At 53.8% G+C, this 57,671-nt stretch carries 48 protein-coding genes and 3 tRNA genes (2 of these 51 cut by a window edge); 41 read left to right on the plus strand and 10 right to left on the minus strand.

The annotated features are described in order from the left end of the window. The 6 genes from aspS to ruvB form a co-directional block, all read left to right on the plus strand. Positions 1-1,730 carry the 3' portion of an aspartate--tRNA ligase gene (gene aspS, locus NNL38_RS04795; RefSeq protein ID WP_255389886.1) on the plus strand. Its footprint begins 55 nt before the window's first position, so only the last 1,730 of its 1,785 coding nucleotides appear in the window; its start codon lies off the left edge, out of view; it ends in the stop codon at positions 1,728-1,730. A gap of 136 nt (positions 1,731-1,866) precedes the next feature. Next, the gene (locus NNL38_RS04800) at positions 1,867-2,610 is read left to right on the plus strand and encodes a YebC/PmpR family DNA-binding transcriptional regulator (protein ID WP_255389887.1); all 744 of its coding nucleotides are present in this window, start codon (positions 1,867-1,869) and stop codon (positions 2,608-2,610) included. A 394-nt stretch (positions 2,611-3,004) separates the two neighbouring features. Next, the gene (gene ruvC, locus NNL38_RS04805; RefSeq protein WP_255389888.1) at positions 3,005-3,526 is read left to right on the plus strand and encodes a crossover junction endodeoxyribonuclease RuvC; all 522 of its coding nucleotides are present in this window, start codon (positions 3,005-3,007) and stop codon (positions 3,524-3,526) included. Positions 3,527-3,692: 166 nt separating this feature from the next. Further along, on the plus strand, positions 3,693-5,156 hold the full coding sequence (locus NNL38_RS04810; protein ID WP_255389890.1) for a methyl-accepting chemotaxis protein: 1,464 nt from the start codon (positions 3,693-3,695) through the stop codon (positions 5,154-5,156). 94 nt (positions 5,157-5,250) lie between these two features. After that, the gene (gene ruvA / locus NNL38_RS04815; protein ID WP_255389891.1) at positions 5,251-5,871 is read left to right on the plus strand and encodes a Holliday junction branch migration protein RuvA; all 621 of its coding nucleotides are present in this window, start codon (positions 5,251-5,253) and stop codon (positions 5,869-5,871) included. A 22-nt stretch (positions 5,872-5,893) separates the two neighbouring features. After that, positions 5,894-6,907 carry a Holliday junction branch migration DNA helicase RuvB gene (gene ruvB, locus NNL38_RS04820; protein WP_255389892.1) on the plus strand — a complete coding sequence of 338 codons (1,014 nt, stop codon included), beginning with the start codon at positions 5,894-5,896 and terminating at the stop codon, positions 6,905-6,907. 254 nt (positions 6,908-7,161) lie between these two features. Here the strand turns inward: ruvB and NNL38_RS04825 are convergent, their stop codons facing one another. The 6 genes from NNL38_RS04825 to NNL38_RS04850 all read right to left on the minus strand — a co-directional run bounded on the left by NNL38_RS04825 (position 7,162) and on the right by NNL38_RS04850 (position 14,947). Further along, complete coding sequence (locus NNL38_RS04825; RefSeq protein WP_255389893.1) at positions 7,162-7,710, minus strand: carboxymuconolactone decarboxylase family protein; 549 nt, start codon at positions 7,708-7,710, stop codon at positions 7,162-7,164. A gap of 42 nt (positions 7,711-7,752) precedes the next feature. Next, positions 7,753-9,582 (minus strand): thiamine pyrophosphate-binding protein, encoded by a 1,830-nt coding sequence (locus tag NNL38_RS04830; protein ID WP_255389894.1) that lies wholly within the window; start codon positions 9,580-9,582, stop codon positions 7,753-7,755. A 1-nt stretch (position 9,583) separates the two neighbouring features. Further along, a complete protein-coding gene (locus NNL38_RS04835; RefSeq protein ID WP_255389895.1) occupies positions 9,584-11,047 on the minus strand; it encodes a Dyp-type peroxidase in 1,464 nt (487 codons plus the stop codon). 100 nt (positions 11,048-11,147) lie between these two features. Continuing rightward, positions 11,148-11,741 (minus strand): carboxymuconolactone decarboxylase family protein, encoded by a 594-nt coding sequence (locus NNL38_RS04840; protein ID WP_255389896.1) that lies wholly within the window; start codon positions 11,739-11,741, stop codon positions 11,148-11,150. Next, positions 11,738-13,537 carry a flavin monoamine oxidase family protein gene (locus NNL38_RS04845; RefSeq protein ID WP_255389897.1) on the minus strand — a complete coding sequence of 600 codons (1,800 nt, stop codon included), beginning with the start codon at positions 13,535-13,537 and terminating at the stop codon, positions 11,738-11,740. Before NNL38_RS04845 ends, NNL38_RS04840 begins: the two co-directional genes overlap by 4 nt. A gap of 375 nt (positions 13,538-13,912) precedes the next feature. Further along, positions 13,913-14,947: an ABC transporter substrate-binding protein gene (locus NNL38_RS04850; RefSeq protein WP_255389898.1), complete on the minus strand. Its 1,035-nt coding sequence runs from the start codon at positions 14,945-14,947 to the stop codon at positions 13,913-13,915. A gap of 184 nt (positions 14,948-15,131) precedes the next feature. Between NNL38_RS04850 and NNL38_RS04855 the strand changes: the two genes are divergently transcribed. The 13 genes from NNL38_RS04855 (at position 15,132) to nadA (ending at position 27,459) form a co-directional block, all read left to right on the plus strand. Beyond that, positions 15,132-16,409, plus strand: coding sequence for an NAD(P)/FAD-dependent oxidoreductase (locus NNL38_RS04855; protein WP_255389899.1), 1,278 nt, complete (start codon positions 15,132-15,134; stop codon positions 16,407-16,409). Between the two features lie 1,008 nt (positions 16,410-17,417). Further along, entirely contained in the window at positions 17,418-19,004 is a 1,587-nt protein-coding gene (gene cydA, locus NNL38_RS04860) for a cytochrome ubiquinol oxidase subunit I (RefSeq protein ID WP_255389900.1), read from the plus strand. 18 nt (positions 19,005-19,022) lie between these two features. Then, positions 19,023-20,159, plus strand: a complete 1,137-nt coding sequence (cydB, locus tag NNL38_RS04865; protein WP_255389901.1) for a cytochrome d ubiquinol oxidase subunit II — start codon at positions 19,023-19,025, stop codon at positions 20,157-20,159. Between the two features lie 11 nt (positions 20,160-20,170). Beyond that, positions 20,171-20,281, plus strand: a complete 111-nt coding sequence (gene cydX, locus NNL38_RS04870; RefSeq protein ID WP_255389902.1) for a cytochrome bd-I oxidase subunit CydX — start codon at positions 20,171-20,173, stop codon at positions 20,279-20,281. Then, positions 20,274-20,576, plus strand: coding sequence for a cyd operon YbgE family protein (locus NNL38_RS04875; RefSeq protein ID WP_255389903.1), 303 nt, complete (start codon positions 20,274-20,276; stop codon positions 20,574-20,576). Before cydX ends, NNL38_RS04875 begins: the two co-directional genes overlap by 8 nt. A gap of 232 nt (positions 20,577-20,808) precedes the next feature. Further along, positions 20,809-21,216, plus strand: a complete 408-nt coding sequence (gene ybgC, locus NNL38_RS04880; protein ID WP_255389904.1) for a tol-pal system-associated acyl-CoA thioesterase — start codon at positions 20,809-20,811, stop codon at positions 21,214-21,216. Beyond that, positions 21,213-21,899 (plus strand): protein TolQ, encoded by a 687-nt coding sequence (tolQ, locus tag NNL38_RS04885; RefSeq protein WP_255389905.1) that lies wholly within the window; start codon positions 21,213-21,215, stop codon positions 21,897-21,899. Before ybgC ends, tolQ begins: the two co-directional genes overlap by 4 nt. 6 nt (positions 21,900-21,905) lie before the next feature. Beyond that, a complete protein-coding gene (tolR, locus tag NNL38_RS04890; RefSeq protein ID WP_255389906.1) occupies positions 21,906-22,349 on the plus strand; it encodes a protein TolR in 444 nt (147 codons plus the stop codon). Positions 22,350-22,361: 12 nt separating this feature from the next. After that, positions 22,362-23,510, plus strand: coding sequence for a cell envelope integrity protein TolA (gene tolA, locus NNL38_RS04895; protein WP_255389907.1), 1,149 nt, complete (start codon positions 22,362-22,364; stop codon positions 23,508-23,510). A 14-nt stretch (positions 23,511-23,524) separates the two neighbouring features. Continuing rightward, the gene (tolB, locus tag NNL38_RS04900; protein ID WP_255389908.1) at positions 23,525-24,871 is read left to right on the plus strand and encodes a Tol-Pal system beta propeller repeat protein TolB; all 1,347 of its coding nucleotides are present in this window, start codon (positions 23,525-23,527) and stop codon (positions 24,869-24,871) included. A 39-nt stretch (positions 24,872-24,910) separates the two neighbouring features. Continuing rightward, complete coding sequence (gene pal / locus NNL38_RS04905) at positions 24,911-25,462, plus strand: peptidoglycan-associated lipoprotein Pal (protein ID WP_255389909.1); 552 nt, start codon at positions 24,911-24,913, stop codon at positions 25,460-25,462. 17 nt (positions 25,463-25,479) lie between these two features. Beyond that, positions 25,480-26,238, plus strand: coding sequence for a tol-pal system protein YbgF (gene ybgF, locus NNL38_RS04910; protein WP_255389910.1), 759 nt, complete (start codon positions 25,480-25,482; stop codon positions 26,236-26,238). A gap of 159 nt (positions 26,239-26,397) precedes the next feature. Further along, positions 26,398-27,459, plus strand: coding sequence for a quinolinate synthase NadA (nadA, locus tag NNL38_RS04915; protein ID WP_255389911.1), 1,062 nt, complete (start codon positions 26,398-26,400; stop codon positions 27,457-27,459). A gap of 93 nt (positions 27,460-27,552) precedes the next feature. On the opposite strand, the gene NNL38_RS04920 is transcribed toward nadA, so the two are convergent. Beyond that, complete coding sequence (locus NNL38_RS04920) at positions 27,553-28,131, minus strand: UPF0149 family protein (RefSeq protein WP_255389912.1); 579 nt, start codon at positions 28,129-28,131, stop codon at positions 27,553-27,555. Positions 28,132-28,408: 277 nt separating this feature from the next. On the opposite strand from NNL38_RS04920, the gene NNL38_RS04925 reads away from it, so the two are divergent. Further along, positions 28,409-28,496 (plus strand) — tRNA-Ser (locus tag NNL38_RS04925). Positions 28,497-29,383: 887 nt separating this feature from the next. Then, the gene (locus NNL38_RS04930; protein WP_255389913.1) at positions 29,384-29,836 is read left to right on the plus strand and encodes an L-alanine exporter AlaE; all 453 of its coding nucleotides are present in this window, start codon (positions 29,384-29,386) and stop codon (positions 29,834-29,836) included. Positions 29,837-29,994: 158 nt separating this feature from the next. Here the strand turns inward: NNL38_RS04930 and NNL38_RS04935 are convergent, their stop codons facing one another. Together NNL38_RS04935 and mscM are read right to left on the minus strand one after the other, a co-directional pair. After that, the gene (locus NNL38_RS04935; RefSeq protein ID WP_255389914.1) at positions 29,995-31,866 is read right to left on the minus strand and encodes a methyl-accepting chemotaxis protein; all 1,872 of its coding nucleotides are present in this window, start codon (positions 31,864-31,866) and stop codon (positions 29,995-29,997) included. Positions 31,867-32,238: 372 nt separating this feature from the next. Further along, on the minus strand, positions 32,239-35,538 hold the full coding sequence (gene mscM / locus NNL38_RS04940) for a miniconductance mechanosensitive channel MscM (protein WP_255389915.1): 3,300 nt from the start codon (positions 35,536-35,538) through the stop codon (positions 32,239-32,241). A gap of 200 nt (positions 35,539-35,738) precedes the next feature. Here mscM and NNL38_RS04945 point away from each other — a divergent pair. The 15 genes from NNL38_RS04945 to NNL38_RS05015 all read left to right on the plus strand — a co-directional run bounded on the left by NNL38_RS04945 (position 35,739) and on the right by NNL38_RS05015 (position 48,364). Beyond that, positions 35,739-35,826, plus strand: a tRNA-Ser gene (locus NNL38_RS04945). A 6-nt stretch (positions 35,827-35,832) separates the two neighbouring features. Continuing rightward, a tRNA-Ser gene (locus tag NNL38_RS04950) sits at positions 35,833-35,923 on the plus strand. 784 nt (positions 35,924-36,707) lie between these two features. Continuing rightward, positions 36,708-37,577, plus strand: coding sequence for a GGDEF domain-containing protein (locus NNL38_RS04955; RefSeq protein ID WP_255389916.1), 870 nt, complete (start codon positions 36,708-36,710; stop codon positions 37,575-37,577). Between the two features lie 116 nt (positions 37,578-37,693). After that, on the plus strand, positions 37,694-37,900 hold the full coding sequence (locus tag NNL38_RS04960; RefSeq protein WP_255389917.1) for a Flp family type IVb pilin: 207 nt from the start codon (positions 37,694-37,696) through the stop codon (positions 37,898-37,900). Between the two features lie 8 nt (positions 37,901-37,908). Further along, entirely contained in the window at positions 37,909-38,319 is a 411-nt protein-coding gene (locus NNL38_RS04965; RefSeq protein WP_255389918.1) for an A24 family peptidase, read from the plus strand. Continuing rightward, positions 38,307-38,801: a TadE/TadG family type IV pilus assembly protein gene (locus NNL38_RS04970; protein ID WP_255389919.1), complete on the plus strand. Its 495-nt coding sequence runs from the start codon at positions 38,307-38,309 to the stop codon at positions 38,799-38,801. The genes NNL38_RS04965 and NNL38_RS04970 overlap by 13 nt, the downstream gene beginning before the upstream one ends. A gap of 71 nt (positions 38,802-38,872) precedes the next feature. Then, positions 38,873-39,841, plus strand: coding sequence for a Flp pilus assembly protein CpaB (cpaB, locus tag NNL38_RS04975; protein WP_255389920.1), 969 nt, complete (start codon positions 38,873-38,875; stop codon positions 39,839-39,841). A 13-nt stretch (positions 39,842-39,854) separates the two neighbouring features. Beyond that, positions 39,855-41,156, plus strand: a complete 1,302-nt coding sequence (locus NNL38_RS04980; protein WP_255389921.1) for a type II and III secretion system protein family protein — start codon at positions 39,855-39,857, stop codon at positions 41,154-41,156. Between the two features lies 1 nt (position 41,157). Then, the gene (locus tag NNL38_RS04985; RefSeq protein ID WP_255389922.1) at positions 41,158-42,273 is read left to right on the plus strand and encodes a CpaE/TadZ family protein; all 1,116 of its coding nucleotides are present in this window, start codon (positions 41,158-41,160) and stop codon (positions 42,271-42,273) included. After that, positions 42,270-43,529, plus strand: coding sequence for a TadA family conjugal transfer-associated ATPase (locus tag NNL38_RS04990; RefSeq protein WP_255389923.1), 1,260 nt, complete (start codon positions 42,270-42,272; stop codon positions 43,527-43,529). The genes NNL38_RS04985 and NNL38_RS04990 overlap by 4 nt, the downstream gene beginning before the upstream one ends. After that, complete coding sequence (locus NNL38_RS04995) at positions 43,522-44,418, plus strand: type II secretion system F family protein (RefSeq protein WP_255389924.1); 897 nt, start codon at positions 43,522-43,524, stop codon at positions 44,416-44,418. Before NNL38_RS04990 ends, NNL38_RS04995 begins: the two co-directional genes overlap by 8 nt. 69 nt (positions 44,419-44,487) lie before the next feature. Continuing rightward, positions 44,488-45,387 (plus strand): type II secretion system F family protein, encoded by a 900-nt coding sequence (locus NNL38_RS05000; RefSeq protein WP_255389925.1) that lies wholly within the window; start codon positions 44,488-44,490, stop codon positions 45,385-45,387. A gap of 50 nt (positions 45,388-45,437) precedes the next feature. Next, positions 45,438-46,244 (plus strand): tetratricopeptide repeat protein, encoded by an 807-nt coding sequence (locus NNL38_RS05005; protein WP_255389926.1) that lies wholly within the window; start codon positions 45,438-45,440, stop codon positions 46,242-46,244. Then, positions 46,241-46,636: a DUF3613 domain-containing protein gene (locus tag NNL38_RS05010; RefSeq protein ID WP_255389927.1), complete on the plus strand. Its 396-nt coding sequence runs from the start codon at positions 46,241-46,243 to the stop codon at positions 46,634-46,636. The genes NNL38_RS05005 and NNL38_RS05010 overlap by 4 nt, the downstream gene beginning before the upstream one ends. A gap of 30 nt (positions 46,637-46,666) precedes the next feature. After that, complete coding sequence (locus NNL38_RS05015) at positions 46,667-48,364, plus strand: pilus assembly protein TadG-related protein (RefSeq protein WP_255389928.1); 1,698 nt, start codon at positions 46,667-46,669, stop codon at positions 48,362-48,364. 34 nt (positions 48,365-48,398) lie between these two features. Here NNL38_RS05015 and NNL38_RS05020 read toward each other — a convergent pair whose 3' ends face one another. Then, entirely contained in the window at positions 48,399-51,134 is a 2,736-nt protein-coding gene (locus tag NNL38_RS05020; RefSeq protein ID WP_255389929.1) for a nitrate reductase, read from the minus strand. A gap of 543 nt (positions 51,135-51,677) precedes the next feature. Here NNL38_RS05020 and cobA point away from each other — a divergent pair. From cobA to NNL38_RS05045, 5 genes are all read left to right on the plus strand, one after another. Then, positions 51,678-52,670, plus strand: coding sequence for a uroporphyrinogen-III C-methyltransferase (gene cobA / locus NNL38_RS05025; RefSeq protein ID WP_255389930.1), 993 nt, complete (start codon positions 51,678-51,680; stop codon positions 52,668-52,670). 106 nt (positions 52,671-52,776) lie between these two features. Next, a complete protein-coding gene (nirB, locus tag NNL38_RS05030) occupies positions 52,777-55,317 on the plus strand; it encodes a nitrite reductase large subunit NirB (protein WP_255389931.1) in 2,541 nt (846 codons plus the stop codon). A gap of 11 nt (positions 55,318-55,328) precedes the next feature. After that, entirely contained in the window at positions 55,329-55,658 is a 330-nt protein-coding gene (gene nirD / locus NNL38_RS05035; protein WP_255389932.1) for a nitrite reductase small subunit NirD, read from the plus strand. Between the two features lie 295 nt (positions 55,659-55,953). Further along, complete coding sequence (locus NNL38_RS05040) at positions 55,954-57,423, plus strand: NarK family nitrate/nitrite MFS transporter (protein WP_255389933.1); 1,470 nt, start codon at positions 55,954-55,956, stop codon at positions 57,421-57,423. A 158-nt stretch (positions 57,424-57,581) separates the two neighbouring features. Further along, positions 57,582-57,671 carry the 5' end (the start) of a bifunctional protein-serine/threonine kinase/phosphatase gene (locus NNL38_RS05045; protein WP_255389934.1) on the plus strand. The gene runs 1,683 nt beyond the window's last position, so the window shows 90 of its 1,773 coding nt (coding positions 1-90); its start codon is at positions 57,582-57,584; the stop codon falls past the right edge of the window.

The raw sequence follows: 57,671 nt of genomic DNA on the forward strand, positions 1-57,671 counted from the left end.
AGTTATGCGGCTGGGTTAACCGTCGCCGTGATTTAGGCGGTCTTATCTTCATCGATATGCGAGATCGTGAAGGTATTGTTCAGGTAGTCGTCGACCCGGATATGAAAGATGTCTTCGACGTGGCAAACCACCTGCGCAACGAGTTCTGTATCCGCCTGACCGGTGAAGTGCGCGTCCGCCCGGAAAGCCAGGTCAACAAAGACATGGCCACCGGCGAAGTTGAAGTGCTGGCCAAAGGCCTGGAAATTATTAACAGCGCTGACATATTGCCGCTGGATTTCAACCAGAAGAACACCGAAGAGCAGCGCCTGAAATACCGCTACCTGGATCTGCGCCGCCCGGAAATGAGCGATCGCATCAAGCTGCGTGCCAAAGCGTCAAGCTTTGTTCGCCGTTTCCTGGACAACAACGACTTCCTGGATATTGAAACACCGGTCCTGACGAAAGCGACCCCGGAAGGCGCGCGTGACTACCTGGTCCCGAGCCGTGTTCACAAAGGCAGCTTTTACGCGCTGCCTCAGTCTCCTCAGCTGTTCAAACAGCTGCTGATGATGTCTGGTTTTGACCGTTACTACCAGATCGTCAAATGTTTCCGTGATGAAGATCTGCGTGCTGATCGCCAGCCGGAATTTACCCAGATCGATATCGAAACCTCGTTCATGAATGCTGAGCAGGTGCGTGACGTGACAGAGCGCATGATCGCGGACATGTGGAAAGAGCTGCTGGATGTGGATCTGGGCACGTTCCCGGTGATGCCATATGCTGAAGCGATGCGCCGTTTTGGTTCGGACAAGCCGGACCTGCGTAACCCGCTGGAGCTGGTGGACGTTGCCGATATCCTGAAAGATGTGGACTTTAAAGTCTTCTCCGGCCCGGCCAACGATGAAAAAGGGCGTGTCGCCGTGATCCGTGTACCGGGCGGCGCCGCGCTGACCCGTAAGCAAATTGATGAGTACACCAAGTTTGTCGGTATCTACGGCGCCAAAGGTCTGGCGTGGATGAAGGTCAATGACCGTGACGCCGGTTTAGAAGGTGTTCAGTCGCCGGTTGCGAAATTCCTCAATGAAGAGGTGGTGGCGCAGCTGCTGGATCGTACCCAAGCTGAATCAGGGGATATCCTGCTGTTCGGTGCGGACAAGAAACGTATCGTTGAAGAAGCGATGGGCGCACTGCGTCTGAAGCTGGGCACTGATATGGAACTGACCGACACCAGTGCCTGGGCACCGCTGTGGGTGGTTGACTTCCCGATGTTCGAAGAAGACGACGAAGGGAACCTGCACGCGATGCACCACCCGTTTACCTCGCCGCTGGGCGCCACGCCGGAAGCGCTCAAAGCCAACCCGGCCGGGACAAACTCAAACGCCTACGACATGGTGATCAACGGTTACGAAGTGGGTGGCGGTTCAGTGCGTATCCACAATGCCGAAATGCAGTCGGCGGTATTCGATATCCTGGGGATTGACGCCGACGAGCAACGCCTGAAGTTTGGCTTCCTGCTGGATGCGCTGAAGTTCGGGACCCCACCGCATGCCGGCCTGGCTTTCGGTCTGGATCGCCTGGTGATGCTGCTGTGCGGCACAGAGAATATCCGTGATGTGATCGCGTTCCCGAAAACAACTGCAGCGGCCTGTCTGCTGACCGATGCGCCAAGTGTGGCGAACCCGGCGGCTCTGGAAGAGCTGGCCGTGACGGTGACAGCGGCGAAGAAAGAAGAAGCGGCTCAGGAATAAGCCACTGGAAACACAAACTGGCCGGCTGACCCCGGCCAGTTTTTTAGATTGTTGTAAAACCTTAAGTCGTCATACCAACCGATTCAGTCTCTGATCCCGGTTGGTATCCGGCGATTCCTAACATTCGGAGTGAGATATGGCAGGTCATAGTAAATGGGCCAACATCAAACACCGTAAAGCGGCACAGGATGCCAAACGCGGTAAGATTTTTACCAAACTGATCCGTGAAATTGTGGTTGCAGCCAAAGAAGGTGGGGCAGAAGCGGAGAATAACCCGCGCCTGCGTGCTGCCGTCGATAAAGCGTTGTCCAACAATATGACCCGCGACACCATCAATCGTGCGATCAGCCGCGGGGCTGGTGGTGAGGGCGACGACAACATGGAAACCGTGATCTACGAAGGTTACGGTCCGGGCGGGACGGCGGTGATGGTCGAGTGTATGACCGATAACCGTAACCGCACCGTTTCCGGTGTGCGTCATGCCTTTTCCAAGGCGGGCGGTAATCTGGGTACCGACGGCAGCGTGAATTACCTGTTCGACAAGAAAGGGGTGATCTCTTACGCGCCGGGCCTGGATGAAGACAGCGTAATGGAAGCGGCGCTGGAAGGCGGTGCAGATGACGTTGAAACCAATGATGACGGTTCGATTGATGTCTACACCACGCCGGCTGACTTCGGTCCGGTGAAAGATGCGCTGGATGCCGCGGGTTTTGACGCGCAGAATGCGGAAGTGACTCTGGTGCCGTCGACTAAGGCGGATCTGGATGCCGACACCGCACCGAAACTGCTGCGCCTGATTGATGTGCTGGAAGATCTCGATGATGTCCAGGAAGTCTACCACAACGGTGATATCTCAGATGAGGTTGCGGCGCAGCTGTAATTAGCACTGCGTATCTGGTTGGTCGAAAAAGCGGCTCTCACCGCAGGTTTGCGGTGAGAGCCGCTTTTTCATCTGTAGAGCATCTCACTGTGTGGGTTCGGTAAGTGTCTTGCATCGATATGCAATGGGTGCAGTGGTGATTGTTTGCTATTGCTGATAGCGACGCCATTGCCTGCTATTCAGGCGATCGAATTGGGTTTGATAGATCCGGTTTCGGAAAAGTGTGAAAATACCGTTCATTCTCGAGATATTTCGTGCCTTTGTGAGTCACAAAACGGCAAAGAGGCTGGATGTCAATCTTGTCCGCGGCGTGTCGTGCCTGGTTGAAACTGGCGCGACGATGACAGTGATGGCGAACACAAATGGTAGCGATGCAACACAGGAGTATGACTGAATGTCAGTCATCTTAGGGATTGACCCGGGCTCCCGGATCACCGGTTACGGTGTGATCCGCCAATCCGGGCGACACCTGGAATACCTGGGGAGCGGATGTATTCGCACCTCGGAGGAGGCGATTCCGGGCCGCTTGAAACAGATATATGCCGGGGTTTCGGAAGTGATCACCCAGTTCCAGCCGGACTACTTTGCCATTGAAGAAGTTTTCATGGGCAAAAATGCTAACTCGGCGCTGAAGCTGGGCCAGGCACGCGGCAGTGCGATTGTCGCTGCGGTGAATGCTGACTTGCCGGTCAGCGAATATGCGGCCCGGTTGATCAAGCAAGCCGTGGTTGGTCAAGGTGGGGCGGATAAAGCCCAGGTCCAGCACATGGTCTGCTCGGTCCTCAATTTGCCGGGCAAGCCGCAGGCGGATGCCGCCGATGCGCTGGCGGTGGCGATTTGTCATGCCCATACCCATAAAACCCTGATTGCTATGGCAGGCCAGGCCAGTGGTACCCGTCGCGGTCGCTATCGTTAAGCGCGGCCGTGGTATATCCCCAGGCGGGATAGAAACACGGCAACAGAATGATACTTCGATCATAAAAGCAGCGCCGGGCTGCTTTTTTATTTTGTTAATATAATGTTTCACAACTATATTGGTCAGAGGTCAGACAAGATAATAACGCTTTGGGAAGGATAATAAAATGACCCCATTAGCAATATGGCGGGGCCTGTTTCTGCCAGCTTCCTCCTGTTGGCAGGGTGAGCAGGCCCGCTATGTGGATACCTTGCTTTTCTTCACCCTCCTGTCTTTCTTCGTGGGAGCCTACAGCCTGATCAAGTGGTTCAGTCATGATCATCCCTTGTTAATTGTGACCTCGCTGGTCCTGATCGGCTGTGAGTTGCTTGCCGGGGCCATCCTTCGTCTGTTCCGGGCACCGGCTTTGGCGCTTAATATCGGCTTTTTCGGCATGGTGATCCATGCGGTGAATATTGTCTATCAGAGTGGCGGGATTGTAGTGTCGACGCAGTCGTTCTGGATGCCGTTGCTCATTGTGGCCTTCTTCCTGGCAGCGCGGCCCCTGATGGCTGGGCTCTGGAGCCTGGTGGTGGTGTGTACGGCCGCCTGGATGATCACTCACCATCTGTCCGGGCAGCCATTTCCGACGTTGGTGCTGACAGAGTCAGCCGCGTCAATGGAGATCTGGTCCGGGGTGCTGTTGCCGCTGGTGGTGATTGGCATTGCGCAGGCGTATACTGTCAAGCAGCGCCAGGATGCGATTCAGGCGTCTGAGCAGGCCCAGCAATCAAGCGAGCACATTGCCGCCCGGGCCAAAGATGGAGAGCGCCAGCTCTCCACGGTGCTGGAGCAAGCCAGTGACAATGCCGTTCAGCTTGGCCAGGTCGCAGAGCAGCTCGAACAGCAGTCAGGAGAACTGCATCAGCAGGTCACGGATTTGAACCTCAACTGCGAGTCTCAGGCCAGTGCTGCGGAGCAAATGAGCCAGCAGCTGGCCCAGATGACGGCCGGCGTTGAGGAGTCCGATCGTTTTGTCACCGAGCTGACCAGCCGCAGCGATGCCATTCGCGAGCAAGCTGAGAAAAGCTCAGCTTCGCTGGGGGCTTCAACCGAGGCCATTGCCAAAATCCAGAGCAGTAATGATGAAATCATGTCGGTGGCTGATCTCATCACCTCGGTCGCGGAGCAGACCAACCTGCTGGCCCTGAACGCGGCGATTGAAGCCGCCCGGGCCGGCGAGCAGGGCCGCGGTTTTGCGGTCGTCGCCGAACAGGTCCGCGAGTTGTCGGCGAAAAGTAACAGCTCAGCAGTTGAAATTCGCGCCTTGCTGGATAAAAGCCGGCTGGAAGTACAGCAGGGCCAGGCGGTGATCGAAGCCAGCGCCTCGGAGCTGACCCGCATCATCGATGAGGTCGGCACGATTTCAGCCGATGTCCGGCGCCTGGCGGAAATTATGAACCAGCAGGTCAATGCCCTGCAGGAGCTCAACAGTGCCAGTGGCGCGGTGGCCAGCAGTGTGGTTGAGACCAACCAGGTTTCTGATTCGGTTGCGGTGCAGGGTGCCCAGCTCGGCGAGCAGGTGGAAACGCTTAAAGCGCTGGCCGACAGCCTCAATGCAGTGGTCTCCCTCCGGGCCAGGCTCAGCTGACTTTCAATCGGACTTCGCCAAAAAAGAGCTGGATATACATCCAGCTCTTTACTATCCTAAAGCCTATTTTGTGAATCAATAAAGAGATGTTGCTGTGATAGGCCGACTACGTGGAATCATTATCGAAAAACAACCGCCTGAAGTTCTGCTTGAGGTGGGGGGCATTGGCTATGAAATCCAGATGCCGATGAGCTGTTTTTATGAGTTGCCGGAAGTTGGTCAGGAAGCGGTGATTTCGACCCATTTTGTGGTACGGGAAGATGCGCAACTGCTGTACGGCTTTAATAAGCGAAGTGAGCGCGAGCTGTTCCGGGAAGTGATTAAAGCCAATGGTGTCGGCCCGAAACTGGGATTGGCGATCCTTTCAGCGATGACGGCCAGTCAGTTTGTGCTGAGCGTTGAAAATGAAGATATTACCACCCTGGTCAAGATCCCGGGCGTGGGGAAGAAAACAGCTGAACGCTTGGTGGTTGAGATGAAAGACCGGCTCAAAGGCTGGGGCGAAGGCGATCTGTTCACCCCGGCTCTGGATACGGCCGCATCGAATGCACCGGTGGCTGATGAGTCGGCCGCACGCGCTGAAGATGAAGCGGTCAGCGCGCTGATTGCGCTGGGCTATAAACCGCAGCAAGCCTCGAAAGTGGTGTCGCAGGTTGCTCAGCCGGACATGAGCAGTGAAGCGGTGATCCGCGAAGCACTGCGTTCGATGGTGTAATGGATTGAAGGTGTGAATGTCCATGATTGAAGCCGATCGACTGGTTGCCAGTGAGTATCCGACCACCCGCGAGGAAGATATTATTGACCGCGCGATCCGCCCCAAGCTGCTCCAGGATTATCAGGGTCAGGATCATGTCCGGGATCAGATGGAGATCTTCATCCAGGCGGCCAAGCTGCGCGATGAAGCGCTGGATCACCTGCTGATTTTCGGTCCGCCGGGGTTGGGGAAAACCACCCTAGCCAATATCGTCGCCAATGAAATGGGCGTCAGTATTCGCACCACGTCCGGGCCGGTGCTGGAAAAAGCCGGCGATCTGGCGGCGCTGCTGACCAACCTGGAAGAAAACGACGTCCTGTTCATTGACGAGATCCACCGCCTGAGTCCGCAGGTCGAAGAGGTGCTGTATCCGGCGATGGAAGATTACCAGCTTGATATCATGATCGGGGAAGGCCCGGCGGCCCGCTCGATTAAAATCGATTTGCCGCCGTTTACCCTGATTGGTGCTACCACTCGCGCAGGCTCGCTGACCTCGCCGTTGCGGGATCGCTTCGGGATCACCCAGCGCCTAGAGTACTACAAGGTGGACGATCTGAAAGATATCGTCAATCGTAGTGCGAACTGCCTGGGCCTGTCGATGGAAGAGGACGGGGCGATGGAAGTCGCGATGCGTGCCCGGGGTACCCCGCGGATTGCCAACCGCCTGTTACGCCGGGTGAGGGATTATGCCGAAGTGAAAAGTGACGGCCATATCTCGCCGGAGATTGCGGCGAAAGCGCTGGATATGCTGGATGTTGACAGCAGCGGCTTTGATTACATGGACCGTAAACTGCTGATGGCGATTATCGATAAGTTCATGGGCGGACCGGTTGGTCTCGACAACCTGGCGGCGGCGATTGGTGAAGAGAAAGACACCATTGAAGATGTGCTGGAGCCGTACCTGATCCAGCAGGGTTTTCTGCAGCGCACGCCGCGCGGCCGGATTGCCACCCAGCGGGCCTATCTCCACTTTGGTCTGGACTTGCCGGAAAGCTGAATCGTCAGAAAGCGTTGGCTGGTTTTATATTTTTTCTTATACCAATCAAAGTAAGTCAGTGTTCAGAAATAGCGTAGAAAAAATGTTTGAGAACAAGGCAGAATTTTTTGATTAGTAGTGATGCTACAATCAAAAATTCTAACGCAGTTATCGAGCATTTTAACAAGCTAGGATGACCCCTTATTTACTGCGATTGGTATTAAACGCCCAGGGCGGAATCCGTCCCGGGCGTTTTTGTATCGGCTAGACACTCATTAAAACTCAGCCGGTGTGTCCGGATCCGGGCGGGGAACATCGAACGAGAACACCACAGTGCTGATCATCCGGTACATGCCGCAGGCGACGACCAGATCCAGCAACCCTTCCACGCCGATTTCATGGATCAGGGCATCCTGGGTTTTGCGGGCGATACTGCGCTGGTGCACCACATCCTGTGCCACCTGCCAGGTATAGAGGTAGCGTGGCTTCATGGTGGCGCTGGCAACATCACCGGTGCGCACCTGCTCAACCACACTCTGGGGTAAGCCAGCCTGTTCGGCCGGGCGCAGGTGTTTCTCCCAGATAAACGGCGCCCCCAGCTCGCGGGCGGTGGCCAGAATCCCCAGTTCGCGTAGATCGCTGGCGAGGCGGCTTTCATAGCGGACATAGGTACCCAGCTGGCCGACATGTTGTGCAAGGACCGGGTGATTCATCAGGGTGCGATACATGCCGGACAGCCCGTCGCGCGGGCCAATCAGAGTGTCGTAGATCTGCTTGCCCTCGGTATCCAGATCGCTGCGTTCGATTAGCGGAAGACTTGCCATGATGGATTCCTTTTGTTTTGTGTGGTGACGCGCGTGTTACGATTAATCTTCAGCCCAATTCGGATGCTCGATTTCCCGACGCCAGGGGTTAATCGGGGTCGGGCAGCTCGGGTCGCACCGGGCGTCAATCACGAACGGCCCCTTGGCGGTAAAAGCGCGATCCAGTGCCGGCGCGAGATCGGCCGGCTCTTCCACCACCACGCCATCCCCGCCCATCGCGCGGGCAAAATCGGCCCAGTTGTGGGTGCTGAGTGTAGTGAGGGATTTGGCGATTGGGGTTTTGGCCCTGAGATACACATTGCCCAGAGCGCTGTTGTTGATCACCACCACGATTAGCGGTAGCTGGTGGCGGGCGGCAGACTGGATCTCAATTCCGTTCATCAGCATGCAGCCGTCGCCGGTCACGATGACACAGGGACTGTCGGGATTCGCAACTTTGGCACCGACCCCGGCCGGGATCGCCCAACCCATCGGCGCCAGGGCGGTCGCGGTTAAATACTGGCGTGGGCCCTGGCTTTGCCAGTAATGACCAAGAAAGGCCCGGTGCGCACCGGAGTCGCCGATCACCACAGTTTCGGGTGGCGCGATTTGCTGTAATTCGTGGATCACCCGGGCCGGGTGCATGGGAGATGCGTTGCTAAAGCGATCCGCTTCGTTGTAAAAGCGCGGGTGGCAGGTAATACTGTCGAGCCAGACTTGCCGGGTCTTCTGGGTCTCCTGTAAGGCGGTGAGGTTTACCTGTTGCTCGTCAGCCAGTAGCCAGTCGAGCACTGTGGCGACATCACCGTTGATCGCGGTATCAACCGGGTAATTTCTCGAAAAAGCGGCCGGCTCGATATCGACCTGCACAATACCGCATGCTGGTGTCAGATGGCCATCCCAGCGCATGGTGTCTCGCTGATTGAGGCTGGAGCCCAGTACCAGCAGCAGGTGATTGTCGGCGACGTCCTGATTGAGCAAGGTTGCTGCGCCCGGCTCATCGTTGAGCAGGGCCAGGGTGGCGTGCTGGGTGCCGGCATAGCCAAAGACGCCGAGCGAGAGCGGATGATTTTCCGGGAAAACGCCTTTGGCTTTGAGCGTGGTGGCAACCGGGATCTGGTAACGTTCGGCGAACCGGACCAGCGCATCGGTTGCTCCTGAGCGTAGGGCGCCGCTGCCGGCCAGAATAGAGATATGCGGGTTGCCTTGCCGACAGGCCTGGTTGAGGGTACGGAGTAATTTTTCAGTGGCGCTGATATCCAGCGTTCTCGGGCACTGGAGCGATACCGGTTGGCGCTGTTCATCGGGGTGCAGCTTATTGTGGTGTTGATATTGTGGCTCGGCAGTAACCGGCTGGCTCTGAATTTGTTTCGGCAGACTGAGGCTGACCGGGCGCTGGATTCGCCCCAGCATGGTTCGTAGCGCCATATCGAGCATATGGGGAACCATGCGGGCTTCGGGAATGGTCTGCGCGGATGCAGTGACCGGGGCGAGAAATCCGGCATCGTTGATCCCGGCGGCACTGGCATCCTGGAATCCGCCGCGGCCCATCCACTCAGTGGGAATTTCACCGGCCAGAACCAGGAGCGGGGATTCATCGCTATAGGCCGCGGCCAGCGGGCCGACCATATTCGCAATGCCGGGTCCGCCAATGCCCATGCATACCCCGAACTTGCCGCTGGCCCGGGCATAGCCGTCTGCCATATAGGCGGCTCCGGCTTCATTGGCTGCGACAATGGCTTTCATCTCATGTTCGCCTTCCCCGAATTCATCGAGAAAGGGATCGACCACCCCGCCGGGCACCATAAACAGGTGCCGGACATTATGCCTGAGCAGAGTATCGAGAATGTAACGGGTGGTGCTCGGGTTTGATTGATGCGCTGAAGTCGTCATCTTACGCTCCTTGCCGGCAGCCGAGGCTTTGCAGGAAATCCAGGCTCGGCATAAAGAAATATTCACCGCCTTGGGTTTTGACAAAACCGGCGAAAGAAAAGTCGGTCGTGCTGGCGTTCGGGTTGCTCCAGCCCGAGCGCCACTGTTGGGGCGGCGGTGCGGCATCAGCTGGCGCCTGGCCGACCAGCGGGTCAATGCCGGTGCCCGGGCGAACGAACCCGGCATTGTTACACCAGGTGTGCTGCATAAAGATAAATTGATCGACGATGCTGGCCTGCATGCACATGAAGAGCAGCCCGGCGTCGGTCCATTCCTGCTCCGGGCTCAGCTCGGTCTCACCGTAACTGATCCCACGGCGCACAATCCGGCGGCTGCGTTCGATGGTCGGGGGCGAATTAAACTGGCGCACCGTATCGCCCCGCGGGTTGGTTTTTCGGGTGTGGGCATGGAACGGGCAGCGCAAGCCGTCGGCATCATCGTCGTAGCTGAAGTTGTTAAACAAATTGCTCCAGCCGTCATTACCCTGCTCTGAAACCGGGGTGCCATCCTTGAAACGCCCGACACACAGCGCCCCGGCATATTCGGCATCGATGGGGCTCGAGCTGTTTTCCGACAGGTGGTTGGCCAGTAGGGCCAACCGGTCCCAGAATCCTTTGATGTTCTGTTGCAGCTTGCGGTAGACCACGTAACTGCCGTAGCTGTCGGGGTTGCCGCCCGGATCCTTGACCAGCACCAGATTCAGCGGCGCGCTGGGATCATTGCGGCTGTAGCCGCCGTTGCGAAATTCTTCATTGAGATCGCTGAACAGGAATTTCGGGTTGCTGACACCATCGACAAAGCCGAAATGCTCGATCACCTGGCCTTTGTCATTGCGCATGACATGGCCGCGTTGAACAAACAGCAGCTCGAGGTTGTCGTCGTAAGTTTGCTGCAGCGCCTGAACTTCCGCGGTCAGGGTGCGTTCTGCATGGTCGGGAGCCATGCCGCCGAGTGCCAGCAGGAGCATCCCGTCGATGCGCCCCTGAAAGCCGGATTCCCACTGACTGATGTCATCATTGAGCGGATTGGCGGTTGGGGTGTGGCCGCCGCGGGGCAGGGTGTCAAATGGCGTTTGCAGATCTTTCATCCCGGCCCGGAAGGCGGGATCATCCGGCCAGTCCTTGGGCGCGATGCCCAGTTGCTGATAGCCGCTGCAGCTAAGCATGAGGTTGACGAATAAGTGGGCCTGCCCGGTTTGTTTATACGAACTTTGCTGTTGATGCTGTGCTTCGGCTGAGGTGACTTTCTCTGCTAACTTATTGAGTACCTGTTGGTTCTGGTCACTGTCGCCCTTGAAGGCAAAAAAGATATGGCGGGAGTGATCCCGGCCATGCCCTTTGAGGATATTTCCCTGCAGATTTTGAAACACCGCCCGGAAGTTGGGATCATCGATCTCGATATTGGTTTGGTTGAGGTTGGCCGACATTGCGTATCTCCTGATGGATTCGTTAGTAGTTTGCGCAAACAGGTAAAGCAGGTGTTCGGATCATCCTGGATCTGCCGGTGCAGGGCACCGGCAACGTGAGTTACTCCGTCAGAGTCAGGTTGGTGGGGTGATCCGGCTCCGGCAAGTGTGGCAGGTTTGCCGGGGCGGCCAACTCGGCAGCGTTCAAGATGCACGACACCATGGCGTAATAGCCGGCGAGGGCGATGATGTCGGTGATCTCCCGGGTGGTAAAATCTGCCGTCAACGCATTGTAGTTGGTGTTGCTGATCCGCTTGGCGTCAATCAGTTCGCGAATGCTGTGGATCAGGGCAGCGTCATTGAACCCAGTAAGATGACCCGGGGTGATCGGTGCTCTGGCTTTGATTTGATCAATCAGCGCGCGGGGAATACCAGCGGTTTGCGCAAAGGTTTCATGGGCTGCCCACTCAAACTGACACAGGTGCTCGCGCAGCGTGGTCAGGATCACCAATTCCTTAACCGGCGGGGGGAGCTGGGTGTCAAAGCGTAGATACCCGCCCAGATCTGCCGTGTATTCGGCCAGTGGCGGACTGTTGAGCAACAGGGCAAAGACTCCTACCACATGGCCGCGACTGTGATGGATCTGGTCATAAATTCGGCGTCCTGCAGGGTCGAGTCCTTCGGGTTGATCGTAATAGGGTAGGCGCAGGCTCATGCGGTCGCTCCCGGTTTGAGGGTTGGCAGCGGATCTTCATTGGCCAGCAGGGCGGCATTGACCGCCGATTCAATGGCTCCTTCAATCCAGGCATGCTTCAGCGAGGCATGTTCGCCGGCGAAGTGCAGGATTGGCTGCTGGGTTTGTGGATTGGCCCATTCCGAGCGAATGATCGAGTGGTGCAGCAGTTCGAGCTGACCCGGGTAGAAAATAGCGGCTTCGCCAAAGGCATGCGGGTTACTCATCCAGCTGACGGTTGCGGCGCCGACAATATTGTCCTGATCGTGGCGGTATAGCTCCGGCTTAAAGACACAGAGATCGCGAATTTTTTGTTGGGCCTTGCGGCGGGTGGCGTAATCGGCATCTGGCTCATGGATGGCGTGGGTAATGGCGACATTTTCCAGCGCGTAGCAGAAGCGTTCGTACTCAGTCATCGAGTCCCACTTGCGGGCATCATCGGCCCAGGAGTAACTGGCCAGCATGACGCCGCCTTTTCCGGAGCCCATCCGCTCACTCGGGTAGTACATAAACCGGTTTGGCAGGTCAGTGACGGAGCCGCCACCGTAGATTTGGTTTTGGGTCTCCCAAAAGCGCTCGCGAAACTCCAGCAGCACCTTGGTGGCAGCATCATAGTGGAGCTCACGGATCGCTTTGTGTTTTTCCTGGCTCATTTGCGGCCAGATATGAACCATTCTCAGGCTGGAAAACGGGATAGTGATAATGGCTTCGTCCCAGCTGCGTGATGCCAGCATGTTTGCGGTTTCCTGGTCCGCGACGGTTTGCTCTGTTACTTCTGAGGATACCTGGGTGGTAATTTTAACTTTGCCGGTGGTGTCGCAGCGATAGAGGTCGACCAGCGTCTGGTTGAGGAAGGTGATGTCATCCAGGTGCTCTTTGTCATAATAGGCTTGGGTGAACTTGTCGGTGCCGCCCTTGATGAGCCAAAACGGGGTATCCGGGGTGATAATCGCCAGTTCGATAAAGCTCTGGATAAATGAGTAAGACATCCGGGATTCGAGGTTTTCCAGCACGCCTATCATTTCAATGGCATTTTCGGATAAATCGGGCAGTTGCTCTTTCAGGAACCGACGCATGGAATATTCGCCATAGCGCCGGATAATCCGTGGCCAGGCTGTTTTGGGATCTTCGGCCACTTCGCGGCGAAGCTCGCCGATGGCGGCTTCCAGCAACTGACTGGCCGGCATGTTTTCATTATCCTTGAGGGCGTAGTGCAGCAACTGGCTGACATCTTCACTGTCTTCATAAGCATGTCGGGTGGTGTGAGCGTAATTGACATGAATGAGGTTGTTGCCGGTGGCTGGCAGGTTGCTTAAATCGACGTTGCCGTGGTCATCGCGCTGCGGGTGGTTGAGTTTGTCGGAGGTAGCATCGGCTTTGGACACCGAGCGGTTGAGAAACAGTTGCTTTTCAACGCCGGTGTAGTCGATCAAATACTGAACCAGTTTGTGCATATCCGGAATCCGCATGGCACCGGCTTCTCCGGTGAGTTTATCGTCCTCGAAATAGCGTTTTTCCGGGGTATTGCGGAAGGTTTTGATCCGCCCGCCGACGCGATTGGCGGCTTCGACAATGGTGACATTGTGACCGGCATTTTTGAGCAGTGTCGCTGAGACCATGCCGGCAATGCCGCACCCGACGATCAGAATGTTTTTTGGGGTTGCCTGCTTGCCGGGGAGGCCGTGTTTTAAATAGTCCATGTAGGCTTGGCTGATGTCATCCTGCTCATAGGGCAGTAGGCCATGAAGTTCGTCAGCTAGGGAAATCACGTCTGTCATAGTCAGTCCTTTTGATGGGGGTCGTTGCAACTGACGCTTGGGCGAAGGCCTGGGGTGGTGCTGTTTGACATCGGCCTGAAACCAAAGCAACAGCCACAGATGAAAACGGCTGAACACAACGCACAACTGGTTTGTAGTGTTACGGCGTTAGAGTCTGCACTTACTCTTAGTTGAACCTAGAACAGATGAATGACGCGACAAGTCACGGGCCGGATTTCTGGCTCTGGGCTTGAAAATATGGAATCAAGGTTGGAGAAAACTGTAATTGTGATGAAAGTAATTTGCGGCCGGCGGCGTGATGGCGAGCAGCGATGGCAAGCCTGAAGCAACCCGGGCGATAGTGGGCCCGGGCTGCGGGGTGTTTGCGGGTGCTGATCAGCTCTTCAGCATCTGCCAGTATTTCTGGTAGATCCGGATCGCATCACCGACCTCGTTGGTGAACTCACCCTTGTTGATATCTTCTTCGGGCGGAAAAATCGTCGGGTTGTCCTGCACGGTTTGCGGCAAGAACTGCTTGGCTTTCTTGTTTGGAGCCGGGAAGCCGTACTCTTCGACAAGTTTGGCCTGATTCTCAGGCTGATATATAAAGTTGATAAACTGATGGGCCAGTTCCTGCTTTTCACTGCCAGCCGGAATAATGAAGTTGTCCATCCACAGGATCGACCCCTCGGTCGGGTAGATAAATTCCAGCTCTTCCATTTCCTGCTTGGCGAGGTAAGCATTGCCGTTCCATTGCATGCCGACACTGGCTTCACCGGTGACATAAGGGACATGCGGTGCATCGGAATTGTAGACGACAATGTTTGGACGCAGTTTGCGCAGGAGCTCATACGCTTGCTTGATTTCTGACTCCTCTCGGGTGTTGATGCTGTGGCCCTGGGCTTTCAGCGCCATGCCGAACACATCACGCACATCATCGAGCAGCATCACCTGCAGGGCAAAGTCTTTGGACCACAAATCACGCCAGCCTTTTACCTGACCGGCTTTGACCATCTCCGTGTTGTAGGCGATGCCTGTTACGCCCCAGACATACGGCAGGGAATAGTCATTGCTTGGGTCAAATTCCTGTTTTAACAGGCCGGGATAGACATCGGCCAGGTTCGGGATTTTGGATTTGTCGATTTTTGCCAGCATCCCTTCGCGGGCCATTTTCTCAATAAAATAGGTCGACGCGAACACCACATCATAGCCTTTGTTATCCAGTAGCTTCAGCTTGGTGTACATCCCTTCGTTGTTTTCAAAGGTCGAATAGTTCACGGTGACCTGGTATTGCTGCTCGAATGCTTCCAGCACCTCGGTCGGCATATACTCCGCCCAGTTGTAAACGTTCAGCACCTTATCTGCGGCCGAGAGAGGAAATGCGGATAGTGCAAGTGTAAGTGCGGTCACCCCTTTGAGATAATTTGTCATGATTTGTCATCCTGTGACGGGTAGTCAGAAATGGATTGCGAATCATAGGAAAGGGCGGGGCGCTGTCAAAACAATCATTTCATAAATTTGACTCGAGTCTCGATAATAAAGTGCTTGTCTCTGTTATGCACCCGTGACAACATTCGCGCGTTTTTTTTCCGGTTATTTATAAGAGCAACTCGGCATGTTCAAAGACAGTGATTATATCCAGAGCTATTATCAGGCGACGGTGAACCCGTTTCCCGAGCAACCGTCGCTTGATCAAAGCGTAGAAGCGGATGTGTGTATTATCGGCGGCGGCATGACCGGCCTGAGCGCAGCGATTGAATTGCGCCAGAAAGGGTATTCGGTGGTGGTGCTGGAGTCACGCCGTCTGGCCTGGGGCGGCTCGGGCCGCAATGGCGGCCAGTGCCTGGTCGGCTATTGTCTGGGGCTGCGTGAAGTGGATGAAACCTACGGCCCGGCGTGGGGCAAGCAGCTGTGGGATCTGTCCTGTGAAGCGGTGGATATTGCCCGTGAGCGGATAGAACGTTTCAATATCGATTGTGACTTCCGCCAAGGCTATATCGAGCTGGCGCTGAACTCTGGCCAGGAAACCGAGCTTCAATCCTGGCTCGAGTTGAAACAGAGTCGTTATGACTATCCGAGTGCCAGTTGGTGGGATCAGTCAAAAATTCATCAAGTGGCGCACACCGAACGCTATCTGGGCGGGTTGTACGATGCCAACAGTGCTCATTTGCATCCGCTGAACTACACGCTGGGACTGGCGCAGGCCGCGAAAGACCTCGGGGCCTCGCTTTATGAGCACAGCGCGGCGGTCAAGATTGAACAAGGCCAGCCCCATGTGATCCATACCGCCAAGGGACAAGTGAAAGCCCGTCAGGTCCTGCTGGCGTGTAATGCCTACCTCGACGGTCTGGATCGCAAAGCGCAGAGTGTGGTGCTGCCGGTGGCTTCTTATATAGCGGTGACTGAACCGCTGGGGGAGCGCCAGCCGATCAGTAACCAGATGGCCATGTCGGACTTGAACAACTGTCTGGACTATTACCGCCCGACGGCGGATGGCCGCATTTTGTTTGGTGGGGTGAATCATCCGTTTAACGGCGAATATGCAGACTCGATGGAGCGCTTGCGCCAACGGTTGATCACCGTGTTCCCGCAGCTGTCGGATGTCAAAATGGATTATCACTGGGGTGGCCTGTTTGCCGTGACCCGCTCGTACATGCCGCACATTGCGCATTTGGGGAAAGATATCTATGTCGCACACGGCTATACCGGGCACGGCGTCGGGTTGACCAATATTGCCGGGAAAGTTGTGGCAGAAGCGATGGCGGGTCAGACAGAGCGCTTTGATGTGTTTGCGCGGATCAAGCAAAGCTGGATCCCGACCCCACAAGTGCTGCGGACACCGGCGTTGGCACTGGCGATCTGGAAAGCTAAGCTGGAAGATGCGTTAGGTTAAACCTCCTTCCGATAAATGGAATAAAAACGGGTCTGTCCCTTCTGGGCAAACCCGTTTTTTATTTTTGTTCGCCATTGTCGGTGTCTTTTTCGGCTTTGCCAAAGCCAACGGCCGGAATCCATTCACAAGTTGTTGACAAATCACCCAGGCTTAAACGCACTGAAGCTTGCACTCAGAAACCTGATTGAGTTGGCCCGCATAAAAAAACACCGTGTTTTAGCAGTTGTTTTTACCCAGTTCAGCAAAAGCTGGTTGGTAGAAGGCAATTAATTTTTCCAGTAAACGGATCATAGCGACTCACTCACTTATTTTGGAACAGAGACTGGGGATTAAACGAAAGTATGATTTTTGCCAGATTGAGCTATAACTCATCTTCTTACCGGGATTATAGATAATATTTACTCGCAATGAAGCGATAATATTTTTATTTTTGGATTAGTTTTTGTAATCCAAAATTGGGGTTTTTAGTCTCCAGGGACAGATATTCCATTTGGGCAGCAAAGGGTTGTGGTCAGAAAGGGCTGTGTTGAAGAAATACAAACAAACGGGTTTTTCTAACGCAATCCTGATTGCAGGGGTGAAAGTGAAAAGAGGACGCCCTGTTGTGATGCTGAGCCCACAAATTGCATTGAGACAGTGTTTTTTTACGGGCTTTTCCCCGTGATCAGCCAATTTAGCTAAGTTTGATCTACATCAAGCGAAGTGTGCCTGTATAAATAATGAGCAGGTTTTGTTGATTTTTATCAAGGTAAATTGTGCGATAAATCGATTGAGCAAGACGAATATTATCAGTAATATTAGCAATGACTTTATTAGCTGTAGCTTAACAATAAGTTAACCGGATTGGTACACAACTGCAACATGAAGAACGCCATTGATTATAAAAATAAATGGCTGCCAGGACGGTGACTGAATTTGCGGATTTGTTGGCTACGTTTTGCTAAGCCCAACCATCGGTACACTGTGTCGTACTGTCGTCAGTCAGCCTGACGAAAAAAGGAGTTCTCAATGTTCACTGATATCGTCGAACTATCGCGGTTACAGTTCGCATTAACTGCGATGTATCACTTTTTGTTCGTCCCATTGACTCTGGGGATGGCGTTCCTGCTTGCCATCATGGAGTCGGTCTACGTTATGACCGGAAAGCAAATCTACAAGGACATGACCAAGTTCTGGGGTAAGCTTTTCGCAATTAACTTTGCCCTGGGTGTGGCCACCGGCCTGACCATGGAATTCCAGTTTGGTACAAACTGGGCGTATTACTCCCACTATGTCGGGGATATCTTCGGCGCGCCGCTGGCGATCGAAGCTCTGGTTGCCTTCTTTCTGGAATCTACCCTGGTCGGTCTGTTCTTCTTTGGCTGGGACCGCCTGTCTAAACGTCAGCACCTTGCGGTAACCTGGCTGGTGGCGCTTGGCTCTAACTTTTCGGCATTGTGGATTCTGATCGCAAATGGCTGGATGCAGAACCCGGTCGGCGCTGAGTTCAACTTCGAAACCATGCGTATGGAAATGGTGAGCTTTGCCGAAGTGGTCTTTAATCCGGTTGCCCAGGTGAAATTTGTGCACACCGTCGCTTCTGGCTATGTCTGTGGTGCCATGTTCATCATGGGGATCAGTGCTTATTACCTGCTGAAAGGCCGTGATATTCCGTTTGCCCGTCGCTCGTTCGCGATTGCGGCTTCATTCGGTATGGCCTCGATTCTGTCGGTGATTGTGTTGGGTGACGAATCGGGTTATGAGCTAGGTGACGTTCAGAAAGCCAAACTGGCTGCGATCGAAGCGGAATGGCACACCGAAGAAGCGCCGGCGGCATTTACCTTATTCGGTCTGCCAAACCAGGATGCCATGCACACCGACTACGCGATCAAGATCCCATACGTCATGGGGATTATCGCGACGCGTTCTTTTGATACTCAAGTGACAGGTCTGCGCGACCTGAAAGCGGAGCACGAAGTGCGGATCCGCAACGGGATGGTTGCGTACGGCCTGTTGGAGAAACTGCGTGCCGGTGAAAGAACGCCGGAAAATATCGCGGCTTTCGATGCAGTGAAAAAAGATCTGGGTTACGGCCTGCTGCTTAAACCTTACGCCGATAACGTGGTCGACGCGACAGAAGCCGATATTGCCCAGGCAGCCGATGACTCGATCCCAACGGTTTGGCCGCTGTTCTGGAGCTTCCGGATCATGGTGGCCTGTGGCTTCCTGATGCTGGGCATTTTTGCAGCAGCGTTCGTTCAGACTTGCCGCCACAAGATCACCGAGAAACCATGGGTACTGAAAGCGGCGCTGTATGGGATCCCACTGCCTTGGATCGCGATCGAAGCCGGTTGGTTTGTTGCCGAGTACGGTCGTCAGCCATGGGCTGTGGGTGAGATCCTGCCTGTATCCATGGCCGCATCAAACCTGGCTGCGTCTGACATCATTACCTCAATGGTGGCAATTATTGCACTGTATACCGTGTTCCTGATTGCTGAACTGTACCTGATGATCAAATTCGCTCGTCTGGGTCCGAGCAGCCTGAAAACCGGCCGCTACCACTTTGAAACCACCGATGCCCCACAAAATGTGGTGACGCGTCAGGTCGAAGCATAAATCAGGGAGATTACTGCAATGTTTGAATATGAAGTATTGCGATTCATCTGGTGGGTACTGATCGGTGTGCTTTGCATCGGTTTCGCCATCACCGATGGATTTGATATGGGTGTCGGTGTGCTGTCTAAAATTATTGGTAAGACAGATACCGAGCGCCGCGTCATGATTAACTCGATCGCCCCGCACTGGGACGGTAACCAGGTATGGCTGATCACCGCCGGTGGTGCCCTGTTCGCGGCTTGGCCGCTGGTGTACGCTACAGCGTTCTCTGGCTTCTACCTGGCCATGGTTGTGACGCTGGCGGCGCTGTGGCTGCGTCCGATCGGTTTTGACTACCGCTCGAAAATTGAAAATCCGCAGTGGCGTGAAATGTGGGACAAAGCGATCTTTGTCGGTAGCTTTGTACCGCCGGTGATCTTTGGTGTGGCGTTCGGAAACCTGCTGCAAGGGGTCCCGTTTGAGCTGAGCGATCTGTTGATCCCGACTTATAAAGGGACTTTCTTCGGTCTGCTGAACCCGTTTGCCCTGTTGTGCGGCATCATCAGCCTGCTGATGATCGTGACCCAAGGCGCAGCGTACCTGCAGATGAAGACCACGGCTGAGCTGCGTGAGCGTTCGCGTCGCGTGGCGATGCTGATCTCGCTGGCGATGGCCGCCTGTTTTGTGATTGCCGGCTTCATGGCGCAAAGCATTGAGGGCTACATCATTACCTCTGAGATTGTGACCAATGCGCCGTCTAATCCGCTGACCAAAGAAGTGATGCGTCAGACCGGTGCGCTGTTTGCCAACTATGATGCTTATCCGCTGTTGTGGATTGCTCCGGCACTGGCGGTATTTATGCCGTTGCTGACAGTCCTGGCCTCGCGTGCCAATCGTGGTGCGCTGGCCTTCATCTCATCCAGTCTGACTATGGCGGGTGTGGTGCTGACCTTTGGCTTCGCCCTGTTCCCGTTCATTATGCCGTCAAGCCTGGTGCCAAACCACAGCCTGACCATGTGGGATGCCACGTCTTCTGAGCTGACGCTGAACATCATGACCGGTGTCGCTGCGGTGATGGTGCCGATTATCCTGGCGTACACATCCTGGTGTTACTACAAGATGTTTGGTCGTCTTGATACGCAATACATCGAAGACAACAAGAACTCACTGTACTAAGGAGAAAGACTATGTGGTATTTCGCTTGGATTCTGGGTGTGCTGCTGGCCTGCTCGTTCGGTATCATCAATGCGCTGTGGTTGGAAGCAACCGAAAACATGGATGCCAATAACGGTGAGTAATCTCGATCACTGGGTAAAGCAGGCGCATCAGCCGCTGAATTTCAGCGTGTTGCGAATGGTCGGGCTGCTGATGTCGATTGTTACCGCGGCGCTGGTCGTGTGGGAGCCGACACTTTTTGCCCAGGCGATTGGCGGATTCGGGCCGGTGGTTTCACCGGCCCTGATTTGGGCAACGTGCGCAGCCATGGTCTACGGAGTGGGGTTTGTCCCGGCCCGCTGGTACTGGCAGTTGTTTTTCACTCCTTACGCCGCACTGCCGATATTGGCTTATATCCTCTGGCTCAGGTTGCTGTGATCGCATGGCTGAACCTGGCCAAGATGAAGCACTGAACGATGCAGCCCGCTCCTTCGAGAGCGGGCTGCTTTTTTATGGCGTAGTGCTGAGCGAACAGGCAAAAAAATATGAGGTTTTGTGACTGTTGGTAAATGCGCCATTTCATAATGACAGGCAACTTAGGTATAGTAAGCCACGAGTTAAACGAGGTCAGGACAGACACTGGCCGGGAGTGTGATTGCATGGGATACCGATGACTGAAGAAAACGCCTTTGAATGGCCAATCACCATTTATTATGAAGACACCGATTTGGGTGGCATTGTCTACCACGCCAATTATCTAAAATTCTTTGAACGTGCCAGAACGGAACTCTTTCGGAGCCACGATGTCAGCTTACAGGCATTGTTTGCAGAGCATATCAGCTTTGTCGTTCGCCATATGGACATTGATTTTCACAAGGGTGCCCGGCTCGATGATCGTCTGATAGTTAGGACCTGGCCGGTCAAAATCCGCCGTGCCTCCATCGAATTCTGTCAGGTTTTAGTAAACATTAGCGGCGAAACCTTGTGTAAAGCCTTGGTTCAGGTAGCCTGTGTCCATCCTGAAACGATGAAGCCAACCCAGATCCCAGAATATATTAAGTCGGAGATATCGAAGTGACTGCTGAACTGTCCATTTTAGATCTTTTTTTACAGGCGAGCCTGCTGGTAAAGATCGTAATGCTTATTTTGCTGGGTATGTCCGTCATCTCCTGGGCGATGATTTTCAAACGTTCCCAGGTACTGTCCCATGCGGCTGCCAAGGCCGAACGGTTTGAAGACCGGTTTTGGTCCGGGATCGATCTTTCTCAGCTGTATCAGGAAGTGCAGGCGAGAAAAGATAACTTGACCGGCTCGGAACAAATTTTTTATGCCGGCTTCAAAGAATTTGCCCGCCTGCACCGCAGTAACGGCAAAGTGCCGGATGCTGTGATGGAAGGGACCGGTCGCGCGATGCGCGTCGCGCTGTCCCGCGAAGTGGATGAGATGGAAACCAACCTGCCGTTTCTGGCCACCGTGGGGTCGATCAGTCCGTACATCGGCCTGTTCGGGACGGTCTGGGGGATCATGCACGCTTTTATTGCCCTAGGGGCAGTTAAGCAAGCGACGCTGGCGATGGTCGCGCCGGGGATCGCGGAAGCCCTGGTTGCGACGGCGATGGGCCTGTTTGCGGCCATCCCGGCGGTGATGTTCTACAACCGCTTGACCAATAAAGTGACCAAGCTGGAGCACACCTATGCCACCTTTATGGAAGAGTTCTCCAGCATTCTCCACCGTCAGGCATTTGCTGCCCAACAGGAGTAATAAGCCATGGCTTATCAACCGAAAAAGCGCAAAATGACGGCGGAAATCAACGTAGTGCCATATATCGACGTGATGCTGGTGCTGCTGATCATCTTTATGGTGACGGCGCCGTTTGTCACCCAGGGGGTCGATGTCGATTTACCCGCGACGCAGTCTGCGAAAACAGCGGCCGAGCTGATGGGCGATGACAACAGTGGCTCGCCGATTATCGTTGAGGTGGATCGCGACGGCAATCTGGGGTTGAGTGTGAACAATGCCGATATGGTGCGCGGTTTGCCGCTCAATGATCTGCTGACCCGGATCCGGGCCGAGCTGCAACTGAACCCGGGGTCGCCGGTGCTGGTTGGCGGGGATGGTCGCGTGCCGTATTCGTTCATCGTTGAGACCCTGGATGCCCTGAATCAGGCCGGGGTCGGCTCAGTCGGTCTGATGACGGAACCTTTGGAGTAGTAGGCAAGCAGGATGAAAGATAACAATTACAGTGCTGCCGTCATTATTTCGTTACTTCTTCATGGTTTACTGTTAGCAGCGCTGTTGTGGGGAACGGATTTCTCCATGAACAAACCCCAGCCGCAGGGCAATACGATCAAGGCGGTGGTGGTGGATCCGGCGCTGGTCAGCCAGCAGGCGAAGCAAATTCGCCAGCAGCGTGAAGCGGCCCAAAAGGCGGAACAAGATCGCCTGAAGCGACTGGAGCAACAGGCAGAAGCGCTTGAGCAGCAACGGCTGGCAGAAGAGAACCGGCTGCGTGAGCTCAAGGCCAATAAGTTGAAAGCTGAAAAAGCGGCTCGCGAAGCGGAAGCCGAGCAGAAGCGGATCGCCGAGGCCAAGCGTCAGGCAGAGCAGGAAAAGCGCCGGGCGCAAGAAGAAGCCCGCCAGGCGGAGCAGGAGCGACAAGCCAAACTGGCAGCCAAGCGTAAAGCCGAAGAAGAAGCGCGTCAGGCCGAAGCCGCGCGACAAGCAAAGCTGGCTGAGAAGCGTAAAGCCGAAGAAGAAGCCCGCAAAGCGGAGCAGGAACGCCAGGCCAAGCTAGCGGCGAAGCAGAAAGCGGAAGAAGAAGCGCGCAAGGCGGAACAAGAGCGCCAGGCGAAGCTGGAAGCCAAGCGCAAAGCGGAAGAAGAAGCGCGTTTGGCGGAAGAGCAACGCAAAGCTGAATTGGCTGCAAAGCAAAAGGCCGAAGAAGAAAGGCGTAAAGCAGAAGCCGAGCGAAAGGAAGCGGAGCGAAAAGCGGCAAAAGCCCGTGAGCTACAGCGCCAGCAGGAAGCTGCTTTGAATGATATGTTTGCCGGCTTGGAGGCGGAAACCGAGCAGCGCGGTGGTGCCCGCGGCCAGTTTATCGAGGACGAAACCCAGCGTTTCGCCATGATTTTCCAGGATCTGATCCAGCAGAAGCTCTTGGTGGATGAGAGCTTTTTCGGCAAAGAGTGTGTGATCCGGATGCGACTCGCTGCGAACGGATTGCTGCTGGATGCATCGGAAGTTGATGGTGACGGCGCTCTGTGCCGGGCGTCAAAAGCTGCGGTGGTGAAAGTCAGCCAGTTCCCAATGCCGGAAGATGCGGCAGTGGTTGAGAAACTGCGTAATATTAGATTAACCGTGAGCCCGCAATGATTGAAGGAGTAGTAATGAAACGTTGGATCATGGGCTTGTGTATTGCTCTGTTGAGTTTTAGCCAAATCGCACAAGCTGAATTAGAGCTGGTGATCACCGAAGGGGTGGATTCGGCCCGTCCGATTGGCGTGGTGCCGTTCAAGTGGGAAGGTGAAGGCCGGATGCCGACCGATCTGGCGGCGGTGATTGCCTCGGACTTGCGCCGTAGCGGTAAGTTCAGCCCGGTGGCAACCAGCAAGATGCCGCAAACGCCCTACAGCGATGAGGAAGTGGATTACACCGCTTGGACTTCGCTGGGGGTGGATGCTCTGGTGACCGGTCAGGTCACCCTGAACGCAGACGGTAACTATGTGATTAAATATCAGCTGGTGGATGTGGTCCGCGGCCAGCTGACCAGCGGCGAAAGCCGGGGGCTTGAAAACGGCGAGTTGGTGCTGACCAAAGATCACGTGCTGTTTACCCGAACCGCGACGGTGAAAAAGAGCCGCCTGCGTCAGTACGCGCACCGCATTTCGGACATTGTGTATGAAACGCTGACCGGCGAGAAAGGCGCTTTTTTGACCCGGATTGCCTATGTCGTGATTGACGATAAAGCCAAATACCCGTATCAGTTGCGGATCGCCGATTATGACGGTTACAACGAGCAGCTGGTACTGAAATCTCAGCAGCCATTGATGTCACCGTCCTGGTCGCCGGATGGCAGCAAGCTGGCATACGTGAGCTTCGAGAACAAGCAAGCTCAGGTTTTTGTGATGGACATTTACAAAGGAACCCGCGAAATGGTCGCGTCGTTCCCGCGTCATAATGGTTCACCACGTTTTTCACCGGATGGTAAAAAACTTGCTTTAGTGCTCTCGAAAAGCGGCAGTTTACAGATTTATGTGCTGGATCTGGAAACGAAGAAACTCGCCCAAGTTACGGACGGTCGTGCGAATAATACCGAGGCATTTTGGGATCCAGATGGTCAGTCTATGATCTTTACCTCAGACAGAGGTGGTAAACCCCAGATATATCGAGTAAATTTAGCAGACGGTTCGACTAAGCGTCTTACTTGGCAAGGAAGTCAGAACCTGGGTGGTCAATTGACGCCTGATGGACGGTTCTTGGTAATGGTACACAGATCAGCCTCTGGGTATAACATTGCTAAACAAGATCTGAAAACCGGTGCGGTTCAGATATTGACGAAGACGTTTTTGGATGAGTCGCCAAGTATTGCACCCAACGGCGGCATGGTGATTTACAGCTCGGTGAATGATAAATCTAACGAGTTGTCGCTTGTGTCGATTGACGGGCGTTTTAAAGCACGATTACCTGCGACGAACGGGCGGGTTCGCGCTCCATCCTGGGGGCCGTTCTTATAACGTTCACCTAAAAAAATAGCGATATAAAAGGAAAATAAAATGCAACTGAATAAAGTTTTAAAGGGTTTGGCAATTGCGCTGCCAATGATCACTCTGGCTGCGTGTAGCTCAAACGAAAGCACTGACAGTGCTGCAGCATCAGAAACGACCAATGCAGGCGCGGGAACAGCAGTAACGGCACCTGCTGATCAAACTACAGTTGCAACGCCAGTAGAAGCCGGCGATGCAGCTCTGTCTGAGCAGGAAATGCGTAACCAGCAGCTGCGTCAGGAGCAGACAGTTTACTTCAAGTTTGACAACGCTGAAATTCAGCCTGACTACCAGGATATGCTGACAGCACACGCAGAGTACCTGCGTGACAACGGTGCAGTGAAAGTCGTTGTTGAAGGCCACGCAGATGAGCGCGGTACCCCGGAGTACAACATTGCCCTGGGCGAGCGTCGTGCCAATGCGGTTGCAAAATACCTGCAGGCGCTGGGCGTATCTGCTAGCCAGATTGCTATCGTGAGCTACGGTGAAGAGAAGCCGTTGGTTCTGGGCCACAGCGATGCAGATTACGCCAAGAACCGTCGTTCGGTTCTGGTTTACTAATCCTGTAGGATACCATAATGAACAGTAACACGATGCGTCGCCTCGCATTCACGTTGCTGGTTGGCGCGGCGACCCCTGTGGTCGCCGCGCCTGCACCTGTTACCGAGCTGAATAGCGCTGGTAGCAACAGCCAGCGTGATGACAGCTTGACCCGCCTGGAGCGGATGATTGAGGCGCGAAACCAAATACAGCTTGATATGCAGCGTCAGCTGGATCAACTGGGCACTGAAGTCAGTGAATTGCGCGGTGCGGTTGAGCGCAATACCTATGAGCTCAATCAGATGCTGGAACGTCAGCGCGAACTTTATCGCGAAGTTGATGCGCTGAGTCGTCAGCCGCAACCGGAAGCGACCCCCGAGTCTGATAAGCCGGCATCAACGGAAACATACAGTAGCGATGTCAGCGAAAATGAAGCCTACGAAAAAGCCGTGAATCTGATCCTCAAAGAGAAGGATTACAATGGGGCTGTCGACGCGTTTCAGGCCTTCCTGACCGCCTACCCGGAGTCGGTGTATCAGCCCAATGCCCATTACTGGCTGGGACAACTGTACTTTACCCAGAACAAGTTGCCGGAAGCGAGTAAGCAGTTTAAAGCGGTCGCCAGCTTTGAGGATTCGAATAAGCGGGCAGATGCCATGCTGAAGCTGGGCGTAATTGCTGAGCGTAGTAAACAAGTGGATGAAGCGAAGAAACTTTATCAACAAGTGATAAAGCGCTATCCGGATTCGACCAGTTCCCGCCAGGCGGAGCGGCAACTCAAGCAGCTTGCGAAATAATATCAATCGTTAAAGGTCAGTTTTTACTGACCTTTCTGCTATCTGGTGCCAGAGGAATGTTGCAAAGTTGTCAGAACTTTGTATGGCTGTGTATATATTCAGCAGTGCGGTGTATAATGCCCGGACGAGTATGGATGAGCTGATAGAGCAAATCGAGACATGAGCCTGACATTTGATCCCTCCGAAATGGTATACCCATTTCCCCCGAAGCCGACGCCGTTGACAACCGATGAGCAGCAGGCCTATAAAGCAAAAATCAAAGCCCTACTGAAGGAAAAAGATGCGGTTTTGGTTGCACACTACTATACCGACCCCGAAATTCAGGCGCTGGCTGAAGAGACTGGTGGCTTCGTGGGTGACTCCCTGGAGATGGCCAAATTTGGCAACCAGCACCCGGCTAAAACCCTGGTGATTTGCGGGGTCCGCTTTATGGGGGAGTCGGCCAAGATCCTGACCCCTGAAAAGCGGGTGCTGATGCCGACTCTGGAGGCCGAGTGTTCCTTGGATCTGGGCTGCCCGGCAGACAAGTTTGCTGAATTTTGCGATGCCCATCCGGATCATACCGTGGTGGTGTATGCCAATACTTCGGCGGCGGTTAAAGCCCGTGCCGACTGGGTGGTGACATCCAGTATCGCGCTGGAAATTGTCGAACACCTGGATGCTGAAGACAAGCCAATCATCTGGGGGCCGGATCGCCATCTGGGCTCTTATATCCAAAAGCAGACCGGCGCCGACATGCTGTTATGGCAGGGGGAGTGCGTGGTGCATGATGAGTTCTCTGCCAAGGCTTTGCGCGAAATGAAGCATCTGTATCCGGATGCTGCCATTTTGGTGCACCCGGAGTCGCCAGCCAGCGTCGTTGCGCTGGCGGATGCGGTCGGTTCAACCAGCCAGCTGATCAAAGCTGCGAAAACTTTGCCGCACCAGAAGCTGATTGTGGCCACGGACAAAGGCATCTTCTTTAAGATGCAGCAACTGGTACCGGAAAAAGAGTTGGTGGAAGCGCCGACTGCCGGGGCTGGGGCAACCTGTCGCAGCTGTGCCCATTGTCCGTGGATGGCAATGAATGGCCTGAAAGCAATTGAAGAAGGCTTGCGTGAAGGCGGTGAGCAGCATGAAATCTTTGTGGATCCGGACTTGCGTGAGCAATCACTTATCCCGCTCAACCGGATGCTGGAATTCGCCGCTGAGCTGCAATTGAAAGTCAAAGGCAATGCCTGATCGGTACTTGGCGTATCGTTTAGTGCATTGAATGTATACGGAGAAACAAATGGCGGCCCTGGGCCGCCATTTTTGTCATAAGTTTGGGGCAGTTTATTCCTGTGCCTCTACCAGGGCTTGGGCACGCAGTGTCAGGCCGCAGATCATCGTCGGCACTGATTGAAAGATCTCTTCAAACTGTGCCAGGCCGTCTGCGCCTTCCTGAGACAGGGCTTCCAGCGCATTTTCCGGATCATAAAGCAGGCTGAAGCACAGCAATACACCACCGAGCAAGGCATTGTCCTCGCTGTCTTCCGGCATCAGGGTTTCCCAGTCATCACGCGCCAGCTGCCAGCCCTGCAGCATGCCTTCGGAGAACTCACGGGTCGCTTCGCTGACCAGCTCTTTATCGTCCAGGGCACAACCTTCCGGCCATTGCCAGGTGCCGGTCAGCAACGCTTCACGGGTCTGGTTCCAGATCTCTACAATTGCATTGGCATAAGTTTCCAGCTCTTCATGGCTGGCAAATGGCGAGGTTTCTTCGCCGCCCCACATAAAGGCCAACCATTCAGACGGGTTGATCAGATGCGGCGCAGCCGCCATCGCGGTGATAAAGCCACGCGTTTGAGACTCAGACAGTAGTTGCTCGGCCAGCTGGCGGTCTTGCAGTAACTCACTTAGTGGGGATGACATAATACAATCTCGTTGAACAGGATAAGAGTACGTCATGCCAGCTGATCTGGATGCTCCGGATCGCATGACATCTGTATAAAACAGCATTGTAGCAGCCAGGACCGCACGGTACAGCAAGCACAGGGGCGGATTATCGTGTTTTACGCCGGAACTGCTGCAATATTAATCATGTAAGCTGTTTTTCTCTGTTTTTTATTGACCTGACTGTATGCGAGCTCTATAGTTACGCCCCGTTGAGACGACAGTGGTGAAACGCTGTTACCAACAACAATCTGATGGTGAGGTGTCCGAGTGGCTGAAGGAGCACGCCTGGAAAGTGTGTATACGGCAACGTATCGAGGGTTCGAATCCCTCCCTCACCGCCATCTTCCCGAAAGACCGCCTACATGGCGGTCTTTTTTCGTTTCTGCACTGATTTCTTTATCATCCTTTTCTCGATTATCCCAACTTAGTGATGTGCCGGGCTCTATGTCATTCATGTTGGGTGGCCTGTTGGTCATAAGGTTGGGTTGGGCTACTTGTCTTTAGGCTTTTGGACCTTCCTGCTGGACCTTATCGTTGCGCACGCGCGATACACACATAATTTTGTGAAACCTGTATCGAGCAAACTGTAGGAAATTTTCAGTCATTTGGCGGCTTTCGCTGTCACCCCTTTTTCCCCTCATCGCGATTGCCCGGAGCACCACGATCAGCCCGGCTGACATACCAGATTTTTTATAAAAATGGATGTGTCACCTCATATAGTTATTAAAGCGCCAAAAACACATAAAAAGCTGTCATGGCGGCACATCCAGGTGCTCTTAAAGGCGTTGCGCAACATTGATTTTTTTCATGAGAATAAGTTGAAAAAATAATAATACAATAAAAACAGATGGTTATGTTTTGATTGGTTAGGCGGTACAGATTTCTATTGAGTCGATTTACCATTTTTTATTGTTTGCAGAGATTTAATATTAATGTGCGTATAAGTAGTGCTCAAGTTCTTAAAACCAGACCTAAAAGATGGTCATAAATTGAAAGTGTGAGATATCTCAACCTCTGTTGCAGCACGGCAGTGCTGCCATGGTGGTGAATTGTTTCAAGTTGAAGGTCAAAATTGGTTGTAAATTTACAACTTAATTTAAACTTTGGTGATTAATTTTGATAAAAAGCTGTTTTAATACGCAAATGAACTGGGTGATTGCTGAAAGTCTGGTTTAAATTTCTGATTTATTGCTTTAATGGCCTTATTTAATTTTGTGTGAGGGTTCGTATGTCGGTGAAAGGTCAATTTTGTGTGCGTCATGCAGCAGCAGATACATTTGCCATGGTTGTGTTTAGTTTCATCACCGGCATGATGATTGAAATCTTTATCTCAGGGATGACTTTTGAGCAATCCCTGGCCTCGCGAACCCTGTCGATCCCGGTCAATATTGCCATCGCTTGGCCTTATGGAGCTTTCCGGGATTATGTCCTGCGTTGTGGCTATCGTTTGTCACCGAGCAGCTGGATGAAGGGATTGTCTGATATGGTGGCGTACGTGCTGTTCCAGTCGCCGGTCTATGCCGGGATCTTATGGGTCGTCGGTGCGGATGTGGATCAGATTGTCACGGCTGTAACCAGTAATGCGTTTGTCTCCGGTATGCTGGGGGTGGTGTACGGCCAGTTTTTGGATATCTGCCGCCGGGCGTTCCGTGTCCCGGGTGTGACGGGAACTATAAGCTGACATTTATTCCATAAAAGCTGTCACAGCCTACTTTTTAGTTGTCATTTTACAGCGATGAAGTGGGCTATGTCCCCTCATCCCCCTGAATCGCCATCAGTAATCTCCACTAGCACGATGCAGCCCCATCAAAAGATGAGGCTGCATCGTGCTGGTTTCCGTCAGACTGTAAACGTTTCTAGCACTTCATTTTGCTGCCGAACGCTTTCAACCTGCCTCTCCGTTGCTTGATTAGACTTTTGCGCATCGCTTGAGACTTTCTCGCTCAGCTCTTTAATTTTCAGGGTGTTGGTATTAATTTCTTCGGCCACAAGGCTTTGCTCTTCAGCCGCAGAAGAAATCTGCAGGTTCATCAGATTAATGTGTTGAATCTTTTCATAAATGCCATGTAGCGTGTGTTCGAGTTTCTGTGCATTTTCAACGGTGCTCGTTGAGGACGCTTGGCTTTCGTCCATCACTTTGACCACTGCGCGTGAACGGGACTGGAGCTGCTCAATGATGCTTTTTATTTCTGTTGTTGAGTCTTGTGTTCTGCTTGCCAGAGAGCGAACTTCATCGGCGACCACCGAGAAACCTCGACCATGCTCACCGGCTCTCGCGGCTTCAATCGCAGCGTTCAGCGCCAGCAGGTTGGTTTGCTCAGCAATGTCATTAATCACTTGTAGAACTTTGTCGATGTTATCGGTCGATGCCTCAAGTTCTTTGACTTCGATACCCGCTTGGCTAATTTTCTCTGACAACGCGACAATGTTTACTCTGGTTTCAGAAACAAGGTCAGCGCCCGTTTGCGCTGCTGTTTCCGCTTGATCTGCAGCGCTGGCAGCTTCTTGTGCGTTCCCGGCGACATCGCCTGATGTCGTCGACATTTGGTGCATCGCAGTGGCAAGCTGCTCGAGCTCGCTGAGCTGCATGGCCATCGCATCGGCAGTCGCCGAAGCGCCCTGGCTTACGTGGTCAGCGCCTTGGTGGATGTCTGTGGCCAGCATTTTGAGGTGTTTGACCTTCTCCTGGAGCGATCCGGTAAACTGGTTGAAACTATTCGATAACGTTGCAAATTCATCATCCACGTCCGTATCCAGACGTTGCGTCAGATCACCATGGCCCGAGGCGACATTCCCCATCCCGGTATTGAGCTTGTCCAGTGGCGCCATCAATTTTGAGATGAAGAAAGACAGCAGCGCAGTCGCAATGATAACGGCGATGAGGCTGAAGATGATAGCCTTGTTGCGAAGGGTGGTCACGCTACTGAATGCCATTTCCCCATCAATCACAGCGCCGATATACCAATCATAGCCTTTGACCTTTTCGAACGTGATGACACGCGATTCACCGGTATTGAGTTCGGCAACCTGCTCGACGCCCGTTTGGATCGAAATGCTTGGTAAGAACTCGCCCATGAACTTGCCGTTCAGCGCTCTGTCCGGGTGCGCCAGGACGACACTATCACTGGTGACGATGAACAGATAACCGGAATCCAGGCGAACTTCATTGACAAGATCGGATAAACCTTTGAGGCTCATATCGAAGAACAAAGCGCCTTTGAACTGACCCTGTTCATTGAGAGGTGTTGCAATGGAAATCAGCATTTCTTTCGTGGCAGAGTCTTCATACGGGTCGGTCACAATGAGCGTGTTCTGATTTTTTGCATCGATGTACCAGGGGCGCTTCCTGGCATCCCAGTTTTCGCCGGGATTCCAGTTAGCAACGCCGGCAATCGGTTTACCGTCAGTGTCTAACCCGCCGCCTACCAACAGAAAGGTATCATGGAGGCTCTTGTTTTGAATCACATCGGTAATGGCTGAATGATCAATGTTTTTTTCTGCCAAAGAAGTCACATACCTGGCTAAAGCTTCATGCTCATGCATTTCGGTATGAACGGTGCGACTCACACCCTGCAGTGCGTCCGTGACTGACTCACTGATCTGGCTTTGTACCTCTTCTCCAATCGTGACGTACTGACTAAAGCTCAACAGCCCAATGGCTGATAAAAGCAGCGCGGATGATGCTGACACTATCTTGTGGCTAAACTTCATACTTCTACTCCCTGAAATAATCTGCCGATGAAAAGTACATCAACGCGGAGCGTTGCCGCATGAGTCTTTCACTGCAACCAATACAATGCCTCAAAGTTTAAATGGAGACCACCTTGATGTTAAACTAATGTAATAATTTCGTTTGTTTGTTTCTTGTGTTGGTGTTTTCGTCACGATGAACAAAGCCCAAACTCAATTGATGCTGGCTCTCTTACCTAAGTGTCTTCCTGGGGGTGAACCGTTAAATTTACCTACATATTTTTGAGCTTAACTTGATGATATATAATGTATCTATGGGATGATTTCAGGTGCTGACCCACAGGGGGCACCTCGCTTCTGAGCGCAATCAACAGCTCCCGCTGGGAGCTGTTTTTATTTGGTGTTTGGGTGGGGCTGTCGGTCTTTGATGGTCACTTCCAGTTGCGGTGAAGCGATACTGATCTCGTGCTCGATGAACTTACGCTTGATCCGGCTGTGCAGGTCATGGGTCAATACCAGGCGGTGGGCGGTTTCGGCGGCATAGGCCCGAACCTCATAGTTCTGGCTGTCTGCCGTCAGGCTGAGGAAAAACACTTCAGGTGCCGGATTTTCCAATACCAGTTCACACTCTTCCGCCGCTTCAAACAACAGCTGGGTCACCAGCTCGGTATCATTGAGATACTTCACGCTGATGAACAGAGTCACGCGGGTGATGGGATCCGATAGCGACCAGTTAATGAATTGCTCTGTCACAAAGGCCTTGTTGGGCACGATCACCTCCTTGCGATCCCAGTCAACAATGGTGGTGGCGCGGGTTTTGATTTTGGCGATCACACCGGTCAACTCGCGGATGGTGACCGTATCGCCAATCCGGATTGGTTTCTCAAATAAAATAATCAAGCCGGAGATAAAGTTGGCAAAGATCTCCTGTAGGCCGAAGCCGAGGCCGACCCCGAGCGCCGCGATCAGCCACTGCATTTTCGACCAGTCAAAACCGATCAGCCCGGAGCCGATCACGATGCCGAGGAAAATGGCAGTATAGCGGGTCAGGGAGGTAATGGCGTAGCCAGTCCCCGGGGAGAGATCCAGGTGCTGCAGGATCAGTAGCTCCATCGCCCCCGGTAAATCCCGGGCGATAATGGCGGTGAGCCAGAAGGCCAGGGCAGCAAGCAGAACACTTTTGAGCGAGATGGCGCTGAGCTCATCAATCCCGTCGATCTTGGTTGTGACATCCCATAAGGTGACTTCCTCCAGAAATGTAATCGCTTGATAAAAGTCAGACCAGACCACAGCCACCAGGGTAAGGTAAATCAGCAGCAGCAGTGAGCGGAGCAATCTCAGGGATTGGGCGCTGATCCGCTCCAGGTCAATTTCCGGCTCTTCAATTTCAATTTGCATTTCGCTGCTGGAGTAGCTTTCCTCTTTATCTTCCTTCACTTCAGCCAAGCGTTGCGCCAGAATCTCCTGTCGTTTGGTTTTGGCTCGCTCAAAAGCCAGCCGCCGCTTCTGGATGAGCATCAAGCGTTTGATGAGATAGTAAACCAGTAAGGTGATCACCCCGATCACGGCCGAGATCTCCAGTTTGGTCATGACCGATTGAGACGAAGTGAGGTAGCCGCTGAGGGCGGAGTAGTTCAGCACTTGCGGGATCAGGATCAGGGTCCACCAGAACAGGTTATGGCCGATGTGGGCTTTGCCGGCGGGCAAATCCCGATAGGTCATCGGAATTTTTTCGTGATACAGCCGCCAGAGGAAGAAGCTGACTGCCAGGTTGCTGATCAAAAAAGCCAGCCGCCCCAGAGTTGCATTGACATCGATGTCATTGTAGAGGTGGGCAAAATTTTGCACGATGGTCAGCGGCAGATAGATCCAGATCAATTGGCGATAATGGAAAAAGCAGCGTTGAACCAGTGACTTGTCCCAATCAAAATGACTGATAAATATCCCTTCATCCCTGACCAGCTCGCGCATGAAGCAGTACACCGCCAGTGAAGCCGGGATGGCGAGCGCCTCACCCAGATGATGGATAAATGGATACTGCCAAGCGGCACTTAGTAAATAGCCCAACAAGCCAACCGCGAAGGGAAATGGCCAGGCGAGAATAAACGCGACGAAGACGTTATAGAGGCTAAAGCGAAATTTATCCTGGGTGACTTTGCCGATTTTCTGGCTGGTGGCTCTGAGGTATTTCTTCCAACGTTTTCTGAGCCGGCTTAAGGCGAACAGCAGGATCAGGATGGTTGAGGTGACAAAAATCAGGGTTGCTTTTTCAACGACCGTGGGAAGCTTTAATAAATTGACCCACTGGAAGGGCGAGAAGAACCACTGCAATCGCTCCCAGGTCGCTATCAACACGTTGATGTTGAGCGGGTTGGTATCCGGCGCCCAGAACAAACGTTTAATGGCCTGGGCTTTGAGTTCATTCAGGTTGGTGTTGAGATTCTCATAGGCAACATTGAGTGTGGCCTGCTGATAAATCAGAGTGTCGGATGTCTCAAGCAATTGCTCCAGCAGCTCAATATTACTTTCCAGCAGGGTTCGGGCTTGTTGTTGCTGCGCCTGCGTTAGGCTGCTGGGTCTGGGTTTCGTCACTTCGTTGTTCAGCCGGTCTAACTGCTGACGATATTCATATTTTTGGATTTGGTTTTGGGCAATATCACGTTCCAGGGCCTCAATGGGTGGGTTGTCCGGTAGCCGATTGATCCGGGTTCGTAGGTTCTCACTAAAGGCCGGGCTGAGCTTAAGCCACTCTGCCATGGATTCCAGATCGGTTGCTGTTTGGTTAACCACGTCTTCTTGCTCGGAGGCCATTTGCTGTTGTTGCTGAACCTGAACGATCGCATCGGTCAGCGTTTCCAGGGCTTTGCTATATCGGTCATTCTGGGTTTGCAGGGCTTGTAGTGTCGGGGGCAGGGAATCCAGCTCGGTTTGTGGTGTTTCCGCTTCTTCTGTTTGTTCATCGACTTCGGTCCGTTGCATTCGGCTGAGTCGGCGCTCCAGGTTATTGCGGTAAGCCTGGCGGGCTTCAATTTCAGAATTGCTGAGTTGAATCCGTTGTTTGGCCAGGGTCCGTCGGTTTCCGGCACTAAGTTGTTTTGCTTCCAGGGCATAGAGCTGGCTGACATAGTACTCATGGGCAATCTCGAGGGGCAATATGGTTTCTGGCGCGACATCTTGCTGGCGTTCGAATTTGAGCTGTTTTTCTGTGCGTTTAATCTTCTCTCTCAGCAGTTCCGACTGGTAGGAGAAATCATCAATTCCCTGTTCGATGGCCTGAAGAGCGCTCTTGTCATCGTTACGACTTTGCTCCAACTGCTCCAGACGAGTGTCTTGCTCGGCGATCTCCAGGGTTAGTTGCTCCTGATCCCATTGGTTGAAATCCGGAAACTGAGTGGCAGAAAACGCCTCGATTTGTTCGTCGAGTGCTTGGGTCTGTTGCTCGAAGTTGGTGATCAGATCACGGTATTGTCGTGTCTGGCGCTTATACTCGGCGGTTTTTTCCAGCTGGCGTTTGGCTTGTGTCAGGGTATCCAGGGCTTTGATCACCTCCGGCGTATTGTCCTGCGATTCCAACTTGGAAATTTGTTGCTCCAGTTGTTGTAACCGGCTCTCGGTTTCTTCCTGGCTGGCGATGTTGAAGAATGAAGCGCCCAGCAGCAGAATGATCAGAACAAATGACGTCCGTTTGAGCATGGTGTGTTCCTGATTGTCGCGCCGTGATGGTGATGTGTTGAAGTTTAGCAGTGAATAAAAACAAGCGATTGGACTGTATCGCAGGCAATTTGCACTATTCCTCAACACTCGTGGCGAATTTCAAGAAAAGCGCTTGACCCTGATGCGCTAAGCCATTAAATTAGCCGCCGTTGAGACGCAATGCGTCCAACACACAATTTGGTGAGGTGTCCGAGTGGCTGAAGGAGCACGCCTGGAAAGTGTGTATACGGCAACGTATCGAGGGTTCGAATCCCTCCCTCACCGCCATATTCAGGAGAGATGGCTGAGTGGTTGAAAGCACCGGTCTTGAAAACCGGCATACGTTAATAGCGTATCTAGGGTTCAAATCCCTATCTCTCCGCCACATTGAAAAAGTCAGCTTAATTGCTGGCTTTTTTGCATCTGCTGCTTGGTAAAGAAAGAGATAGGGTGCGAACCCTAGCGGGGCGGACGGCGAGTCTTCAGCCGAGCACAGCGAGACAACGTTGCCAGCCGAAGGCGTTTTCAGGCAACGGCCCGCAGGGCGAAGTAAATCCTCCATACCCAGAGCGCTCCACGTATTTTAAAAAACGCTGAATTCTCAGCAGTTTTTTATGCCTGAATTCGATAGGATGTTAATTCCATAATCAAAATAAGCACATTGGCAGCGTGAAAGACCCTGTCAAAATGCATGTGATTTTCGAAAATTACATCCTTGTTATTTTCTGGTTCAACAAAAATGACCCATTAAACACTGTAGACGGCTCTTTATTCTTTCACCGCTAAAATAATAAGGTAATTTATTTATATATGGAGGGAGACGTTTATCTGCTTTTGAAAAACGTGAGTTATTATACTGTGTGAATTATTAATTGTGGCGTGGAAATATACTTTTATCGGCTACAATTCTTACACGATGGGCATTCATATGGCAGGGAAGGTAAATGTTTACTGAACAGTGGTTAGTGCCGATATTAGAAATGGCGCTATTGATGTTTATTGTTTTATCTCTGTTTTTATTTATATCCTGGTATTATCAAAGAAGCACATTAAAAACATTTCGAGAGCGAACTCGGGCAAATCAGCGATTGAATATGGCGACTTCAGTAGCTGGTCTTGGTGTTTGGGAGTGGGATCTTAAAACAAATAAGTTGTTTTGGAATCCATGTTTGTTTCATATTTATAAAATTCCCCAAGTCAAACAATTATCCTTGTCTGAGTGGCAATCAAAACTTAAAAAATCTGATGGAGAGAAGCTGGAGTCGCTGAAACAACTGGCCGGTCAGGATCAGCTACAAATGGTCAAACTGACGCTATTGGTTACGCCGGACGGTCAGCCGCGGGTGATTGAGTTGGTGGCCAGCGGGCTGGCTGGCGATAAGGGCAGATTAATTGGCACTCAGCGTGATATTTCGGACTCGATTGCGATGCAGCGTTCGATGAAGCAAGTGGCCTATCAGGATCAGCTGACCGGGTTATTTAACGCCCGGGCTCTGGAGCAAACCCTGGACAAAGCGGTCTTGTCGTCGGAAGGGGAAATCCGGCCATTTGGCTTGCTGTTTATTGATTTAGATGGGTTTAAACAGGTGAACGATACGCTGGGACATGATGCCGGTGATTTGCTATTGAAGTATGCCGCCAAACGGATGCGCTGCTGCCTGCGGCTTGAAGATGAGGTGTTTCGCCTCGGTGGGGATGAATTTGTGGTCTGGACCCCGGCACACCCTAAAGGTACGGAAAAGCACGCCTTGATGCAGCAACTCACCACTGTGGCCGAGAAACTGAAAGCTTCACTGACCAAAGTGTTTAAGATCCATGACCGGGAGTGTTACGTCTCCGCCAGTATTGGTGGTGCCTGCTTTCCCTATGATGCCACCTCAGCTAAAGCGGTGATGAAGTGTGCCGATCAGGCGATGTATCTGGCGAAAGAGAATGGTAAAAATCAGTTTGTTCAGTACGTTATGTTAGAAAAAGAGCAGGACACATTTGTTCTCAATGCATCTATACGTACGGAGTCTGAAAAAAGTTCAGACATTTGACTAAATTTATTTAGACAAATTTGAGGTCTGTTCTAATCTTTAAGAACACAATAAAAAGTCTCAGGAATGAGTTTGACAAAACCGAAATTATGTATGTGCTTTTGTTGAGGTGTATCATGGATGTTTCAAACGATATTTTGAAAGCTTTCTGCAATATCTGCGCCCGCCTGTACAAAGAAGAACAAGGTGCTTCTGCAATTGAGTATGTTTTAATCGCTGCTGTGGTTGTTGCGGCAGTAAGTACTTTGTCTGGAACTATAACAACTAATATCACTAGTGTGGGTACTTCTCTTACCAATGCCGTGAGCGCAGCAACACCGTAACCATTCTGATGATATCAATTTTATATTCTTTGCTTGCAATTGCGGCTGTCAGTGATTTGAAGTATTCCAAGGTAAGTAATGAAATTACTCTGATGATTCTTATTTGTGCATTAATCATGATTGTGTTTGAACATAGTTTAATGCCAGATCAAAGTTATCAGTTTTCTGTGATGGCTCTTGTGATGACGTTGCTTGTTTGCTTGCCGGGTTTTATTTATAAGGTCTTTGGTGCAGCCGATGTGAAAATATTATTGATCATCTCGTTGCTCACACCATTGTCGCTGATGCTGGATATTCTACTCTATGCCTTTATTGCATTCATGCTGTATTGGTGTATTGCGGTTCGGGATACCAAGGTGCATGCCCCCTTTATTCCGAGCCTGTTGGTCGGGATGGGAATTGCGGTATGGCTGGCTTAAAAAAACGCTATGGACAACAGCGAGGCGCGGCAGCACTGGAGACGGTGTTACTGACCCCGGCCGCGTTACTGCTGCTCTATACCATTGCCCAGTACTGCCTGATCTTTGTCGCGACTCAGATATTTACCTATACCGCGGAAGAAGCACTGCGTCGCAGTATCTCTTTTGTCGACAGCAATTGTTACTACGGCGGTGAATGTTCGACCTTAGATTTGGAAGATGAAATCGAGAGAAATGGTGACCTCGTCATTCGAATCATAGCTGGCGACTCTCCGACTTTGTTTGGTAAGAGTTTATCGAATATTGAGCTGTTTGATATTGAAGCATCTACTTACGAAACGCCTTCATCTGAGGATGATGTCTGCTGCAAAGTGACCGTGACTTACCAGTACAGTCAGGCGCCGTTTCTGCCCAGCAAGATTTTTGGCGTGGAATTGCCCGTTCCGGACACCTTAACCGGCACAGCGATGCTCACCATGTAGTGAGTTGATATCGCGTTGATAACGAATCGTGGCAATGACCGCACGATGGATGGATTGAAAAGGCGGTGAATATGCAGGGAAGATATTTGAAAATCGCTGCTGCAGTGCTACTAGGCTTGGCTGTGGTGATCGGACTCTACGGGGTTCGTCTCAGCCAGCCCCCCGCACCGGCGCCGACGCAGGCCAAAGCGCCCTCCAGTGTCATCATGCCACATTTTGCCGCCGATCTGCCGGTCGGTACTGTATTGCGTGCCGAGATGCTTCAGCCCATGCCGGTGGCTCAGCCGTTGGCGAAAGATATTCGAGACCCTTCGGCCTATTTGGGGCGGCGATTGATCCAGCCTGTGGTCGCGGGTAGCCGCCTGCGGGATACTATGTTTTCCCGCCCCCGTCCGTTAATTGATGAGCTCAACCCGGGTTTTCGGGCCATTGCGTTGCAAGCCAATGCCCTGACCGTGGTGGGTGGCCATCTGCAAAGCGGGGACTGGGTCGATGTGCTTTACCTGTTGCGGGCCAATAAAGAGTCCGGTCATCATAGTACGGCGCGTCGGCTATTGAGCCGGATCCAGGTGCTGGCCGTCGGTCAGGAAACCATTGGCCAGCCGGAACAGCCCAGCCAAACCGGCAAAGGGAAAGGAAAACGTGACAGCGCGCGCACTATCGTTCTGGCAATCCCGGAAGCCGAAACCCCGCAATTACTGCTGGCTGAAAGTACCGGTCAACTGCGATTGACTTTGGTCAGCCCCGATGAACTGCCACAGCCGGCGGCCTCGTTTCAGCTGGCAGCTACCGGTGATTCTGTTTCAGACATGATGCCGGGAATTGCTAGTCAGGCGCCGGTGAGTGAAGCACCGGCGCACGCAGCGCCTGAGCCGGCGGCACCGGCAGAAAGCTATGTGGTTTCGCTGAAAACGCTGGGGGGTTATCAGGAAGTGGATGTTCCTGCGGTAAAACCGCCTCCGGTGAAGTATCGTTATGTCGCCCCGAGCATTGAAGTTTATCAGGGTGAATCTCGTGCTTTAGTCCAGACCCGGTTCTGACTGGAAGGTGTTTATGCCACATAAGGATGTGTCTCAGCAATGGATGGACGACCAAACCGGCGGTGACGGGGTGTGGTATTACGCCGGTTGGTTAGCGCCCGGCGGCAGGATACACCACTGGATTGGCCGGTTCTGGCTCAGCTGTTTTTTGCGGCGACCCGCCACGATCATCTTTGTCCTCTTCTGGTTGATGGCATTATTGTCATTTCCGGTCCTGGCGGGCAGCTATCAGCTGGCAACCGGCCAGCAGCAGACCGTACAGGCCGACATCCGGATCACCCGGGCGGCGATTGGAGAGCCGGCCATTGCCGGACTCAAGGTGCTCAGCAGCAAAGAGTTGCTGATCACCGGCAAGCAAGCGGGCTCAACCACTTTATTGGTTTGGCTGTACGGACAGAACGAGCCGGTGCGTCACCGCATTGCGGTGATGCCGGATGCCATTGCATCGACAAATATTCAGGTGCAGACCGATATCAAGGTGATTGAAATCAGCCGTCATGCCTTAAAAGAAGCCGGATTTTTCTTCGGCAAGCAGGGCAATTCATTTTTTGGCATCGGTAACAGCGGTGCCCTTTCAGGCGCTGATTTTGATGGTAATTTACTGACCAACAATAACTTTCTGCCGAGTTCCGGGGCTTTTAATCTGGTTGCCGGGAACGTCGCGGATGGTTTGTTGGGGGCCATCAGCGCCCTCAGTCGTAACGGCTTTGCCTACACACTGGCTGAGCCCAGCCTGGTAACCATGTCCGGCCATACCGCGACGTTTCTTGCCGGAGGCGAGTTTCCTTATCCGGTCAGCAGTGGCGACGGCGATATCAGTATTGACTTTAAGGAGTTTGGCGTTCGGTTGAACCTGACACCTACCGTCGTGCCGGACGAGCGCATTATGCTGAAAGTTGCTCCGGAAGTCAGCGAGCTGAATTATGCCCAGGGGATCAGTTCTGCCGGGATCCTGGTGCCGGGCTTGTCGGTCCGGCGAACTGACACCACGGTCCAGTTGGGAAACGGGGAGAGCTTTGTCATCAGCGGGCTGGTCAGCCGCAACACGATTAAAAATGCCGATCGTTTTCCGGGCTTGGGGGATATTCCGATTCTGGGTGCCTTCTTCCGCTCCACCCGCTTTGACAGCAGCGATAAAGAAATCATGATGGTGGTGACGCCTCATCTGATCAAACCTTTTTCCCGCAATACGCCATTACCCCCGCTACCGGGGGAAATGTACCGCAAGTTTGAACCGAATTTTTTCGAGTTGATTTTTCTCGACAAAGAGCCGCGGCCACTGCCTGCCGGTATGGGATTCTCTCAGGAGGGATAGCATGAACTTAGTGGCTTACGATGTAAGAGGGCAGTACAGGAAACAGATTGCTGACGCGGTACCGTCGGGGGCAACCTTGAACTGGATTGAAGCGCCGGAGTGTCTGACATCCCTGGCCCCCTGGAGACAGGCACAGATTCTGGTGATTGCGGCAACCTCCTGGCCGGATAAAACCATTGACTATCTGATTGAAGTCTTCTCTCCGCGCCATGTGGTGCTGATGGACATGACCCCTGAATGCCATTGGTATGGTACAGCGCATCAGGTCAATTTGCATTTATGCGAAGGAGAGCGCTTGGCGGAAACGCTCAGCAGTCTGATAGCGATGGAAGCTGTGCTGACCTCAGGCCGGTTGGCATTGCTATCAGCCCGCAACGACTTTGACAGTGCATTGCTGGCCATCTCACTGGCCTGGCAAATGATCGCCAGTCACCAGCAGGAAGTGTTAATCCTGGATCTGGGCCAGCCCAGCAGTGATATTGCCAATTATTTAAACCAGCCGGCCGGGATCGACTTTATCAGTTTGCAGGAGAAGAAAGCCTGTATCAGTAAATCCTGGTTGCTAGATCAAGGGGTTGCGCTGCATCCGCAGATCCATGTTATTGGTATGCCGGACAATGAACAGTTTGACGCTGTCACCAAAGAAGCGCTGTTGGCGGTGATGGAACAACTCGAAGCCGCCTATGACAGCATCATCATCAATTTGGCCGGGATCCCGCCCTGTCCGCTAGTGTTTTTTCTTGCCAAATACTGCCAACAGCACTGGCTGTTGTCGGATCAGAAAAACGTCAGCCTGGCCAATACCCGCCGGTTAGCAGAATCCCTCTTTCATGCCGGCGTCAGGCCAGGTGGCGTCAATGTGGTGCTTGCGCCATTTCTACCTCAGGTACTGCCGGGCAAGGCGATGATCGCCAGCCAGCTGGCGTTGCCGATCCGGGGGGAGTTGCCGTGCGCCCATCAACTGACCACGGATATTAATGCCGGGACTTTGCTGCCGCCGACCGGTCAGTTCAAAGATTTCTTGCAGCAGGTTGAAAAGCTGCTGTCGTTGAAACCGGAAAAGCCACACTGGTTGATGAAATTCGGATGGCGATATAGCGCAGGGAGTGAAACATGAGCGATATGACGGACGCTATCGTCTGGCCCCACCGGGAGTTGGCGATACAGGAAGATGAGTCCCGCCTGGAACTGAAAGCGGAACTGCACCAGTTTGTGATTGAACGTCTGGAAGATGACGGATTGATGTACGAGATGGAGCGCCAGGAGCTTCAGGGGTATGTCTATGATTATGCCCGGATTTATTTCAAGCAGCTTCAGGGTACGCATTTCCCTCAGGATATGAACGCCCTGGTCAATGAACTGCTGGATGAAATTGTTGGGTTCGGGCCGTTACAGAACCTGCTCGATGATCCGGACGTCGATGACATCCTGATCAACGGTCCCAAGTTAATTTATGTCGAGCGCCAGGGACAGCTGACCAAGGTGCCGTTTCGCTTTATGAATGATCAACATGTACTGCGGGTGATCCGGCGGATGATCGCGCCGTTCGGACGGCGGATTGATGAAGCCAATCCGATGGTTGATGCCCGATTGCCCAACGGGAGCCGGATCAACGCTGTGATCCCGCCGTTGGCGATCGATGGCCCTTGCCTGTCGGTGCGTAAATTTAAAGCTGAATCGATTGATATTGATACCCTGTTGCAAAACGGTGCCATGCACCAGTTGTTGATGAAGTGTGCCCGCTCACGCTGCAATATTCTGATTAGTGGTTCGACCGGCTCAGGGAAAACCACCCTGTTGAATGTGCTCAGCCAGTACATTAACTCCGGGGAGCGGGTGGTGACCATTGAAGATGCCGCAGAGCTGCAACTGAGAAATGGCCACGTTGTGCGGCTGGAGACCCGGCCGCCGAACTCGGAAGGACAGGGGGAAGTCACGTCGCGGGATCTGCTCAAGAATGCCCTGCGGATGCGCCCGGATCGGATCATTCTTGGCGAGAGCCGGGGCGGGGAAGTCCTGGACATGCTCCAGGCGATGAATACAGGACACCAGGGCTCCATGAGTACCCTGCATGCGAACTCGCCCCAGGATGCCCTGTTGCGACTAGAGATGATGGTCACCATGACCGGTTTCTCGTCGAGCGAAGTGTTGGTTAAGCAGATGGTCGCTACCGCGCTGGATCTGGTGATCCAGGTCGCGCGACTGCCCAGTGGCCGTCGGGTGATCACTCACATTGTCGAGATCCAGGATGTCGCCGATGAACAAATTCGCACCCAGGTGCTGTATGCCTATCAGCCGACCAGTGAAGATTTCAGGCTGGTAGATAGCATGTCGGCGGCACTGCGGGAGAAAACCGGAGGTGAACGTGAGTAGTCTGTTTATTCTGGCCGGGGTTTTGTTACTGGCGGGCGCTGGTCTGTTGCTGTTTGCTGCCCGGGAAAATGAGACGTCAGATCCGGCTTCAGTCGCGGAGGCGGGTTCTGACGAGGAGCGCCAAGATGCGGAGCGTCCGGTACGGGAGCGGACCTGGCGCGAGACGAGTCTGGAGACCAGGCAAAAGCTGGGCCTGAGCACCTCGGTCGGGTTTATTGTGCTGTACTTGACGCTTCAGGTGGTGCTGGTGCTCGGGGCGCAGCAAGTTGCTGGTATATCGGGGCTGGGAGCGAGTCTGGTGATTGCTGTCGCGGGGTTGTTACTGCTGGGACAGCTGCGTAAGAGCCGGATGCGCCGGAAAATTATTCGTCAGTTACCCGGGTTTATTGAACAGCTCAATCGTCGGGTCAAAGTCGGGCTGTCTTTAAATCAGGCCTTGATCCGGACGGTGCCGACGATTGAAGCGCCGCTTCAGTCGGTTGTGGAGCGCGTGATCCGCCGGGCAGAGTTGGGGGCTGAGCTTTATGTGTCGTTCAGTAAAGAGTCGCAGTTGACCGGGGTGAGGGAGTTTCAACTGCTTGGGGTCGTATTTAAGGTCAATCACCAGTTTGGCGGCAGCGTCAGTCAGGCGCTGGAAAACCTGGTCGAGTTGCTGCAGCAGGATGAGCGCAGTCAGCGTGAGTTGAAGTCGTTGACCGGGGAGACCCGGGTGACGGCCTGGGTGATGGGGTTGACGCCGTCGGTGATGGCGGGATTTATGCTCATCAATGAGCCGCAATCGCTTCAGGCGATGTGGATGGATGAACAAGGAAAACTGGCACTGCAGATCGCATTAGGGTCGCAGCTGTTCGGGGTGGTGTTGCTCTGGCGGATGCTACGGGCGTTGTAATCATTTGTGGCTTTTACCGCAGTTGTCCCTACAGCCTAGGGGCTTCGAGAGGTTGTGATGGCGATATCCATGAGTTTGTCTACATATTGGCTTCTGGCGGGGTTGTTTTTGCTTGCCAGCGCCGTGAGTTTAATTGTGCTGTCCCTCAGGCTGCAACGTGCTCGAAGCGTGGAGCAGAATCTGGCGCGAACCATGGCCCAGGTGACTCGTCGGGAAGCCATGTTCCAGCAAAGCCAGGCGATTTGGCGACAAACCAAATACTTACGGTTTGCTTCGATCACGGATATTCAGCTGTTATTGCGCAAAGCAGGATATTTGACCAATCGTGAGCAAACCTCCTGTTTGCTGAAAGTGATGTTGGCCTGGGCGACGATGCAGGGGATGGCCGTGATGGCGATTATCGAGCGTCAGGTAGCCTCAGAGCAGGCGATGGGCCTGTTGGTGCTGAGTACTGCAGGGGGCGCCTACCTTGCCTTACAGTGGTTGAAAAAGAAGGTGGTCTCGCGTGCCAAAATGATCGATGAAGAACTGATCATGGGGCTGCAAATGATGAAAACCCTGTGGGATGTCGGACTCTCGCTTGAAAGTATGTTGCGTGCATACACCGCAGAGCTGAAAGAGATGACGCCGGAAATGAATAAAGAGCTCCTGCTAGCCCTGAGCAAGATCGAAGCGGGGCAGGATCGGGCCTGGGTGTTTGTTGAGGTGGCCCGGGTTAATGAGTCATTGGGGATGCAGGATTTGCTGAATATGTTTGCCCAGGTGTCAGACTCCGGCGGCAGTATGTCGGACTCTCTGGCCCAATTGACCCTGTTGCTGCGGGATCGGCGTCGAACCCAGTTACAGGAGAAAGTGAGCAAATTGTCTGGCCGGATGTCTGTGGTGATGATGTTGTTTCTGTTCCCGCCCTTGTTTGTGGTGCTAGCTGGACCGGGCATGATGGCGCTGGGACGGGCACTGGGTAATTAAGCGAAAGCATCAGCGATAAACTTTCGTGACAGAAAGACAAGGAGTGTCTGATGGCAGAGCACAAGACGCATACAGCGACTCAGCAGCAAAGCAGCGTAGACGACAAGACATATGACAAACGACATTGGCTGGTGGCGCTGGGGCTCGGAATGCTCCTGGCCCTGAGCGGGTGCTCAAGTCCTGTCTCGCCACAGGCGGCAGCATCGTCTCCGAATGGAGCCTGCGGCGAGTCGCTGTCTGCCGAGCAGGGGGTGAAGTTGTCGCTGATCCGCCAGCAGTTGCAGCAGGCCCAGTATTATTCTGCTCTGGCCGAACTGGAAATGTTGCCGGAGCGCTCCCTTAGTACCGATCTGTTACGTGCCTACAGTTACCGAAAACTGGGGAAATGGTCGCTGGCTGCGGCAATCTATCATGAACTGCAAACCACCTGTCTGGCCGGGCAGGCCTATCATGGCCTCGGTCTGATTGCGGCATATCAGGATGACCTCGATCAGGCGATGCACTGGCTGACTCTGGCCGCCAAAGCTTCGCCGGTGACGGCAGATATTCGCAATGATTTGGGTTTTTTGCTGTTGATCACCGGGCAGGATGAGCTCGCGCGCGATGAATTGCTGACGGCGCTGGAGCTCAATCCTGAGCATCCAAACGCTGCCAGAAACTTATGGTTTGTGCTGTTGAAAAATCGTCAGCACCGGATGGCAGATCAGCTGGCGGCCCGGTTCCAGTGGCAGCCGAGTGAACGACAGGCGGTGCTTGATGCCATCGCCGTGTTCAAACCATTGTCGCTTCGCCAGCCGACAGCGCGGGAACAAGCGCCATTTGCCGAATATTCCTCGAACGCGGAGGTTATACAATGAGATTCCAGTTCACGGATGTCATGGGTGTTGGGGCTGCCCTGCTGGCAGCAAGCTTGTTCAGTGCCCCGGCCCTGGCACTGAAGGGGCCGCGAATGACCTCAGCACTGGCACCACCGGCTAAATCTATTCCGATGCCGCCCAGGTACTCTTCGGCCTATCAACCCGCTCCGGCACCCAACATCACCTTGCGAACCAAGGGCAGTGTGGGTTACCCCGGTCAAAAAAGCGAAACCCGGGTATGGTTGAATTTGCAGGCGGGGGGCATGCTGGCGACGGACTACAATGACACCTTGTCGCCGAAAGCGGCGGATAAGGCTCAACAGCGAATGGTGCAAAGCTTCAGCAACCCGATCCCGGCAAAATTTATTGCCGACTCGATGGGCGGCGGCTAACGCATGTGCCGGTGTTTGTCTGAGAGCCGTATGAGATATCGCGACCCGGCTGGTCGGATCCGGCATCAGTGCGGGGCCACGGGGCTCAGCCTGTTGATTCTGATGGCGGCGATGGCTGCGTTTCTGACCCTGGCGGTCGACACCGGGCGGCTGTTCATGGAAAAACGCCGTCTGCAGCAACAGGCGGATCTGGCCGCCCTGAGTCTGGGACGTTACGGGTGTTATATCGATGGAGACAGTGATGAGGAAGCCCTGATCGCGCGGGTGGAAGAAAACCTGGCGGCTAATGGATTTGATCCCAGTGGCAATCGTTATGAGCTGACTTTTGGCGCTGCTGCGATCAATGCGGATGAAAACCGATGGGAATTTTCGACAGGTGAGGCAGAAAGCAGCGTCCGAAGTGCGGCGCAATTGAAGCTGAGTAAAGCGGTGCCCGCGAGTTTACTCTCTTCTGGGGAGAGCGTGACGCTGGGGGCAACCGCAAACATCTTTAAGCGTAGCCGGATTGAGTTTGGGGTGGGGACAACGCTTGTAGATATAAATTTACTCGATTTCATGTTGCAAGATGTTGCTGATGTAGAGTTAACAGCTGCTTCCTATCAAAATCTTGTTGATGCCCGTATTGGATTGGGGGGGCTAATCCAAGGGTTTGATCAGGTGATTCCACTTGAAGGGGAATCCGTTAGTTCGCAACTCGATACTGTCATTTCTATGGATGACCTGATTACAGTGCTTTACCAGGTCTTTGGATTTACAACTCCAGTGACTAGTGTACTTGATCCGTTGAAAATCAGTGCTGGGACATTGGAATTTATGCTCTCTGATTTTCTTAAAGTTTCTGAGGAGCTAGACGAAACTCTGGTGCTGGCAACGAAAATTTCTGCTTATGATTTGATATCTGCCGCCTTACTGGCAGTTGTTCAAAGAGCGGATCAACGTGTTGGGGTCAACTCAGTGATCGCTGAATTAGGCAGTCTAGATGTCTTGTCGTTGGTGACCTTAGATGCCTCATTAAAAGTTATCGAGCCGCCACAATTTAAATTCGGGGAATTACCTGCGGTACATGGCGGAGAGCTTGTACCTACGGTAAGAACAGCGCAAACGGAGTTGCTGGTTCAAATTGAACTGTTAGGGAGCGCATGGCTGAACTTGCTAAATATATTAGGCCTTGGGCTGGCAAGCGTTGACTTGGACGGAATTGGTATTCAAGTCATTGCCGCTGAAGCGGAAACTCAGCTATTGGATGTCAATGGATGTAACTGGAATAACGGTGAGGCGATTTCGTTTGAATTTGCTTCAAAACCTTCTCTGGCGACAGCAGTGATTGGCGATAGAGAGGATACTTCTCAGCCATTTGGCTTGGGGGTAAAGATATTGCTCATTCCAATCGCTCAGGTGGAGGTTTCGGCAAGCTTATCGCCTTTATCTTGTTCTGACTTTGTTTCTCATAGTGGTCAATTAGATTCTGAAGCTGATTTGCCTCAGCAAGTAAGTCAGGTGACGTTAGGTACGGATTGTCAGCTGTCAGGCATTCAAAGTGATGACTTGACCATATCTCCATTAGGAGGGGTGAGTGAGGTCCTGCTTGGAAGTTTAGTTGCAGATATATTGAATCCAGTGTTGCAGCTGGTTATAGGCCCAGTACTTACGAATCTTGGGATTGTGACTGGCCAAGCCGACGTCTTCGTCTCTTCGTTTGAATTCGAAGGCGGTAATTTGATGAATTAAGCGTGGCGAAAGCGCCCCTTTCGCCACGCTTTGATCATGAGCGATGATTGACCGCATTGGTGATGGACGTGTCTTCTTCCTGAACCGTCTCAATCAACAGCTGGATCTCCCCCGTACAGCTGCCGCAGCCGGTGCCGGCCTGGGTGCAGGCACTGACTTCGGCCACTGTGGTCAGTTGCTGTTCTCTGATTGCCGCACAGAGGGTGTTCTTGCCGACCTGTTTGCAGGCACACACTGTTTTGCCGCCTGCCAGTTTACCCTCAAGCTGGCCGGAAATCAGCGCCCGTTCAATGCTGTCATCCAGCGGCTCGTCGAGCAGCGGATAGAGCCATTCCACGTCGTGTTGATGCAGGCTGTCCGCAACCAGCACATAAAATTCCAACAGGCTTTTCTCAATCAACGCGTGCCGATAGAGGCCGTTGGCGCTGCTGAAACTCAGTTGTCGGTCTGCCCGGCTTGCAGTCTGTGCAAGGCGGGCGAACAAGGCGTCCGGCTTCGCCTCACTGGCGAGGCGATAGAGATAGCCCTGGCTGACGGTCTGGCGGCTCCAGTAAGCGCAGTCGGTTAACAGTTCTGGCGCCAGCGGGCGTTTGGTCAGCACAACGGCTTCACTGCCATAGGCGAGGGGCGCCAATGCGACCGGGGTAAACTTAAATTCCGGTTGCCCGGACAGCGAATCGGTTTGCGGGCCAATCAACTGGCAAACTTTCCCGGCACTGGCCGTGGTCTGGTTCCAGTGGATCGGGACAAACACGTCACCGGCCCGAACACTGCGACTGAGGGTCACCCGGGCGGTGACTTCGCCGTAGCGGCTGGTGATCCGGGCCAGTTGACCTGAGGTTAAGTGGTGACACGCCGCATCGTCGGGATGAAGCGTGACACAGGGCTCCGGCGTATGTTCGCCCAGCCGTGGGGAGAGGCCGGTCCGGGTCATGGTGTGCCATTGATCGCGGATCCGACCCGAGTTGAGCACCAGCGGGTAGGCCAGGCTGATCTGGTTTAGCGGCGGCTGGTATTTGACTGCGATAAACTGCGCTTTGCCGGACGGCGTGGCAAACTGACCATTGGCAAACAGGCGCTTGGAAATCGACGTTTCCGACGTTGTAGCCGGTTGATCGAGCACTGGCCACTGCTGAGGAGAAAGCTGGTGGTATTGCTCGGGGGTCAGGTTGGCCAGACCGGATAAGTTGAGCACCCGCCGCGCCGGACTGGCCGCAGTGGTATTGTCCAGAGTAGTCATGCGGCTGTACTCGCGGAAAATATCGGCTTCATGGCGATAATCAAAGGCGTGGCCGAACCCCATCCTTTTTGCCACCTCGCTGATGATCCACCAATCGGGCTTGCCGTCGCCCGGGGTTGGCAGCAGGCGGCGCTGGCGGGAAATCCGTCGCTCTGAATTGGTGACGGTGCCGGATTTTTCGCTCCAGCCCTGAGCGGGTAGCAAGACGTCGGCCAGTCGGGTGGTATCGGTGTCGGCGATGCAGTCAGACACCACCACGAACGGGCATTGGGTCAGCGCCCGTTGGATTGTCTCGCTGTCGGGCAGGCTGACCGCCGGATTCGTCGCCATGATCCACACCGCTTTCACACGACCGCTGTCGATGGCATCGAACAGATCGATGGCTTTGAGGCCAGGGGTACGTGCTAACGTCTCCGTTTGCCAGAACTCACTGACCATCTGAGACTGGGTATCGTTGCCGAACTCCATATGTGCCGCCAGCGTATTGGCCAGTCCGCCCACTTCACGGCCGCCCATGGCGTTGGGTTGGCCGGTGACCGAGAAAGGACCGCTGCCGGGCTTGCCGATCCGGCCGGTGGCCAGGTGGCAGTTGAGCAGGCTGTTCACCTTATCGGTGCCCTGGCTGGATTGGTTCACTCCTTGCGAATAGACCGTCACGACTTTCTCTGTTTCAGCAAACAATCTGAAAAAAGCAGTGAGCTGTTGGCGGCTGATCCCGGTGATCGTCGCCAGGGCACGAAGATCTTGGGCGTCGCGGCGGGCGCTGGCCAGGGCCATGTCAAAGCCTTCGGTATGATCCGCGATATAGGCTGGATCCAGGTGTTGATGCTGAGCCAGGTAAGCCAGCAGCCCGTTGAACAGCGCTACATCACTGCCCGGGTGGATTGCCAGGTGCAGATCGGCGATTTCGCAGCTGCTGGTGGTCCGGGGATCGATGACGATCACTTTGAGCTCAGGCCGCGCTGTTTTGGCGGCTTTCAGGCGTTGATAAAGCACCGGGTGGCACCAGGCGAGGTTCGAGCCGGTCAGGATCACCAAATCCGCCAGCTCCAGATCCGCATAGCAGCCGGGCACGCAGTCGGCGCCAAAAGCACGCTTATGGCCGGCGACGCTGGAGGACATACAGAGCCGGGAGTTGGTGTCGATATTCCCGCTGCCGATAAACCCTTTCATCAGCTTATTGGCGACATAATAGTCTTCGGTCAGCAGCTGTCCCGAAACATAGAACGCTACCGCATCCGGCCCGTGTTGTGCGATCACCTCGCTGAACCGGCTGGCAACCGTATCCAGAGCCGGCGCCCAGTCACATTGTGTTCCCGCGATCGACGGGTGCAGCAGTCGCCCTTGGTGGCCGACGGTCTCGCCGAGTGCCAGACCTTTGGAGCACAGCCGGCCAAAGTTGGCAGGATGGCTCTGATCGCCCTGGATCTCCAGCGCCCCGTCGCGTGTCGGTCGGGCTTCTATGCCACAGCCCACACCACAGTAGGCGCAGGTCGTTTTTGTCCATGTGTCCTTTGTTGTCGTGCTCAAAGTCTCCCTCCTGAGCCGAAAAAAGCTCTGCTATGGCTCGCCGCCATCACGGTATGAATGGCAGAGCATGTGTGAATGGCGGGGCAGGCTGCTTCCGAAGCCGCTCCCCGGCGAGCAAAATGGATCTTGAGAAACAACACAGCAATAAGTGAGCCAAATCTTCGTGGTTGCGGCTTCACCACAGAAAACGCCATGGTTCCATAAAAACAGGATCAAGGCTGCTGTCGGCAGGATGTCTGTGTAAGGGGGATGGTGAATTTAACTGGGTGTACCCCTTAAGGGGTATGCTCGCTGGTGCTTGATGCTATAAAAATGGATATACCCGTGCATTATTCTGGTGTGCTGTGCACCAAGAGAGGGATTTGTCCTGGCTGAGCCGGATCGGGTGAGACGGTAACGAATACGAGCGATCACCGATAAATATTCAACTTAATCAATCGATTACTTTTATTCTTATTGGTTTTTCTATCAGTTGGCACTCTCCTTGCTCTGACAGCTTCAAATGTCTACAGCACGTACACGGACTGTACGTAAGGATGAACGATGCCACACACATCTACGCCAGCGCCAGTATCAGTAACATCTGCAACTGCAACTGCAACTGCAACCGCAAGTGCGTCAGAAATTGTGCGCCTGAACGCCACCAATGCCCGAACGCCTGCCGGGCGGGTCAGTCTGGTCGGCGCCGGACCGGGAGATCCGGATCTGCTGACCGTGAAAGCCCTGCGTACCATCCAGCAAGCCGATGTGATTGTTTATGACCGGCTGGTCAGCCCGGCCATTCGGGCCCTGTTTCCTGCCGGTACGCCCACCATTTATGTCGGCAAAGCCAAGCATCAACACAGCGTGCCACAGCAGGAGATCAATGCCTTGTTAATCGCCAAAGCACGGCAAGGGTTAGATATCTGCCGGCTCAAAGGTGGCGATGCGTTTGTCTTCGGCCGCGGTGGGGAAGAGATGCTTGAACTGCATCAGGCCGGAATTGAGACCTGCCTGGTGCCGGGGATCACCGCTGCTTCGGGCTGTACCAGCTATGCCGGGATCCCGCTCACCCATCGCGGTCTGGCGCAGGGCTGTACGTTTGTTACCGCCCATGCGGAAAAAGAGCTCGACCTCAACTGGGCCTCGCTTGCCCGGCTCGATCATACCCTGGTGTTTTATATGGGCCTGACCAAAGCCGGTCTCATCGCCGGGGAGCTCACCCGGGCCGGAATGGGTGCTGCGACTCCGGTGGCGTTGATTGAGAATGGCTGTTGCCCGCAGCAGCGGGTGATCCGGGGCACTTTATCGGAATTGGATGCTCTGGTCGGTCGCCATCAGGTGCAGTCACCGGCCCTGATCGTGGTCGGTCAGGTGGTGTCGCTGGCCGAGCAGCTGCAGTGGTTTCAGACTGCAATGGCGACTCAGGAAACAACTGCTTCCCAAGAAACAACTACTACCCAGGCAACAATTGCTACCCGTGAAACAACCGCCACCCGGGAAACAGCCCTGGCCGCAGACAGTCGCGTGCAGACAGCGCTCAAGCGCGTCGGCTGAGTGCCTGAGACACGGATAACAAATAAGCATAAACAGCCAGTCAGCGCAAGTAATCAGTCAGCGCAGCAAACACAGGCGTAACAGATGAGAACAGTGAGGAAGTGATATGAAAAAACAGCGGATTGTCGTGGTCGGCAACGGCATGGTGGGGCACAGGTTTATTGACGATTTACTCCAGCGCGACGAGCGCGATCAGTTTGAGGTGATCACCTTTTCCGAAGAGCCGCGATTGGCTTACGACCGGGTCCAGCTCAGCAAGTATTTCAGTGGCACCGCTGCCCGGGAGCTGGCGTTGACCGATGAGGCGTATTACCGCGAGCACGGGGTGATGTATGTGTTGAATGAGCGAGTGACGGCGATTGATCACGCGGGGCGTCAGGTGGTGACCGCCAGCGGCCGGGTGGAGTCCTATGACAAGCTGGTGCTGGCCACCGGATCGTATCCCTTTGTGCCGCCGATCCCCGGCCATGCGCAGGCGCATTGCCATGTTTACCGCACCATCGACGATCTCGAAGCGATTGAAGCCTCCGGCCGTCACAGCCAGGTCGGCGTGGTGGTCGGTGGCGGGCTGCTCGGCCTGGAAGCGGCCAATGCCCTGAAAAACCTCGGGTTGCAAACCCATGTGGTGGAGTTTGCGCCGCGTCTGATGGCGGTGCAGCTGGATCAGGGCGGCGGTCAGTTGCTGTCGCGAAAAATTGAGTCACTGGGCGTGAACGTGCATACCGACAAAGCGACCACCGAGATTGTCGCCGGTGAGCAGTGCCGCTACCGGATGAACTTTGCCGACGGGAGCCATCTGGAGACGGACATGATTGTGTTCTCAGCCGGGATCCGGCCGCAGGATGCGCTGGCCCGCGAAAGCGGTTTGGCAGTCGGGGCGCGGGGCGGGATTGTGATTGATGATCACTGCCGGACCAGCGAGCCGGATATCTATGCCATTGGCGAGTGTGTGCTGTGGCAGGAGAAAATCTTCGGCCTGGTTGCGCCGGGATATCAGATGGCCAAAGTGGCGGTCTCGCACCTGTGCGGCGACGGGCAGGCAACTTTCACCGGTGCGGACATGAGTACCAAGCTGAAGCTGCTGGGCGTGGATGTCGCCAGTATCGGCGATGCCCACGCCGCCACGCCGGGCGCGCAGTCCTATACCTTCCATGATGAGATTGAGCAGGTGTATAAGCGCCTGGTGGTGTCGGAAGACGGTCAGCGGCTGCTGGGTGCAGTGCTGGTCGGGGATGTCGAGGCTTACAGTCAGCTGTTGCAACTCAAGCTCAATGACCTGCCGTTGCCGGACAACCCGGCGGTGTTGTTGCTGCCGCCGATTGGGGAAGGTGAGGGCGGCGGAGCGATGGGCGTTGAGGCTCTGCCGGACACTGCTCAGATCTGCTCCTGTTTTGATGTCACCAAAGCGGATATCAAACAGGCGGTCGCGGCCGGTTGCACCGATATGGCCGCCCTGAAGGCCAGCACCCATGCCTCTACCGGCTGTGGCGGCTGTTCGGCGCTGGCCAAGCAGGTGCTGGATGCCGAGCTGGCTAGTCTGGGGTATGAAGTCAGCAACCATGTCTGTGAGCACTTCGCCTATTCGCGTCAGGAGCTGGCCGATATCGTCCGTGTGAAACAGATCAAAACCTTTGATGCGCTGCTGGCGCAATACGGCCAGGGGCTGGGGTGTGATGTCTGCAAGCCGACAGTGGGATCTATTTTAGCGTCGTTCTGGAATGATTACGTGCTCGACGATCAGCACATCGGCCTGCAGGACACCAACGATATCTTCCTCGGCAACATGCAAAAAGACGGTACTTATTCTGTGGTGCCCCGGGTGCCGGGCGGGGAGATCACCCCGGAGAAGCTGATTGTGCTGGGGGAAGTGGCCAAAGCGTTTGACCTCTACACCAAGATCACCGGGGGACAGCGGATCGACCTGTTCGGGGCACAGCTGCATGAACTGCCGCTGATCTGGCGTCGGTTGATTGCTGCCGGCTTTGAAACCGGCCATGCCTACGGGAAATCGGTGCGGACGGTGAAATCCTGTGTCGGCAGTACCTGGTGTCGGTACGGGGTGAAAGACAGTGTCGGATTCGCCATTGATCTGGAGCACCGTTACAAAGGGCTCCGGGCGCCGCATAAACTCAAGTTTGCGGTCTCCGGCTGTACCCGTGAATGTGCCGAGGCGCAGTCCAAGGATATCGGGGTGATTGCGACGGAAAAGGGCTGGAACCTGTATGTTTGCGGCAATGGTGGAATGCGACCGCGTCACGCCGACCTGTTTGCCGCGGATCTCGATGATGCCACCCTGCTCGCCTATGTTGATCGGATCCTGATGTTCTACATCCGCACCGCCGATCGCCTGCAGCGGACGTCGGTGTGGCTGGAAAATCTCGAAGGCGGGCTGGAATATCTCAAGCAGGTGGTGATCGAGGATAAGCTGGGCATCGTCGGCGAGCTGGAACGCGACATGGCCTATAACCTCAGTCAGTACCAGTGTGAATGGAAAACCACCCTGGCATCGCCGCAGAAACTCAAGCGATTCCAGCACTTTGTCAACAGTGCGGAGCCTGATCGCCGGCTCAGTTATGTGCTGGAACGGGGTCAGCGGCAGCCGGTCCTGCGTGGTGAGCGGATTGAAATTGTCGATGTGACGGAATAGGAGGAAACGAGATGGAACAGTGGCAAACCGTATGTCAGCAAAGTGATTTGATCCAGGATACCGGGATCTGCGCTCTGCTGAATCATGAGCAGGTGGCGATTTTTTTCTGTCGTCACAGTCAGCAGCTCTATGCGCTGTCGAATTACGATCCGATTGGCCAGGCCAATGTGATGTCGCGGGGCATCATCGGCTCACTGGGAGACCAGAAAGTGGTGGCTTCTCCGCTCTATAAACAGCACTTTAGCCTGCACAGTGGCGAATGTCTGGAAGCTCCCGAATATCGTTTAAAAACCTATGAGGTCCGGCTTAATCAGGGGAAAGTGCAACTGCGAATAAACTGATTGGTTATTTCTGTTTTGATGAAAAAGGAGCTGATATGGCTCCTTTTTTTGTCACTTAATTTAAAAATACCGCTTTAGAGTTACGTTTGGTGTTTTTAATACAACATAAAACTGTCCAATATTGGGCGCTTGATGTGAGTCTTGGTGCGTCATTGCACTAGATTGATGAGTTGGTTGTCTTTAAATACGTTTTAATTTGAGTTTATGTTATTAATCCATTGTTTTTATTGGATTTTAAATTTTGGCATGACAGATGCAATGAACTTATTAATTCGTCAACTAAGGAAGTGACCCCATGACAGATAAGTTCAATCTATTGTCCTTTACCGGCAAGATGAAGATCCTTCATTTAAGCTGGTTTGCGTTTTTCATCACCTTTGTGGTGTGGTTCAACTTTGCGCCTTTGCTGCAGTCGGTGAAGGAATCCCTGGGCCTGACCACTGCCGAGGTAAAGACCTTACTGATTTTGAACGTCGCCTTTACGATCCCGGCCCGGGTGATCATCGGGATGCTGACCGATAAATATGGTCCGCGGCGGGTGTATTCGGCGTTACTGGCCATTTGCGCCATTCCCTGTTTTGTCTTTGCCTTTGCCGATAACTTTGTCCAGGCGGCGATAGCCCGTTTTGCTCTCGGTCTGATCGGCGCCGGGTTCGTGGTTGGGATACGACTGGTGTCGGAATGGTTCCCGCACAATGAACTCGGCACCGCTGAAGGGATTTACGGCGGCTGGGGAAACTTCGGCTCAGCCGCTGCGGCATTTACGTTACCGACTCTGGCGGTGATGTTCGGCGGGGAGGACGGCTGGCGCTATGCGATGACGATCACCGGGGCTATGAGCCTGATCTTCTCGTATATCTTCTATATCAATGTCACCGACACGCCTAAGGGCGCGACTTATTTCAAGCCCAAGAATTTGGGGGCGATGGAAGTCACTTCAAAAGGCGATTTTTTCCTGCTGCTGGTGATGAAGCTGCCGATGTACGGCGCCCTGGCGCTGCTGGCGTGGAAACTCTCGCCGACCGGGATCGGCATGTTGAGTGACAGCTTAGTGAGCGGGATTTATGTGCTGCTCAGTGTGTTGTATCTGTATGAAGTGCAGAAAACCTGGACAGTGAACCGGCACGTGTTTCAGGCACCGGTACCTGAAATTCATCAGTACAAGTTCAAGCAGGTGGCGATCTTGAATGTGCTTTATTTTGCCACCTTCGGCTCGGAGCTGGCGGTGGTGTCGATGTTGCCGCTGTTTTTCTCGGAAACCTTTGCGCTCACGCCGGTGGTTGCCGGGATGGTGGCCTCGGCGTATGCCTTTATGAACCTGATGTCGCGTCCGGGCGGGGGCTGGATTTCGGATAAATTCGGCCGCAAGCCGACCCTGTTAATCCTGACCGCCGGTCTGGCAGCCGGATATTTCCTGATGGGCCAGGTCGACGGCAGCTGGCCGGTGTGGCTGGCGGTGGCGGCAGCAATGGCCTGCTCCTTCTTCGTCCAGTCCGGGGAAGGGGCGGTTTTTGCAACGGTGCCGCTGATCAAGCGTCGCATGACCGGCCAGATCGCCGGAATGACCGGGGCTTACGGCAATGTGGGGGCGGTCTGTTACCTGACGATTCTCTCGTTTGTTGATTACAGCACTTTCTTCTATGTCATTGCAGCCACGGCAGTAATTGGGTTTGTTACTTTGTTGATGATGGAAGAGCCGTCCGGCCAGATTGCTGAAATCAACGAAGACGGCAGTGTGACCCTGATTGATGTGGCGAAAAGTTAAATCAGGGACAGCGCGTGGCGGCGGGTAAGTGTACCTGGCCGCCTGAAACAGTATTGCCCGCGGATCGCCTTGGCGGTTCGTGCTGGCGGTTGGTACAGGCAGTTTGTACAGGCGGTTTGACCCGGGATTAAAACGGGTTCAAACAAGGGAGAGCAGGGATGGTGATGACAATGGCAGCCGACACGCAGCAAGCGCAGCAGCCCGGCTTAAGGGTAACCTGTGGCGGGTTCTCCAGTGCCGGGTGCCGG

It is taken from the genome of Photobacterium atrarenae, assembly GCF_024380015.1.
Taxonomy (GTDB): Bacteria; Pseudomonadota; Gammaproteobacteria; order Enterobacterales; family Vibrionaceae; genus Photobacterium; species Photobacterium atrarenae.

What these genes read in the sequence shown, in the direction of transcription:
- tolR (WP_255389906.1), top strand. Translation starts at nt 21,906, where the DNA reads ATGGCTTATCAACCGAAAAAGCGCAAAATGACGGCGGAAATCAACGTA.
- mscM (WP_255389915.1), bottom strand. Translation starts at nt 35,538, where the DNA reads ATGCTCAAACGGACGTCATTTGTTCTGATCATTCTGCTGCTGGGCGCT.
- tolB (WP_255389908.1), top strand. Translation starts at nt 23,525, where the DNA reads ATGAAACGTTGGATCATGGGCTTGTGTATTGCTCTGTTGAGTTTTAGC.
- cydX (WP_255389902.1), top strand. Translation starts at nt 20,171, where the DNA reads ATGTGGTATTTCGCTTGGATTCTGGGTGTGCTGCTGGCCTGCTCGTTC.
- ruvC (WP_255389888.1), top strand. Translation starts at nt 3,005, where the DNA reads ATGTCAGTCATCTTAGGGATTGACCCGGGCTCCCGGATCACCGGTTAC.
- cydB (WP_255389901.1), top strand. Translation starts at nt 19,023, where the DNA reads ATGTTTGAATATGAAGTATTGCGATTCATCTGGTGGGTACTGATCGGT.
- NNL38_RS04810 (WP_255389890.1), top strand. Translation starts at nt 3,693, where the DNA reads ATGACCCCATTAGCAATATGGCGGGGCCTGTTTCTGCCAGCTTCCTCC.
- cpaB (WP_255389920.1), top strand. Translation starts at nt 38,873, where the DNA reads ATGCAGGGAAGATATTTGAAAATCGCTGCTGCAGTGCTACTAGGCTTG.
- NNL38_RS04985 (WP_255389922.1), top strand. Translation starts at nt 41,158, where the DNA reads ATGAACTTAGTGGCTTACGATGTAAGAGGGCAGTACAGGAAACAGATT.
- nadA (WP_255389911.1), top strand. Translation starts at nt 26,398, where the DNA reads ATGAGCCTGACATTTGATCCCTCCGAAATGGTATACCCATTTCCCCCG.
- NNL38_RS04840 (WP_255389896.1), bottom strand. Translation starts at nt 11,741, where the DNA reads ATGAGCCTGCGCCTACCCTATTACGATCAACCCGAAGGACTCGACCCT.
- NNL38_RS05010 (WP_255389927.1), top strand. Translation starts at nt 46,241, where the DNA reads ATGAGATTCCAGTTCACGGATGTCATGGGTGTTGGGGCTGCCCTGCTG.
- NNL38_RS04920 (WP_255389912.1), bottom strand. Translation starts at nt 28,131, where the DNA reads ATGTCATCCCCACTAAGTGAGTTACTGCAAGACCGCCAGCTGGCCGAG.
- NNL38_RS04970 (WP_255389919.1), top strand. Translation starts at nt 38,307, where the DNA reads ATGGCTGGCTTAAAAAAACGCTATGGACAACAGCGAGGCGCGGCAGCA.
- NNL38_RS04830 (WP_255389894.1), bottom strand. Translation starts at nt 9,582, where the DNA reads ATGACGACTTCAGCGCATCAATCAAACCCGAGCACCACCCGTTACATT.
- NNL38_RS04800 (WP_255389887.1), top strand. Translation starts at nt 1,867, where the DNA reads ATGGCAGGTCATAGTAAATGGGCCAACATCAAACACCGTAAAGCGGCA.
- NNL38_RS04855 (WP_255389899.1), top strand. Translation starts at nt 15,132, where the DNA reads ATGTTCAAAGACAGTGATTATATCCAGAGCTATTATCAGGCGACGGTG.
- NNL38_RS05000 (WP_255389925.1), top strand. Translation starts at nt 44,488, where the DNA reads ATGAGTTTGTCTACATATTGGCTTCTGGCGGGGTTGTTTTTGCTTGCC.
- ybgC (WP_255389904.1), top strand. Translation starts at nt 20,809, where the DNA reads ATGACTGAAGAAAACGCCTTTGAATGGCCAATCACCATTTATTATGAA.
- NNL38_RS05040 (WP_255389933.1), top strand. Translation starts at nt 55,954, where the DNA reads ATGACAGATAAGTTCAATCTATTGTCCTTTACCGGCAAGATGAAGATC.
- NNL38_RS04980 (WP_255389921.1), top strand. Translation starts at nt 39,855, where the DNA reads ATGCCACATAAGGATGTGTCTCAGCAATGGATGGACGACCAAACCGGC.
- NNL38_RS04990 (WP_255389923.1), top strand. Translation starts at nt 42,270, where the DNA reads ATGAGCGATATGACGGACGCTATCGTCTGGCCCCACCGGGAGTTGGCG.
- NNL38_RS05005 (WP_255389926.1), top strand. Translation starts at nt 45,438, where the DNA reads ATGGCAGAGCACAAGACGCATACAGCGACTCAGCAGCAAAGCAGCGTA.
- ruvB (WP_255389892.1), top strand. Translation starts at nt 5,894, where the DNA reads ATGATTGAAGCCGATCGACTGGTTGCCAGTGAGTATCCGACCACCCGC.
- ybgF (WP_255389910.1), top strand. Translation starts at nt 25,480, where the DNA reads ATGAACAGTAACACGATGCGTCGCCTCGCATTCACGTTGCTGGTTGGC.
- NNL38_RS04965 (WP_255389918.1), top strand. Translation starts at nt 37,909, where the DNA reads ATGATATCAATTTTATATTCTTTGCTTGCAATTGCGGCTGTCAGTGAT.
- NNL38_RS05015 (WP_255389928.1), top strand. Translation starts at nt 46,667, where the DNA reads ATGAGATATCGCGACCCGGCTGGTCGGATCCGGCATCAGTGCGGGGCC.
- nirD (WP_255389932.1), top strand. Translation starts at nt 55,329, where the DNA reads ATGGAACAGTGGCAAACCGTATGTCAGCAAAGTGATTTGATCCAGGAT.
- cobA (WP_255389930.1), top strand. Translation starts at nt 51,678, where the DNA reads ATGCCACACACATCTACGCCAGCGCCAGTATCAGTAACATCTGCAACT.
- pal (WP_255389909.1), top strand. Translation starts at nt 24,911, where the DNA reads ATGCAACTGAATAAAGTTTTAAAGGGTTTGGCAATTGCGCTGCCAATG.
- NNL38_RS04845 (WP_255389897.1), bottom strand. Translation starts at nt 13,537, where the DNA reads ATGACAGACGTGATTTCCCTAGCTGACGAACTTCATGGCCTACTGCCC.
- NNL38_RS04825 (WP_255389893.1), bottom strand. Translation starts at nt 7,710, where the DNA reads ATGGCAAGTCTTCCGCTAATCGAACGCAGCGATCTGGATACCGAGGGC.
- NNL38_RS04850 (WP_255389898.1), bottom strand. Translation starts at nt 14,947, where the DNA reads ATGACAAATTATCTCAAAGGGGTGACCGCACTTACACTTGCACTATCC.
- NNL38_RS04835 (WP_255389895.1), bottom strand. Translation starts at nt 11,047, where the DNA reads ATGTCGGCCAACCTCAACCAAACCAATATCGAGATCGATGATCCCAAC.
- cydA (WP_255389900.1), top strand. Translation starts at nt 17,418, where the DNA reads ATGTTCACTGATATCGTCGAACTATCGCGGTTACAGTTCGCATTAACT.
- tolA (WP_255389907.1), top strand. Translation starts at nt 22,362, where the DNA reads ATGAAAGATAACAATTACAGTGCTGCCGTCATTATTTCGTTACTTCTT.
- NNL38_RS04960 (WP_255389917.1), top strand. Translation starts at nt 37,694, where the DNA reads ATGGATGTTTCAAACGATATTTTGAAAGCTTTCTGCAATATCTGCGCC.
- NNL38_RS04935 (WP_255389914.1), bottom strand. Translation starts at nt 31,866, where the DNA reads ATGAAGTTTAGCCACAAGATAGTGTCAGCATCATCCGCGCTGCTTTTA.
- nirB (WP_255389931.1), top strand. Translation starts at nt 52,777, where the DNA reads ATGAAAAAACAGCGGATTGTCGTGGTCGGCAACGGCATGGTGGGGCAC.
- NNL38_RS04930 (WP_255389913.1), top strand. Translation starts at nt 29,384, where the DNA reads ATGTCGGTGAAAGGTCAATTTTGTGTGCGTCATGCAGCAGCAGATACA.